This window comes from Nonomuraea sp. NPDC049400, from assembly GCF_044466425.1.
In the GTDB taxonomy this organism is placed as follows: domain Bacteria; phylum Actinomycetota; class Actinomycetes; order Streptosporangiales; family Streptosporangiaceae; genus Nonomuraea.
Window position 1 is genome coordinate 56087 of the sequence record NZ_JBITMP010000011.1, and the last position, 56423, is coordinate 112509.

Genomic DNA, 56423 nt, shown 5'->3' on the forward strand with positions numbered 1-56423 from the left:
GGTAGGTCACTTCCATCACGGGACCAGGTTCTTGGTGACGCTCTCGAGCAGCTCGTTCCAGGACGCCTCGAACTTCTCGACGCCCTCGTCCTCCAGCACCTTCACCACGTCGTCGTAGTCGACGCCGGCCTCCTTGAGCGCGGCCATGGTGTTCCAGGCCTGCTCGTAGAAGGGGCGGACCGTGTCGCCGGTGACGTCGGCGTGGTCTGCCGTGGCGTCGAGCGTCTTCTCCGGCATCGTGTTGACGGTGCCAGGGGCGACGAGCTGGTCGACGTACATGGTGTCGGAGTACTCGGGGTTCTTCACGCCGGTCGAGGCCCACAGCGGCCGCTGCGGACGGGCGCCCGCCGCGCGCAGGCGCTGCCAGCGCTCGGAGTTCATCACGTCCTCGTACGCCGCGTACGCCAGGCGGGCGTTGGCGATGCCCGCCTTGCCCTTCAGCTCCGGCTTGCCCAGCTTGTCGAGGCGCTTGTCGATCTCGGTGTCGACGCGGCTGACGAAGAACGAGGCCACCGACTCGATCGAGCCCAGGTCGATCCCCTTGGCCTGCGCCGCCTCGAGCCCGGCGAGCCAGGCGTCCATGACGGCGCGGTAGCGCTCGAGGGAGAAGATCAGCGTGACGTTGACGCTGATGCCCTCCGACAGCGCCTGGGTGATCGCGGGGAGCCCCTCGACCGTCGCCGGGATCTTGATGAACAGGTTGGGCCGGTCCACCAGCCACCACAGCGCCCGCGCCTCGGCGACCGTCTTCTCGCTCTCGCGGGCCAGGCGCGGGTCCACCTCGAGCGACACGCGGCCGTCCACGCCGCCCGTGGCGTCGTAGATGGGACGCAGCACGTCGGCGGCCCAGCGGATGTCGTAGGTGGTGATGGCGCGCACGGCCTCGCCCACGTCCACGCCGCGTACGGCGAGGTCGTGCAGCTGGGCGTCGTAGGCGTCACCCTTGCTGAGCGCGTTGGCGAAGATCGTCGGGTTGGAGGTCACCCCGACGACGCTCTTCTCGCGCATCAGCTGCTCCAGGTTGCCGCTGCGCAGCCGTTCGCGGCTGATGTCGTCGAGCCAGATGGCAACGCCCTGGCCGGACAGCTTCTTGAGGTTCTCGCTCATCTTCCTTCAGTTTCCCGTCGTCTCGCCCTTTTCCTGGCCGAGCTTGGCCAGGCTGGCATGTGCCGCGGCCGCCACGCGCTCCGCCGTCAGCCCGAACAACTCATACAGAGTTTTGTACGGGGCCGAAGCACCGAAGTGTTCGAGGCCGACTACTTCGCCGCACTCGCCGACGAACTCGTGCCAGCCGAGCGCGACGCCCGCCTCGACCGCGACTCGAGCCCGGATCGACGAAGGCAGGACCGTCTGCCTATATGCGATGTCCTGCCCCTTGAACCATTCGACACACGGCATCGACACGACCCGGGTCGGGATGCCCTTCGCCTCGAGCAGGTCGCGGCCCTCCAGCGCGATCTCCACCTCGCTGCCGGTGGCGATGAGGATGACCCTGGGCTGGCCGTCGGAGGCCTCGCGCAGCACGTAGCCGCCGCGGGCCACGCCCTCGGCGGTGGTGCCCTCGAAGACCGGCAGGTTCTGCCTGGTCAGAGCCAGCGCGGCGGGCCGGTCGGTGTGCTTGAGCACGGCCTTCCAGGCGTACGCCGTCTCGTTGGCGTCGGCCGGGCGGACCACGTCGAGGCCGGGGATCGCGCGCAGCGACCACAGGTGCTCGATCGGCTGGTGGGTCGGGCCGTCCTCGCCGAGCCCGATGGAGTCGTGCGTCCAGACGAACGTGACCGGCAGCTTCATCAGCGCGGCCAGGCGCACCGAGGGGCGCATGTAGTCGGAGAAGACCAGGAACGTGCCGCCGTAGGGGCGGGTGCCGCCGTGCAGGGCGATGCCGTTGAGAATGGCGCCCATGGCGTGCTCGCGGATGCCGAAGTGCAGCGTGCGGCCGTAGCGGTTACCCGGGAACTCCTTGGTCTGGTGTTCCTCGGGGATGAAGGACGGCTCGCCCTTCATCGTGGTGTTGTTCGACTCAGCCAGGTCGGCCGAGCCGCCCCACAGCTCGGGCAGCACCGGCGCCAGCGCGCTCAGCACCTCGCCGGAGGCCTTGCGGGTCGAGATCGAGGTGCCGGTCTCGAACGACGGCAGCGCCCGCGCCCAGCCGTTGGGCAGCTCGCGCTCGGAGATGCGGTCGAACTCGGCGGCCCGCTCGGGGTTGGCCAGGCGCCACTCGGCGTAGGACTTCTCCCATTCGGCGTGCTCGGTGCGGCCGCGCTGGGCGATGCCGCGGGCGTGCTCGAGCACGTCGGCGGGCACGTGGAAGGTCTTGGCCGGATCCATGCCCAGGACCTCCTTGGTGGCGGCGACTTCCGCCTCACCCAGGGCCGAGCCGTGGATCTTGCCGGTGTTCTGCTTGTTGGGGGCCGGCCAGCCGATGATCGTGCGCAGCCGGATGAACGACGGCCGGTCGGTCTCGGCCTTGGCCGCCTGGAGGGCGTCGTAGAGGGCCTGGACGTCCTCGACGTAGTCGCCGGTGGCGGTCCAGTCGACGCTCTGGGTGTGCCAGCCGTAGGCGTCGTAGCGGGCGACGACGTCCTCCGACTTGGCGATGAGGGTGTCGTCCTCGATGGAGATGTGGTTGTCGTCCCAGATGACGATGAGGTTGCCCAGCTTCTGGTGGCCGGCGAGCGAGCTGGCCTCGTGGCTGATGCCCTCCTCGATGTCGCCGTCGCTGACGAAGCACCAGATGTGGTGGTCGAACGGCGAGGTGCCGCGCTCGGTGTCGGGGTCGAACAGGCCGCGCTCGCGGCGGGCCGCCATCGCCATGCCGACGGCGTTGCCCAGGCCCTGGCCGAGCGGGCCGGTCGTGGTCTCCACGCCCGCCGTGTGGCCGTGCTCCGGGTGGCCGGGCGTCAGGCTGTCCCACTGGCGCAGCCGCCGCAGGTCGTCGAGCGTGAGGCCGTAGCCGGAAAGGTAGAGCTGGATGTAGAGCGTCAGGCTCGAGTGGCCGCACGAAAGCACGAACCTGTCGCGCCCGGCCCAGCCGGGATCGCACGGATCGTGACGCATCACACGCTGGAACAGCAGGTATGCGGCGGGGGCCAGGCTCATGGCGGTGCCGGGGTGACCCGAGCCCGCCTTCTCCACAGCGTCCATCGCCAGGGCCCGAACGACATCGACCGCCTGGTTGTCCAGGTCGGTCCATTCAAGGGCTGGCACGAGTTCGGTGCTCAACTGCTCGATCTCCGGAATCTAGTTGTCATTGGTGTCGGCTAATCCCGCCCATACGGGACCCTAACCGAGTGGAGTTGGCGATCGATTCCCCTTCCACCCGCGCGCGTCCATGTACGGCGCAAGCCCCCCATTGGCTGGACCGGCCGACCCTGCGACTACAGTTTGTTTGTTCGCAGGGGCGTCACGGCGCCTACCCATGGATCCGCTCTATTCAGAGGTTACGCGTTGACTCCGCACAGGCTGGAAGCGCCTTGACGGTGCTGACCAACAGGCAGGCGACGGCCCGATCTCCGCAGGTGGAGGGGCCGCGCTCGATCGGCATGATCGTAAAGGCCTACATCGCGCTCACCAAGCCGCGGATCATCGAGCTGCTGCTGATCACGACACTGCCGGTGATGTTCCTGGCGGCCGGCGGCCTGCCGCCGCTGTGGACGTCCATCTCGGTCATGGTGTTCGGCACTCTATCGGCGGGCAGCGCCAACGCACTCAACTGCTACGTCGACCGCGACATCGACCAGAAGATGCGCCGCACCCGCCGCAGGCCACTGGCCAGGCACCAGGTCTCGCCGCGCGGCGCGCTGATCTTCGGCATCGTGCTCGGCGTGCTGTCCACGGTCGGCCTGTGGGTGACCACCAACTGGCTGGCGGCCCTGCTGTCCCTCGGCGCGATCCTGTTCTACGTGCTCGTCTACTCGATGATCCTCAAGCGGCGCACGGCCCAGAACATCGTGTGGGGCGGCATCGCGGGCTGCATGCCGGTGATGATCGGCTGGGCGGGCATCACCGAGCGGCTCGACTGGGCGCCGCTGGTGCTGTTCGGGGTGGTGTTCTTCTGGACGCCGCCGCACACCTGGACGCTGGCCATGCGCTACAAGGAGGACTACGCGGCGGCCAAGGTGCCCATGCTCCCTGTGGTGGCCACCGAGCGGCGGGTCGTGCTGGAGTCGATCGCCTACACGTGGGCCACCGTGCTGTGCTCGCTGGCGCTGTGGCCGGTGGCCGACACGACGCTGTTCTACCCGATCGTGGCCGCCGCGCTCGGCGCCATGTGCCTGTGGGAGGTGCACCGCCTGCTGGCCCGGCTCAACGCCGGCAAGAGCGGCGTCGACCTGCGCCCCATGCGCTTCTTCCACTGGTCCAACGCCTACCTGGCGCTGCTCTTCCTCGCGGTCGCGATCGACCCGCTGCTGACCTGACGCGTGTCTGGACGGTGATGCTGTTTTGACCGGCACGGACCCCGGCACTCTGATCCGTTAAAGTCACCGTATGGCGACCCGTGATCCACGCTGGGTGTTGAAGGACCGCCCGTCGTCCGCGTTGATCATCGGGCTGGTCCTCACCGGCATCTGCGCTCTTGTCTCGTTCTCCTTCGACGTGTTCAACGGCGCTCCGGTGCAGTTCTTCATCGCTCTCATGCTGGCGCTCGCGCCGGTGCCGATGCTGCTCGCGGCGATTCTGGCGCTCGACCGCATGGAGCCGGAGCCGCGCAGCAACCTGGTCTTCGCCTTCGCCTGGGGCGCGGGCATCGCGGTCCTGGTCGCCGGTGTGATCAACTCGCTCAACCTGCACTACATCATCGACACCGCCAAGCTGTCGGAGGCCAGCGCCCGCAACATCGCGGCCACCTTCGGCGCGCCCGTGGTGGAGGAGACGATGAAGGGGCTGGTGCTGCTGGGGCTGCTGAGGTTCCGCAGGGCCGAGCTCGACGGGCCGACCGACGGCGTCATCTACGCCAGCATGGTCGGGCTCGGCTTCGCCATGAGCGAGAACGTCAGCTACTACATCGCCGCGCTGTCCGGCTCCGGCGTCAAGGGGCTGGCGGTCACCGTGGTGCTGCGCGGCATCCTGTCGCCGCTCGCGCACCCGCTGTTCAGCTCCATGATCGGCGTCGCCGTCGCCTACGCCGCCCAGCGCAGCGGGCCCGAGCGGGTCTTCTACATCCTGGCGGGCTGGTCGGGCGCGATGATCCTGCACGGTCTGTGGAACGGCCTGGCCTCCTACGGCGGCTTCCCCGGGCTCGTGGTGGCCTATCTGGCGCTGCTGGTCGTGCTCATCGTGCTCATCGGCGTGGTGTTCAGGGACCGGCGGCGCATCGTGGCCCTCATCCAGCGCTACCTGCCGCCGTACGAGCCGACCAAGCTGGTCACCCAGGCCGACATCTACATGCTGTCGGCGTTCTCCAGGCGGCGGCAGGCCAGGCAGTGGGCCAAGGCCCACGGCGGCAAGCGCGGGCTGCGCGCCATGCGCGACTACCAGCTGGCCGCCACCGAGCTGGGCCTGCTGCACGAGCGGGCGGCCCGCCACATGGTGGACGAGCAGACCTTCCACGAGGAGCAGCGGGCGCTGCTTGAGTGCATGAGCACCGCCCGCGCCGACTTCCCGGTGCCGTCGGCGCACGCCAGATCGGTCGCGAGAGGCACTCCGCCTCCTGGCTACGCCCCCGGCGCGCCCGGCTGAGCGAGGATCCGGTCCAGGGAGACCTCGCGCGGGCCGGGGTAGACCGGGTCGGAGTGCAGGACCATCGCGTCGGCGAACGCCTTGGCGGTGGCGAACAGCTCGCGGGCGGCGTAGACGTACGTGGTCGAGGCGAACTGCCTGGTCGAGTCGTCGCCGACCCCGAACGTCTCCAGCCCGGCCGTACGGCACAGAGTCACGGCCCTGGGCAGGTGGAACTCCTGCGTCACCACGGTCACCTGGCCGGCCCCGAACACCTTGCGCGCCCGCACGCACGAGTCCCAGGTGTCGAACCCGGCGTAGTCCAGCACCATCACCTGGTCGGGCACGCCCTTGCCGCGCAGGTAGTCGCGCATGGCCGTGGGCTCGTCGTACTCCTTGCGGCTGTTGTCGCCCGACAGCAGCAGCGCCCGCACCTTGCCGGAGCGGTAGAGCTCGGCGGCGATGTCGAGCCTGCGGGCCAGCATCGGCGTGGGCTGCGTGCCGTACAGGCCCGCGCCCAGCACCAGCGCGGCCTGCGCCGGGGGGACGTGGCCGAGCCAGCCGTCGCCCTCGGCCGTCTCCCGGTGCGCCGAGCTGCCGAGCCAGGCCCACGTCATGGGCGCCAGGGCGAGCACGCTGACCAGCACCAGAGCCTGGTACGCGCGGCGCAGCACTTTCCGAGTGGGGCGGACATTCAGCAGCAAATCACACCCTCCAGGGAGTGGGGGAGTGGCCGACTTATCACCCCAAACCCTGGCACAACCGCTCAGACGGCGGCGGGCACTTCGGTGGGGGAGTGGTCGGGCAGCGGTGCCCGGGTGCGCAGCGAGGTGACCACCCTGAGCGCGGCGATCCAGACCAGCGTGGAGCCGAGCACGTGCAGCAGGACCAGCGCGGCAGGCACGGCCAGGAAGTACTGCGTGTAGCCGATCACGCCCTGGCCCAGCTCCACGCCCAGCAGTGCCAGCGCCGCCCGCCTGGCGGGCCGCTGCGAGTGGCTCACGTGCAGCGCGAACAGCAGCGCGAACGTCAGCCCCACCACGATGTAGACCAAGTCGGCGTGCAGCCGCGCCATGGCCTCGATGTCGAGGTCGAAGCGGGAGGCCATCTCGTCGCCCGAGTGCGGGCCCGTGCCGCTCACCACGACCCCCGCCACCAGCAGCACGAACACGGCCGCGAGCAGCACGTAGCCGAGCCTGCGGATGTCGCGGTGGGTCACCCGCCTGGCCGGGCCGTCGCCCTCGCCGGCGCGCGCGTACAGCATCCAGCAGGCCGCGATCAGGCCGATGGAGAGGATGAAGTGCATGCCCACCGTGAACGGGTTGAGCATCGTGTTGACCACCAGCCCGCCCCACAGGGCCTGGGCCAGCACCCCCACCGGCTGCAGCCACGACAGCAGCACCAGCGAACGCCTGCGCGGCGTCAGCCGCAGCGCCGCGATCACGCACGCCATGCCCACCGCCAGCACCAGGAACGCCAGCAGCCTGTTGCCGAACTCGACGAGCATGTTGAGCATCGAGGTCTCGGGGTGCGCGACCGGGATGAAGCTGTCCGGCGTGCACTTTGGCCAGGTCGGGCAGCCGAGCCCGGAGCCGGTGACGCGCACGGCCGCGCCCGTCACCGCGATTCCCGCGTTGACCACCACGGACGCCAGCGCCCAGCCCCGCATCGACTCCGTGGTGGGCGCCCAGAAGGAGAACAGGCGGCGCACGAGAGGATTCGGGTGGTCGGTGGGTAGCTTCACGCCATCGATGGTACGGGCCGGATCGGTCGGTCCCGTCACCGGTCGCCCCAGGCCCGGGCTTCTCAAGAAAGAAGGTATGTGACATATTACAGGGGGAGGTAATGGATGTCCGACGTCATCGTGGTCGGCGCCGGAGTGGTGGGCGCCGCCTGCGCCTACTACGCCGCGCGCGCGGGCCTCGACGTGACCGTGGTCGACCGCGGCCCGGTCGCGGGCGGCACGACCGGCTCGGGTGAGGGCAACATCCTGGTTTCCGACAAGGAGCCGGGGCCCGAGCTGGAGCTGGCCGTGCTCTCGAACCGGCTGTGGCGCGAGCTGGCCGGCCATGGCGAGTACGAGGGCGGGTTCGAGTTCGAGGCCAAGGGTGGGCTGGTCGTCGCCGAGACCGGCGAGGTCCAGCGGCAGCTCACCGAGCTGGCCGCCAAGCAGGGCGTGGAGCACACCCTGGTGCCCGGCGATTCGCTGCGCGACTACGAGCCGGAGCTCGCCGACGGCCTGGCCGGCGGGGTGTTCTACCCCCAGGACGCGCAGGTGCAGCCCATGCTGGCCGCCGCGCGCCTGCTCAGGCACGGTGCGGAGAGCTTCGGCCGGGGCACGCTCCGGCTCCGCCTCGGGGCGGCGGTGACCGGATTCGTGCGCGAAGGAGAGCGGATCACGGGCGTGCGCACCTCCCAGGGCGACGTGCTCGGCGACGCGGTGATCAACGCCGCGGGCACCTGGGGCGGCGAGGTCGCCGCGCTGGCTGGCGTCGACCTCCCGGTCCTGCCCAGGCGCGGGTTCATCCTGGTCACCGAGCCGCTGCCCGAGCCCCTGATCAGGCACAAGGTCTACACCGCCGCTTATGTGACGAACGTGGCCAGCGACTCGGCCGGACTGGAGACCTCGGCCGTCGTGGAGGGCACGCCCTCGGGGACCGTGCTCATCGGGGCCAGCAGGGAGCGGGTCGGCTTCGACCGGACCATGTCGGTGCCGGTGCTGGCCCGGCTGGCCGCGCAGGCGGTGGCGCTGTTCCCCGCGCTGCGCGAGGTGCGGGCCATCAGGTCGTACTGCGGGTTCCGGCCGTACTGCCCCGACCACCTGCCCGTCATCGGCGCCGATCCGCGGGCGCCCGGGCTGTACCACGCGTGCGGGCACGAGGGCGCGGGCATCGGGCTGGCCCCGGCGACCGGTCACCTGCTCGCGCAGGCGCTCACCGGCTCTCCGACCGACCTGGACCTGCGGCCCTTCCGGCCGGATCGTTTCTCGGAGGAGTCCCTTTGACGTTCCACATCACGATCGACGGGCGTCCTGTCCCCGTGACTCCCGGTCAGACGATCGGGGCCGCGCTGCACGCGGCAGGGGTGCGCTCGTGGCGCGGCACGCGCTTCGGCGGGCGGCCCCGCGGGTTGTTCTGCGGCATCGGGGTCTGCTTCGACTGCCTGATCTCGGTCAACGGGCGGGCGCCCGAGCGGGCCTGCCTCGTGGAGGCCGCGCCCGGTGACGAGGTGACCACGTCATGACGTACGACCTGGTAGTGATCGGGGGCGGGCCCGCCGGGGTGGCGGGCGCGCTCACGGCGGCGCAGGCCGGACTGCGGGTGGCGCTCGTGGACTCCGCCACGCGGCTCGGCGGCCAGTACTTCCGCCACTCCGCCGACCCCGAGCCCGCGCCCGGGCTGGCCCGGTTCCTGCGGCAGGCCCGCGCCCTGGACTCCCGCGCCGACGTGCTGCTGCGGCACCAGGTCTGGAGCCTCGTCCGCGAGCCGGACGGCGGCCTGGTCGTCCACTGCACGACCCCCGAACGGAAGGCGGTCCCGCTGGAGGCGCGGCGGGTGCTGATCGCCACCGGCGCGCACGACCGGCCGCTGCCCTTCCCCGGCTGGGACCTGCCCGGCGTGCTCACCGCCGGCGGCGCGCAGGCGCTGCTCAAGGGCAACGGCGTCGTGGCGGGCAGGCGGATCGTCGTCGCCGGCACCGGGCCGTTCCTGCTCCCCGTGGCCTCCGGGCTGGCCGGGGCCGGGGCGCGGGTGCTCGGGGTGCTCGAGGCCAACGGCGGACTCGGGCTGGCCAGGCATCCGCTGCTGGCCCTGGGCAAGGCCGGGGAGGCCGGCGGGTACGCGCTGGACCTGGCCCGGCACCTGGTGCCGTACCGGACCCGCCAGGCGGTCGTGGCGGCGCACGGCGAGCGCGAGGTGGAGGCCGTCACCGTGGCCCGCCTCGACAAGGACTGGAACGTTCTCGCCACCCGCGTCGTCGAGTGCGACACCGTGGCCGTCGGCTACGGGTTCGTGCCCCAGATCGAACTGGCCGCGCAGCTCGGCTGCGAGACCAGGCAGGACGTGGACGGCAGCCCCGTGCTCGCCGTGGACGCCGGCCAGCGCACCAGCGTCGCCGGGGTCTGGGCCGCGGGCGAGCCCACCGGCGTGGGCGGCTGGCGCCTGTCCGAAGTGGAGGGCCGCATCGCGGGCCTGGCGATCGCCGCCGACTCGGGCGCCTCGCAAACGGCCGTGCCCGGCGTGCTCCTGCGGCGGCGGGAGCGGTGGCGGTCGTTCGGCGAGGCGCTGCAGCACGCGTACCCCGTCAGGACCGGCTGGCAGGGCTGGCTGCGGGACGACACGCTGGTCTGCCGGTGCGAGGAGGTGCCGCTGGCCCGGGTACGCGAGGCGCAGGACCTCGGCGCCACCGACGCGCGCTCGATCAAGCTGCTGGCCAGGCCCGGCATGGGCTGGTGCCAGGGCCGCATCTGCGGCTACGCGGTCTCCTGCCTGGCCGGCGAGCCGCCGCAGCCGCCCCGCCGCCCCATCGCCCAGCCCGTCACCCTCGGCGCCCTCGCCGACCTCTCAGACGATCCGACCGCTGAATGAACCGCCCTGACATGGAGGACTTCCCAATGGAGAACCGCAGCAAGGCCTGGCACGGTGTCATGGTCGCCACGGCGCTGCCCCTGCGCGACGACCTGTCCGTCGATTTCGACGCCTACGCCGAGCACTGCCGCTGGCTGGTGGAGAACGGCTGCGACGGCGTCGTGCCGAACGGATCGCTGGGCGAGTACCAGACACTCAGCCTGGAAGAGCGCGCCAAGGTGATCGAGACCGCCGTGCGGGCCGTCGGCGGGCGCAACGTGATGGCCGGGGTGGGCGCGTACGGCGCCGCGGAGTCGCGCCGCTGGGCCGAGCAGGCGCGCGAGGCGGGCTGCGGCTCGGTGCTCCTGCTGCCGCCCAACTCCTACCGCGCCGACGAGCGGGTCGTCGTCGAGCACTACCGCGAGGTCGCCAAGGCGGGCGTGCCGATCGTGGCCTACAACAACCCGTACGACACCAAGGTCGACCTGACCCCCGCGCTGCTGGCCAAGCTGCACGAGGAGGGGCTGATCGTGGCGGTCAAGGAGTTCAGCGGGGACGCGCGCAGGGCGTACGAGATCGCCGAGCTGGCCCCCGAGCTGGACCTGCTGATCGGCTCCGACGACGTGCTGCTCGAACTCGCCATCGCCGGGGCGGTGGGCTGGATCGCCGGCTACCCCAACGCGCTGCCCGCCTCCAACGTCGAGCTCTACCGCGCCGCGGTCGCCGGGGACCTGGAGACCGCCCTGCCCCTTTACCGGACCCTGCACCCGCTGCTGCGCTGGGACTCGAAGACCGAGTTCGTCCAGGCCATCAAGCTGTCCATGGACCTCGCGGGCCGCCACGGCGGGCCGTGCAGGCACCCCAGGCTGCCGCTGACGGACGAGCAGGCCGCTATCGTGCGTGCGGCGACCGAGAAGGCACTGGCAGAAGGGCTGCGATGAGGACAAAGCGCGTTTTCCACGCCGTCGACTCCCATACCGAGGGCATGCCCACCCGCGTCATCACCGGCGGGATCGGCGTGATCCCCGGCGCCAGCATGGCCGAGCGGCGCGTCCACTTCCGTGACAACCTCGACCACATCCGCACCCTGCTGATGACCGAGCCGCGCGGCCACTCCGCCATGAGCGGCGCCATCCTCCAGCCGCCCACCAGGCCGGACGCGGACTACGGCGTGCTGTTCATCGAGGTGTCCGGGCTGCTGCCGATGTGCGGGCACGGCACCATCGGCGTGGCCACCGTGCTCGTCGAGACCGGCATGGTGGAGGTCGTCGAGCCGGTCACCACCGTGCGCCTGGAGGTCCCCGCCGGGCTCGTCGAGGTCGACGTGGCCGTCGAGGACGGGCAGGCGATGTCGGTGACGCTGCGCAACGTGCCGTCCTACTGCGACCGGCTCGACGCCACCGTGCGCGTGCCCGGGTTCGGGGAGATCCCGTACGACCTGGCGTACGGCGGCAACTTCTACGCCGTCGTCGACCTCGACTCCTACGGCCTGCCCTTCGACCGCAAGGCCAAGAACGAGATCATCGCCGCCGGCCTGGCCACCATGGAGGCCATCAACGCCGCCGACGAGCCCGTGCACCGCGAGGACGACCGCATCCGCGGCTGCCACCACGTCTACTTCGCCGCACCCGGCTCCGACGCCCACCACTCGCGGCACGCCATGGCCATCCACCCGGGCTGGTTCGACCGCTCGCCGTGCGGCACCGGCACCAGCGCCCGCATGGCGCAGCTGCACGCCCGCGGCGAGCTGCCGCTCGGCCGGGACTTCGTGAACGAGTCGTTCATCGGGACCCGGTTCATCGGCCGGCTCCTGGAGGAGACCACCGTGGGCGGCGCGCCGGCCGTCGTCCCGTCGATCACCGGCCGGGCCTGGATCACCGGCACCGCCCAGTACTTCCTCGACCCGCGCGACCCGTTCCCCGCCGGATTCGAACTGTGAGCGAGCGCAGCGAGTGAACCAATCAACGCAGCATCTTGATCACGGTTCCGGCGAAGCCGGGACCGTGATCACTACGGTCGACTACCACACGGGCGGGGAGCCGTTCAGGATCGTCACCGGCGGCGTGCCCGAGATCCCGGGGGCCGACGTGCTCTCGCGGCGGGCCGCCGCCATGGCGGAGTCCGAGTTCGACGACGTGCGGCGGCTGCTGTGTCACGAGCCGCGCGGGCACGCCGACATGTACGGCTGCTTCCTCGTCCCGCCGGACGACCCGGGGGCCCTGTTCGGGGCGCTGTTCTGGCACAAGGACGGCTTCTCCACCGCCTGCGGCCACGGCACCATCGCGCTGGGCGCCTACGCCGTGCACGAGGGGCTGGTCGCGGCGGCTCCCGACGGGGAGACGGACGTGGTCATCGACGTGCCGTCCGGGCGCGTCACGGCCCGGGTGCGCTGCTCCGGCGGGCGGGTGCGCGGGGTGACGTTCGTCAGCGTGCCGTCGTACGTGCTGGCACGCGACGTGGCGGCCGGCGGGACGAAGGTCGACGTCTCGTACGGCGGTGCCATCTACGTGTCCGTGCCCGCCGGGGCGCTGGGCCTGTCCGTGGAGCCCGGGCACTTGACGGCGCTCATCGCCCACGCCCGCCGGATCAAGGCCGACCTGGTCGGCCACCCGGCCACCCGCCACCCCTCCGACGACCGGCTGTCCGGCGTCTACGGCGTGATCTTCTACGACGAGCTGGCGGACGTGGACGGGATGGCGCACCAGCGGAACGTGACGGTGTTCGCCGACGGGGAGGTGGACCGCTCGCCGTGCGGCTCCGGCACGGCGGCCAGGCTGGCGCTGTTGCACGACTCCGGGCTGCGCGGGCCGCTGATCCACGACAGCATCGTCGGGAGCACCTTCCGCGCGCGGGTGGCCGAGGTCCTGCACGACGGGATCGTGCCGGAGATCGAGGGCATGGCGTACCGGACGGGGCGGCACGCCTTCGAGCTCGATCCCGACGATCCGATGGGATTGGGGTTCACGCTGCGATGACCGGGTTGCCGTATCTCGACGCCGCCACGCTGGAGCGGCTGGTGCCCATGGGGCGGGCCGTGCGGATCCTGGAGGACGCGCTGCGGGCGGGGCTCGATCCCGAGGCCACGCCGCAGCGGCCGATCGTGGACATGCCTGCCGGGCAGCTCCTGCTCATGCCCGCCGCGGCCGGGCGGTACGCGGGGGTGAAGGCCGTCAGCATCACGCCCGGCAACCCCGACCTGGGGCTGCCCCGCATCCAGGGGACGTACCTGCTGTTCGACGGCGACACCCTGACCCCGCTCGCGGCACTGGACGGGATCGCGCTCACCTCGCTCCGCACCCCAGCCGTCTCCGCCCTCGCCGTCAGCCGGCTGGCTTCCGGGGACGCCCGGCGGCTGGTGGTGTTCGGGAGCGGGCCTCAGGCGTGGGGGCACGTGCTGGCCCTGCGGGAGGTGCGGCCCGTGGCGGACGTGACGGTGATCGGGCGCGACCCCGGCCGTGCGGAGGCGCTCGCCGGGCGCTGCCGCGCGCTCGGCCTGGCCGCCCGCGCCCTGCCCCACGAGCCGGACCCCGTGGCGGCGGCGGTGGAGCAGGCCGACATCGTCGCGTGCTGCACGACGGCCAGGGAGCCGCTGTTCCCGGGTAAGCTCGCCCGCGACGGCGTCACCGTGGTCGCGGTCGGGTCGCACGAGCCCGGCGCCCGCGAGCTCGACGGCGACCTCGTCACCCGCGCCACCGTGGTCGTCGAGGCCAGGGCGGCCGCCCTCGAGGAGGCGGGGGATGTGCTCATCCCGATCCACGAGGGTACGATCACCGCTGGTCATCTCGCCGGCAACCTCGCCGACCTCGTGGCCGGCAGGGTCGTCGCCGGCACCGGGCCGCGGGTGTTCAAGAGCACGGGCATGGCGTGGGAGGACCTCGTGGTCGCGGCCGCCGCTTACGAGGCGTGGACTGCTTAGGAAGGGATGGGCGGATGGCTGCCGAGGAGCGGCTCGACCTGCCGATGGTGGGAGAGCGGCAGAGCCTGCGCGAGCAGGTGGCGCAGGCGCTGCGTGCCGCGCTGATCACCGGTGAGATGCGGCCGGGGGTGGTCTACTCCGCGCCGGTGCTGGCCGCCCAGTTCGGCGTCTCGGCCACGCCGGTGCGCGAGGCCATGCTCGACCTCGCCAAGGAGGGCCTGGTCGAGGCGGTGCGCAACAAGGGCTTCAGAGTGACCGAGCTGTCCGACCGCGATCTCGACGAGCTCACCGAGATCCGCCAGCTCATCGAGGTGCCCACCGTGGCCAGGCTGGCCGGCGGCATGCGGGCGGAGGAGTTCGAACGGCTCAGGCCCATCGCCGAGGAGATCGTCCTGGCCGCCGAGCGCGCCGACCTGCTCGCGTACGTGGACGCCGACCTGCGCTTCCACGTCGAGCTGCTGACCCTGGCGGGCAACGGCCACCTGGTCGAGGTGGTGCGCGACCTGCGCAACAGGGCCAGGCTCTACGGCCTGTCCCAGCTCGCGGAGCGCGGCGCGCTCGCCGAGTCGGCCAGGGAGCACCTCCAGCTGCTCGACGCTCTCAAGAACGGCGACAGCGAGGCCGTCCGCCACCTCATGGTCGAACACATCGGCCACGTACGGGGCATTTGGGCCGAACACTGAAACTGCGCCCTAAGTTCTGACATTTGGGGATCGCACGCGCGCCGATAGCGGTACTCTCAATGCGGGCCGGACGAGCGACGCCGAGCGCGTCCGCCGGCGGCCCCGACGTCCTGGTCCTCATCGGACCGGCCACCACCGATTGCGGTGGATGGCGTATGCCTGGTCAGGCGGAAACCCGCACTCCGCTGACCTTCCATGGGCTCGGCACACCCGCCCACCGAGAGCCGAGCCCCCCGCCGCGCGCCCGAGACCCCATCCCACGGGCGCGCGGCGGACCGCCATCTCTACGCCTTGCGCCGCCGGGTCGAGCCCAGGCTGGCGGCCACGATGCAGACGATCGCCGCCCACTGCTGGGCGTGCAGGACCTCGTTCAGCAGCAGCACCCCGATCAGCGCCGCCACCGCCGGCTCCAGGCTCATCAGGATGCCGAACACGTGCGTGGGCATCCGGCGCAGCGCCTGGAGCTCCAGCGAGTAGGGGATCACCGACGACAGCAGCCCAACGCCGAGCCCGATCAGCAGCAACTCCGGCTGCAGCAGCTCCGCCCCGCCCGTCGTGACACCGACGGGAGCGACCACGACGGCCGACACGATCATCGCGAACGACAGCCCGCTCGTGCCGGGGAAGCGCCGCCCGGCCGCCGCCGACAGCAGGATGTACCCGGCCCAGCAGACCCCCGCCACCATCGCGAACCCGATGCCGAGCCAGCTCACCGACGCCGACTGCCCCCACGGCGCGAGCAGCGCCACGCCAGCGCCGGCCAGGCCGACCCACAGCAGGTCGATCCTGCGCCGCGAGGCCGCCACGGCCACGCCCAGTGGCCCCAGGAACTCGATGGCCACCGCGATCCCCATCGGCAGCCGCGCCAGGGCCTCGTAGAAGACCAAATTCATGAGGGCGAGCGTCAGCCCGAACCCGACCCCCACCGCCCAGTCGCGCCAGGACAGGCCCTTCAGCCGGGGCCGCACGAACGACCCGATGATCAGCGCCCCGGCCGCGATGCGCAGGAACACCACCGCGCTCGGCGGCAGCGCCGCGAACAGCTCCTTCGCGAACCCGGCTCCCAGCTGCACCGAGACGATGCCGAGCAGCACGAGCCCGGAGGGCGGGATCGAGTCGGCGGCGCTGCGCAGCAGGCTTCCTGGCCGGGGCAGGCCGGAGCCGCGGTCGAAGGGGTCGTCGAGGGCGAAGGCGGTCACGGGACTCCAATTCAGAGGAACGACAGGTCAGAGCGTACTGAGGCCGCACGACATTCCCGACACAAGGTGTCACTACTGTCTGCTGGATCATTGGACGCATGAAATCGCCCGCCCCTCCCGCGAGCCTCACCCGGCCGCCGCTGGCCCTGTCCGTGGCCTCGTTCGTCAGCAGCTTCGACCGCTTCGCGGTGAGCCCCATGCTCGTGCTCATCGCGGTGGACCTGGAGGTCCCGCTCTCCGCCTCCGTCGCGGCCGCCAGCGGCTACTACCTGGCCTACGGGCTGACGCAGCCGCTGTGGGGGCTGCTGTCCGACCGGTTCGGCCGGGTGCGGGTCATGCGCGTGGCGCTGTTCGGCGCGGCGCTTGCGGGGGTGGCCTCGGCGCTGATGCCGGTGCTCGGGGCTCTGGTGGTGGCCAGGGTCGTGACGGGAGCCTGCTTCGGCGCGGTGATCCCCACCGGGCTCACGTACGTGGGCGACACCGTCCAGCCCTCGGTACGGCAACGCGCGCTGACCGACCTGATGGCCGCCGCGGCCCTCGGCACGGCCCTGGCCACCGGGCTGAGCGGGGTGCTCGCGGGCCTGGTGGACTGGCGGGTGGCCTTCACCGTGCCCGCCGCCTGCGCCCTGGCCTGCGCGCTCACGCTCGGCTCGCTGCCGGAGCCGCCACGCGTCCGCCTGGACGGTGCCGCGCTCGGTGTGGGCCGCTACCTCGGCGCGGTGCTCGGGCACGGCTGGGCGCTGCTGGTGTTCGGGCTCGCCTTCGTCGAAGGCGCGATCATGCTCGGCGCCATGCCGTTCCTGGCCACCGCGCTGGAGCACGCGGGATACGCCGCGGCCGTCGCGGGGCTCGCCATCACCGCGTACGGGCTGGGCCTGTGGTCGTTCGCGAAGCTCGTCAAGCGGCTGGCGGGGCGCTGGCCCGCTCCCGCGCTGATGACGGTGGGCGGCGCGCAGCTCACCGCCGGATTCGTGATCGTCTCCGTGCACGTCAGCATGGCCACCGTGGCGGTCACGGCGCTGCTGCTCGGAGGCGGCTGGTCGTTCCTGCACTCATCGCTGCAGACGTGGGCCACCTCGGTGGTGCCGGAGGCGAGGGGCACCACGATCGCGTTCTTCGCCTGCGCGCTCTTCGTGGGCAGCGCGGTCTCGTCGTGGGCGGCCGGGCCGCTGGCCGAGCACGGGCGCTACACCCTGCTGTTCGGCCTGGCGGCCGGCGCCGCGATCCCGCTGACCGCGGTGGCCGCCCTCACCCGGCGCCGCTACGGCCGCACTGAGGCCGCCCGGCCGCAACCGGAGTGAGCGCTCCCAGCGGGCTTACTCCCAGCGGAACGTGCGCGAGACCAGGCCCAGCGACAGCACCGCCCACGCCGCGAGCACGGCCAGCGGGGCAAGTGGCAGGGCGGCGCCCTGCGCGAGCACCGCGCGCAGGCCGCCGGTCAGTGCCGAGATGGGCAGCACCTCCAGGACCTGCCGCATCCCGTGGGGGAACTTCGACAGCGGGAAGATCACCCCGCCGGCCCCCAGCAGGACCAGGTACACGAGGTTGGCCGCGGCCAGGGTGGCCTCCGCGCGGAGCGTGCCCGCCATGAGCAGCCCCAGCCCGCTGAAGGCCGCCGTCCCGAGCACGATGAGCAGCGCCGCGCTCAGGAACGACCCGTGCGGCCGCCACCCCAGCGCCAGCCCGACCGCCACGATCACCGCGGCCTGGATGATCTCCACGGCCACGACGGCGCTCGTCTTGGCGAGCATCAGCCCGGCCCTGGACAGCGGGGTCGCGCCCAGCCGCTTCAGCACGCCGTAGCGGCGCTCGAAGCCGGTCCCGATGGCCTGGCCGGTGAAGGCCGTGGACATGACGGCCAGCGCCAGCACGCCGGGCACCAGGAAGTCGACCCGCCTGCCGCCCCCGACGTCGATCAGGGGCGCCAGCGAGAAGCCGGCCAGCAGCAGAATCGGGATGATCATGGTGAGCAGCAGCTGCTCGCCGTTGCGCAGCATCGCCCGGATCTCCGCGCCCGCCTGGGCGAGGACCATGCGCGGGAACGGCGCCGCCCCCGGCGCGGGCGTGAAGTCCAGCACGAGCTCCCCCGCGGAGGAGTGACCCTGGCTCGTCATCGCAGCTCCCTGCCCGTCAGCTCGAGGAAGACGTCTTCCAGGGTGCGGCGCTCGATGCGCAGGTCGTCGGCCGTGACGCCCTCCGCCGCGCACCAGGCCGTCACCGTGGCCAGCAGCTCGGGGCCCACCTGGCCCTCGATGATGTAGTGCCCGGCGGGCGACTCCTTGGCCGCGCTGCCCGCCGGTAGCGCGTTGAGCAGCTCTTCCAGCGCCAGCCCCGGCCGGGCACGGAAGCGGAGCTGCCGCTCGGCCCCCGTCAGCGAGGCCGGGGTGCCCTCGGCCACCACCCGGCCCCTGTCGATGATCACCACGTGGTCCGCCAGCCGCTCGGCCTCGTCCATGTGGTGCGTGGTCAGCACCACTGACACGCCCGCCCCGCGCAGCTCGCCCACCAGCTCCCAGCAGGCGTGCCGGGCCTGCGGGTCGAGCCCCGCCGTCGGCTCGTCGAGGAAGACCAGCTCGGGCCGCCCGACGACGGCCGCGGCCAGCGACAGCCGCTGCTGCTGCCCGCCCGACAACCGCCGGTAGGGGGTGCGTACGTGATCGGCCAGCCCCAGCCGTGACAGCAGGGCCCGGGCGTCGAGCGGATGGGCGTAGAAGCGCGAGACCAGCCGCAGCCACTCGCCGCAGCGCATCGCCGGCGGCACGCCGCCCGACTGCAGCATGACCCCCACCCGCGGCCGCAGCTGCGGCAGCGTGGGCGCCAGCCCGAGCACGCGGACCGTGCCCGCGTCGGCCCTGCGGAACCCCTCGCAGATCTCCACCGTGGACGTCTTGCCCGCGCCGTTGGGCCCGAGCACCGCGGTGACCGCGCCGCGCGCGGCGCGCAGCGTGAGGCCGTCCACGGCCGTGGCGCCGCCGTAACGTTTGACCAGGTCGATGATCTCGACGGCTGGGGATTCCATGGCCACGAGTTTAGGGACTACGGCGCGCGGTCCGGGCCGCAGGTGAGCGCCAGAAGTGCGCCCTGGGCGGACGTCGGGAAGATATGGCCTGATTTGGACAGTTCTTGACCCGCACGTTCCCCGGAAGGGGTGCGCCGGAGGTGAAAGTCTGACGACGAGCTCCATGTCGCAGGAGGGTGCGATGTCACAACGCAGTGAATACGACCCCGGAGTCCCGTGCTGGGTGGACCTCTCCAGCACCGACGTCCAGGCGTCCGCCCGGTTCTACGGCGAGATCTTCGGCTGGCGGGCCGACATGATCGACGACCCCGAGGCCGACGGCTACGGCATGTTCGTCCACGAGGGCAAGCAGGTCGCCGGGGTGGGGCCGGTCGCGGAGGTGGGGCCGGCCTCGTTCTGGAACACCTTCGTCGCCACCGACGACGCCGCCGCCCTCGCCGAGCGGGTCACGAAGGCCGGCGGCACCGTCACGATGGAGCCGATGGCGGTCTTCGAGGAAGGCGTCATGACGGCCTTCCAGGCCCCCGACGGCTCGTACGGGGCGGCCTGGCAGGCGGGCAACCACCACGGCGCGCAGCTGGTCAACGAGCCTGTCTCGTTCTGCTGGAACGAGCTGGTCACGCGCGATCCCGCCGCCGCCGTGCGCTTCTACCCGGACGTCTTCGGCTGGACGCCACGCCCGGCGGACACGGCGGGGCTCGAGTACACCGAGTGGCACGTGGGGGAGCGGGCCGTCGCGGGCATGGTCGAGATGTCCGCCGGCTACCCCCCGGGCACGCCGTCCTTCTGGATGACGTACTTCGCGGTCGCCGACGTCGACGCCACGACGACGGCGGCCGAGCAGGCGGGCGCGGCCGTGCTGGTGCGGGGGATGGAGGCGCCTCCCGGCCGGTTCTCGATGCTCACCGACCCGCAGGGCGCGACCTTCTCGGTCATCCAGCTGAACGAACCAGGATGAAATATCTGATGACCGGGAATTCGGAGGACCGGGACCTGGTTTGATCCCTCGGCCCCCGTGGGCCGGAAGGCCTGCGAGGGAGAAGGGGATCACGCATGTCCGTGGCAGAGGTCACGTCCGTCGTCGCCATCGAGCAGAGGAAGGACCGCCGCGGACTGCTACTGGTGATCCTGGGGGCGCTGTCGGCGATCGGCCCGCTCTCCATCGACATGTACCTGCCGGCGCTGCCCGCCATCACCTCCGAGATGCTCAGCACGCCCGCGCAGGTCCAGCTCACCCTCACCGCCTGCCTCATCGGCGTGTCCGTCGGCCAGGTGATCGCCGGTCCTGTGAGCGACGTGCGCGGCAGGAGGGTGCCGCTGATCGTGGGCGTGGCCGGGTTCATGGTGGCCTCGCTGCTGTGCGCCTTCGCGCCGTCCGTGCCCATGCTCGTCGCGTTCCGCCTGCTGCAGGGCGTGCTGGGCGGCGCGGCCCTGGTCATCGTGCGGGCCGTCGTCCGCGACCTGTACGACGGCGCCGCCATCGCCCGCATCTTCGCCACGCTCATGCTGGTCAGCGGCCTGGCGCCGATCCTCGCGCCCATCGCGGGGGCGCAGTTGCTGTCCTTCACGTCGTGGCGCGGCGTCTTCGTGGCGCTCAGCGTCGCCGGGGTGGTGCTGCTGCTGGCGGTGCTGTCAGGCGTGCGCGAGACGCTGCCCGCGGCCGAGCGCGAAAGCGGCGGCCTCAAGCACACCGTGGGCACGTTCGGGAAGCTCCTGCGCGACCGCGCCTTCATGGGCTCCGCCCTCACCGCCGGGCTGGCCTTCGCGGCGATGTTCGGCTACATCTCCGGCTCGCCGTTCGTGCTCCAGGAGGTGTACGGCGCCACGCCCCAGCAGTACTCGCTCATCTTCGGGCTCAACGCCTTCGGCCTGACCGCCATGGCCCAGCTCGGCGGCCGGCTGTCGGGACGGGTGCCGCCGGTGACCCTGGTGACCACCGGGCTCGTCGTCGGGCTGGCCGGCGCCGCGCTGCTGCTGGCCGCCGCGCTCACCGGGCTCGGCCTGTGGGCCATCGTGGGCGGGCTGTTCGTCATCATGCTCGGCCAGGGCCTGGTCATGCCCGGCACCGGCGCGCTGGCCCTGGCGAGCCAGCCCGCGCAGGTCGCGGGCAGCGCCTCGGCCCTGCTCGGCGTGCTGCAGTTCGCGCTGGGCGCCGCCGCGGCCCCGCTCGTGGGCCTCGTGGGTGCGAGCAGCGCCGTTCCCATGGCCTGCGTGATGCTCGGGCTCATTTTTTGCTCGGGCTTGACCTTCGCCTTCCTGAGGAAGGGTTAGGTAAGGCTACCCTGCGTGAGAAATTCCATTCTCGAGCTGCTCAGATCCGTTTGTGAACCGGGAAGGAATTACGGCACACTGATGTTGTGAAAAACATGCAAGGGATCGAGCCAGGCGGCGAGCACAGCACGCGTGCCCGCGTGGCCAGGCTGATCCTCGAGCATGGTCCCGTCGCGGCCGCCGCGCTGGGCGAGCGGCTCGGGCTCACGCCCGCCGCCGTCCGCCGTCACCTCGACGCGTTGGTGTCCGACGGGATGATAGAGCCTCGTATGGTGAGGCCGCGCGGGCAGCGCGGACGCGGACGGCCGGCCAAGCTGTTCGCCATCACCGACGCGGGGCGCAGTGCCTTCGTGCACGCCTATGACGACCTCGCCGAGAGCGCGTTGCGCTACATCGGCGAGCACATGGGAGAGCAAGCGGTGGCCGACTTCGCCCGCTCGCAGGTCTCGGGCCTGCTGAGGCGGCTGGAGCCGGCCATGCGGACGGTGCCGGCGGATCAGCGCGTTCAGGTGCTGGCGCAGGCGCTGTCGGCGGAGGGGTACGCGGCCTCGGCCAGCAAGGCCAAGTCGGGCGGCGTCCAGCTCTGCCAGCACCACTGCCCGGTGGCACACGCGGCTGCGGAGTTCCCGCAGCTATGCGAGGCCGAGACGGAGGCGTTCGCGCAACTGCTCGGCACCCCGGTGCAGCGCCTGGCCACGATCGCACACGGCGACGGGGTCTGCACGACACATGTGAGCCCACAGTCGCTGGGTGAATCCGCACATAGAGACAAGAGCAAGGAGACCGGAAGGTGACTGTCACCGACCGCCCGGAGCTGGAAGGCCTCGGGAATTACAAGTTCGGCTGGGCCGACCCGGATGCCGCGGGCGCGGCGGCCAAGCGAGGCCTGTCCGAGGAGGTCGTCCGCAACATCTCCGCTCTCAAGAACGAGCCGGAGTGGATGCTTGACCTGCGCCTGAAGGGCCTCCGCCTGTTCGACAGGAAGCCGCTGCCCACCTGGGGCTCTGACCTCACGGCCATCGACTTCGACAACATCAAGTACTTCGTGCGCTCCACCGAGAAGCAGGCCGCTTCCTGGGACGAGCTGCCCCCCGACATCAAGAACACCTACGACAAGCTCGGCATCCCCGAGGCGGAGAAGCAGCGCCTCATCGCCGGTGTCGCCGCCCAGTACGAGTCCGAGGTCGTCTACCACAAGATCCGTGAGGACCTCGAGGAGAAGGGCGTCATCTTCCTCGACACCGACACGGGCCTGAAGGAGCACCCGGAGATCTTCAAGGAGTACTTCGGGTCGGTCATCCCGGTGGGCGACAACAAGTTCGCCGCACTCAACACCGCCGTGTGGTCCGGTGGCTCGTTCATCTACGTGCCGCCGAACGTCGAGGTCGAGATCCCGCTGCAGGCCTACTTCCGGATCAACACCGAGAACATGGGCCAGTTCGAGCGGACCCTGATCATCGTGGACGAAAACTCCTACGTCCATTACGTCGAGGGCTGCACCGCGCCGATCTACTCCTCCGACTCGCTGCACAGCGCGGTCGTCGAGATCATCGTGAAGAAGAACGCCCGCTGCCGTTACACGACCATCCAGAACTGGTCGAACAACGTCTACAACCTGGTCACCAAGCGCGCCGTGGCCTACGAGGGCGCGACCATGGAGTGGATCGACGGCAACATCGGCTCCAAGGTCACGATGAAGTACCCGGCCGTCTACCTGATGGGCGAGCACGCCAAGGGCGAGACGCTGAGCGTCGCGTTCGCGGGCGAGGGCCAGCACCAGGACGCCGGCTCCAAGATGGTGCACCTGGCGCCCAACACCAGCTCCAGCGTCATCTCCAAGTCGGTGGCGCGCGGCGGCGGCCGCACCTCCTACCGCGGCCTCGTGCAGATCGAGGAGGGCGCCCACGGCAGCGCCAGCACCGTCAAGTGCGACGCCCTGCTGGTCGACCAGATCAGCCGCTCCGACACCTACCCGTACGTCGACGTCCGCGAGGACGACGTCAAGATGGGCCACGAGGCCACGGTCTCCAAGGTCAGCGAGGACCAGCTGTTCTACCTCATGAGCCGCGGGCTCGACGAGGACGAGGCGATGGCGATGATCGTGCGCGGCTTCGTGGAGCCGATCGCGCGTGAGCTGCCCATGGAGTATGCGCTCGAGCTCAACCGGCTGATCGAGCTGCAGATGGAAGGAGCCGTCGGCTGATGGGCCTGAACGAGAAGCCCCTGTCGACCTTGCACGAGAAGGCGTCCTACGAGCTGGGCGACTTCGAGGTCCCGACCGGGCGCGAGGAGGCGTGGCGCTTCACGCCGCTCTCGCGCCTGAAGGGCCTGCACAACGGCAAGGCCGAGGCCGTGGGCCACGTCCGGGTCGACGTCGAGGCGGCGCCCGAGGTCACCGTGGAGACGGTCGGCCGCGACGACGCCCGCGTCGGCAAGTCGTTCATGCCCACCGACCGGGTCAGCGCCCAGGCGTGGACCAGCTTCGAGAAGGCCACCGTGATCACGGTGCCGCGCGAGGCCGTCACGTCCAAGCCGACCGTGCTGACGCTGACCGGTTCGGGCGACGGCGCCGCGTACGGCCACATCGTGGTCAAGGTGGAGCCGCTGGCCGAGGCCGTGATCGTGCTCGACCACAAGGGCAGCGCGGTCTACGCCGACAACATCGAGTTCGTCGTGGGCGACGGCGCCTCGCTCAGGGTCGTCAGCCTGCAGGACTGGGACGACGACGCGGTCCACGTGTCCCACCACCACGCCCAGCTGGCCAAGGACGCGACGTTCCGCAGCTTCGTGGTGACGCTCGGCGGCGACCTCGTACGCCTGTCGCCCAACGTGTCCTACACCGCTCCCGGCGGCGACGCCGACATGTCGGGCGTCTACTTCGTGGACGCCGGGCAGCACCTGGAGCACCGCCTGCTGGTCGACCACTCGCAGCCCAACTGCAAGAGCAACGTCGACTACCGCGGCGCCCTGCAGGGCGAGGACGCGCACGCCGTCTGGATCGGCGACGTGATCATCAGGGTCGAGGCCGAGGGCACCGACACCTACGAGCTCAACCGCAACCTCATCCTGACCGACGGCGCCCGCGCCGACTCGGTGCCCAACCTGGAGATCCTCACCGGCGAGGTCGCCGGGGCGGGGCACGCCTCCGCCTCCGGCCGGCTCGACGACGAGCACATCTTCTACCTCCAGGCCCGCGGCATCCCCTACGACGAGGCCCGCCGCCTGGTCATCAGGGGCTTCCTCGGCCAGCTCGTCGAGAAGATCGAGATCGAGGAGATCCGCGAGCGCGTGCTGAGCGCGCTGGAGGCGGAGCTCACGCGATGAGTTCGTTCGAGAAGGTGTGCAAGCTCGACGACATCCCCGACGGGGGAGTCATCGGGGTGGAGGTCGGCGAGACGCCGGTGGCGCTCGTGCGCAAGGGCAACGAGGTGTTCGCCCTGCACGACGTCTGCTCCCACGCCGAGGTGAAGCTCAGCGAGGGCGAGGTCTACGACGGCACGCTGGAGTGCTGGCTGCACGGCTCGTGCTTCGACGTGCGCTCCGGCAAGCCCACAGGCCCGCCCGCCACCCAGCCCGTGAACGTCTACACAATCAAGATCGACGGCGATGACGTCCTCGTCTCGCTCTCGAAGGAGTCATAAAGCCAATGTCCACCCTTGAGATCCGCGACCTCCACGTCGCCGTCGAGGACAAGGAAATCCTGCGCGGCGTCAACCTGGCCGTCCACTCGGGCCAGACCCACGCCATCATGGGCCCGAACGGCTCGGGCAAGTCGACGCTCGCCTACGCGATCGCCGGTCACCCCAAGTACACGATCACCGGCGGCCAGGTGCTGCTCGACGGCGTGGACCTGCTGGAGCTGTCGGTCGACGAGCGGGCCCGTGCGGGCCTGTTCCTGGCCATGCAGTACCCGGTCGAGGTCCCCGGCGTCTCGGTCTCCAACTTCCTGCGCTCGGCCGTCACCGCGGTCCGCGGCGAGGCGCCCAAGCTGCGCGAGTTCGCCAAGGACCTCAAGAGCGGCATGGACGCGCTGTCCATCGACGCGGCGTTCGCCCAGCGCAACCTGAACGAGGGCTTCTCCGGCGGTGAGAAGAAGCGCCACGAGATCCTCCAGCTCGAGCTGCTCAAGCCGAAGATCGCCGTGCTCGACGAGACCGACTCCGGCCTCGACGTCGACGCGCTGCGCGTGGTGTCGGAGGGCATCAACCGCTTCCGCGCCTCCGGCGACACCGGCGTGCTGCTGATCACGCACTACACCCGCATCCTGCGCTACGTGAAGCCGGACTTCGTGCACGTCTTCGCGGGCGGCAGGATCGTCGAGGAGGGCGGCCCGGAGCTGGCCGAGAAGCTCGAGGCCGAGGGCTACGAGCAGTACACGAAGGCATCTGCATGACTCAGATCAGCTTTGACGTGGAGAAGATCAGGAAGGACTTCCCGATCTTCTCCCGCGAGCTGCCCGACGGGCGCCCGCTCGTCTATCTCGACTCGGGCAACTCCTCACAGAAGCCCAACCAGGTCATCGAGACCATGCGTGACCACTTCGCGCTGCACTACAGCAACGTCGGACGGGCCATGCACGTGCTCGGCGCCGAATCGACCGACGCCTACGAGAGCGCCCGCGACAGAGTCGCCGCGTTCGTCGGGGCGCCGTCGCGCGACGAGGTGATCTTCACCAAGAACGCCTCCGAGGCGCTCAACCTCGTCGCCTACGCCTTCGGCAACCCGATCAACACCGATCCGCGCTTCACGCTCGGCCCCGGCGACGAGATCGTCATCTCCGAGATGGAGCACCACTCCAACATCGTGCCGTGGCAGCTGCTCGCGCAGCGCACCGGTGCGACGCTGAAGTGGTTCGGCGTCACCGATGAGGGACGGCTCGACTACGACCCGTCCGTGATCACCGAGCGGACGAAGATCGTCTCGATCGCCCACCAGTCCAACGTGCTCGGCACCGTCAACCCGGTCGCCGAGGCGGCCAGGCGGGCCCATGAGGTCGGCGCGCTGATCGCGCTGGACGCGTCCCAGTCCGTGCCGCACCACCCGGTGAACGTCGCCGAGCTGGGCGCCGACTTCGTGGCCTTCACCGGCCACAAGATGGTCGGCCCCTCGGGCATCGGCGTGCTGTGGGGGAAGGCCGAGCTGCTCGACGCCATGCCCCCGTTCCTGGGCGGCGGCGAGATGATCGAGGCGGTCTGGATGGACCACTCGACGTACGCGCCGGTGCCGCACAAGTTCGAGGCAGGCACGCCGCCGATCGTCGAGGCCATCGGGCTGGGCGCGGCCGTCGACTACCTCACCGAGGTCGGCATGGAGGCCATCGAGGCGCACGAGCGCACGCTGACGGCCTACGCGCTCGACGCCCTGCGCGAGGTGCCCACCCTGCGCCTCATCGGGCCCGACTCGCTGGAGGGGCGGGGCGGCACGGTGTCGTTCACGCTGGAGGGCATCCACCCGCACGACGTCGGGCAGATTCTGGACGACCAGTTCGGCGTCGCCGTACGCGTCGGTCACCACTGCGCGCGCCCGCTGCACCTGCGCTTCGGAATACCGGCGACCACGCGGGCGTCGTTCTACCTGTACAACACCACGGGCGAGATCGACGCCCTGGTGCGCGGCCTCCATCACGTTCAGAAGGTGTTCGCATAGCCATGATCGGCGAGTCGATGTACCAGGAGCTGATCCTGGAGCACTACAAGCACCCGCAGGGGCGGGGGCTGCGCGAGCCGTACGACACCGAGGTTCACCACGTGAACCCCACGTGCGGCGATGAGATCACGCTCAGGGTGAAGGTGGGCGACGGCGGCAAGGTCCTCGACGTCTCCTATGACGGACAGGGCTGTTCGATCAGCCAGGCCGCCGCCTCCGTGCTGCACGAGCTGGCCACCGGCTCGACGGTGGCGGAGACGCTCTCCGTGGTCGACGAGTTCACCAGGCTCATGCAGGGCAGGGGACAGGTGGAGGCCGACGAGGAGGTGCTCGGCGACGCGGTCGCGTTCGCGGGCGTCGCCAAGTTCCCGGCACGTGTCAAGTGCGCGTTGCTCTCTTGGATGGCTTATAAGGATGCAGTTGTGAGGAGTGCCCGATGAGCAAGCCTGTGGAGACTCCGACCGGTTTCGACGGCGAGACGACCGTCGAGGAGGTCATGGAGGCGCTCAAGGACGTCGTGGACCCCGAGCTCGGCATCAACGTGGTGGACCTGGGCCTCATCTACGGGCTCAACCTGGACGCGGCCGACGGCGGGCAGCCGGTGGCCACCATCGACATGACGCTGACCAGCGCGGCCTGCCCGCTGACCGACGTCATCGAGGACCAGGCCCACTCGGCGCTCGACGGCATGGTGTCCGACGTGAAGATCAACTGGGTCTGGCTGCCGCCGTGGGGCCCGGACAAGATCACCGACGAGGGGCGCGAGCAGCTCCGTATGCTAGGCTTCAACGTCTGATCTTTGCTGCTGTTACGGCTGGCGTAAACGTCAGCCGTTTCAGCGTGCCATAGAGGGTTTCGGAAGGTCCGGGCCCATCCGGGGAATTTCCGATAACATCCCCGGCGTTGGTAACAGATGTACCTGACGTCTCATTGCGCGTTTCGCGCCGCCTGCGGCCGGCGCCCAGGTGCGTCCCCCTCATGTGTTGTGAGAATTGACCCGCCCCGATGGCGGGCGCCCTGACCCCTGTACGGCGTGTGCCGTACGCCCCGGCTCGTCCTTTCGCAGAAGTGACGCGCCACTTCCATGGAAAGGCACGACTTTCGTGACCATGCTTGACTCTGTCCTGCCCGCGTTCGACGAGACCGCCCCCGGCGCTGCGGACTCCGCTGCTGAGGGCCAGGGCTCGCGCGGCGAGGCCGCTCCCGAGCGAGGCCCGTCCGAGTTCGAGCTGCTCGGCCTGCCCAAGCCGCTCGTCACCGGGCTGGCCAAGCAGGGCATCGACAGCCCGTTCCCCATCCAGAGCGCGACCATCCCCGACGTGCTCGCCGGCAACGACGTGCTCGGCCGCGGCCAGACCGGCTCCGGCAAGACGCTCGCGTTCGGCCTGCCCACCATGGCCCGCCTCGCGGGCGTGAAGCCGGCCCCCGGCCGCCCCCGCGCGATGATCCTGGTGCCCACCCGCGAGCTCGCCCTCCAGGTGCACGACGCACTGGAGCCGCTCGGCCGCGGTCTGGGACTGCGCATGAAGGTCGTCGTGGGCGGCATGTCCATGGGCAAGCAGATCGAGGCGCTGCGGCGCGGCGTCGACATCGTCATCGCCACCCCCGGCCGTCTGGGCGACCTGATCCGGCAGGGCGAGTGCTCGCTCGGCGACGTCGAGGTCAGCGTTCTTGACGAGGCCGACCACATGTGCGACCTCGGCTTCTTCCCCGTCGTCACCGACCTGCTCGCGCAGACCCCGGCCGACGGGCAGCGGCTGCTGTTCTCGGCCACGCTCGACGGCGACGTCGACAAGCTGGTGCAGCGCTTCCTCAAGGACCCGATCACCCACTCCGTGGCGCCCGCGACCTCGCCGGTCGACACCATGGAGCACCACGTGATGCAGGTCACGCGTGACGAGAAGTTCGACGTCGTCGCCGAGATCGCCAACCGCGAGGGCCGTACGATCATCTTCGTCCGCACCCAGCACGGCGTGGACCGGCTGTGCAAGCAGCTGGCCAGGGTCGGCGTCAAGGCGGGCGGCCTGCACGGCGGCAAGCGCCAGAACCAGCGCACCCGCATCCTCGCCGAGTTCCGCGAGGGCGCCGTCAACGTGCTCGTCTGCACCGACGTCGCGGCGCGCGGCATCCACGTCGACAACATCAGCCTGGTGCTGCACGTCGACCCGCCGCAGGACCACAAGAGCTACCTGCACCGGGGCGGCCGCACGGCCCGCGCCGGGGAGAAGGGCACCGTGGTCACGCTGGTGCTGCCCAGCGAGCGCCGCTCCACCGACGCGCTCACCCGGCGCGCCGGGATCCACCCGTTCCGCCTGAAGGCCACGCCCGGTCACCCCCGGGTGGCCGAGGTCACCGGCGCCCGCACGCCGAGCGGCGAGGCCATCCCGGTCTGGGAGCCGGACGTCCGCAAGCCGCTCCGCCCGCGCCGCGACGGCGGTCACGGCGAGCGCCGCGGCGGGCGCCGCCCGCGCCGGGAGTTCGACGGCGAGCGCCGTCCTCGGCGTCACGAGGATGGGGAGCGCGCGTTCGGGCCCGGTGATGACCGTCGTCCGCGTCGTCACGAGGACGGTGACCGGCCGGTCGGCTCCGGCGACGACCGGCGCCCGCGCCGGGAGTTCGACGGTGAGCGCCGTCCTCGGCGTCACGAGGATGGCGACCGGCCGTTCGGCTCCGGCGACGACCGGCGACCCCGGCGGCGCGCCGACGGCGACCGGCCGTTCGGGCGCTCGCAGGAGCCGCGTACCTTCGGGGACGACCGGCGCCGCGACGGGCGTTCGAGCGGCGGTTACCGCTCCGACGACCGGCCGTTCCGCCAGGACGACCGTGGCCAGCGCGGCGGTTTCCGCTCGGACGACCGCGGCGGGCGTTACGCCTCCGACCGTGGCCGCCCGTTCTCTGCCGACCGTGCGTCGGCGGGGGAGCGCGGCTACCGCTCCGACGGCCCGCGTGACGGCTACCGCTCCGGCGGCGGCCGTACGGACGAGCGCGGCAACGGCGGCGGCTACCGCCGCAACTCGGGCCGCCGCTTCGACCGCTGACCCGGTGACCCGCTGACCCGAGGCTCAACCTGACGACGCCCGGCCGCCGCGCCGCTGAGCCCGGCTGATCGTGCACCCGCCCGCCGCCTCCCCGCAGGGGGATGCGGCGGGCGGTGTCGTTTGTCGTAGAGTCTCGCTGGCGGCAGACATGAACCGGTAAACGTCAAGGGACGGCCGATGAAGCGACCCACGATCGACGACATCGCACGCAGGGCCGGCGTCTCGAAAGGGGCGGTGTCGTTCGCGCTGAACGGCCGTCCCGGCGTCTCCAGCGAGACGCGCCGCCGCATCCAGGCCATCGCCGCCGAGCTCGGCTGGCAGCCCAACAGCCTGGCGCGGGCCCTGTTTGACGGCCGGCCGGACGTGCTGGGCCTGGTCGTGGACCGGCCGGCGCGCACGCTGGGGCTGGAGCCGTTCTTCATGCAGCTGATCTCCGGCATCGAGGCCACGCTGTCGGCGGCGTCCGTGGGGCTGCTGCTGCAGATGACCGAGGACCACGAGGCCGAGATCGCGATCTACCGGAAATGGTGGGCGCAGCACCGGGTGGCCGGGGTGTTCGTCGTGGACCTGCGGACCGAGGACGCCAGGATCGACGTGCTGGAGGAGCTGCGGCTGCCCGCCCTGGTCATCGGCGGCCCGGAGCGGACGGGGCGGCTGCCCGCCGTCTGGATCGACGACGGCGGCGCGCTCACCGCGGTGGTCGAGCACCTGGCCGGGCTGGGGCACCGCAGGATCGCCAGGGTCGCGGGGCCTGAGGAGCTCATGCACACCGGCGTCAGGACCGCCGCCATGCGGGAGACGGCCGCCAGGCTGGGTGTGGAGAGCATCACCGTGTACGCCGACTACAGCGGCGAGAGCGGCGAGCGGGCCACGCTCGACCTGCTGCGCAGGCCAGGGCGGCCGACCGCCATCGTCTACGACAACGACGTGATGGCCGTCGCGGGCACCGCAGCCGCCCGCGAGGCGGGGATCTCGGTGCCGGGCGAGCTGTCCGTCGTGGCCTGGGACGACTCCGCCCTGTGCCTGCTGGCCCGGCCGCACCTGACGGCGGTCAGCAGGGACATCGCCGCCTACGGCGCGCAGGCCGCCCGGTCCCTGCTCGACCTGGTCCAGGGCCGCGAGGTGACCGACACCGAACAGGGCAACCCGCGCCTGGTCTCCAGGGGCAGCACCGCCCCGCCCGCTCTTTGACCGAGCAGAAACCTCAGTGATCGGCATTGCAACTAAACGGGTTTAGTGATGCGATGTCAATCTCCGCCGCTCGAGCCCGGAGGGTTGATGACCCCGCTCCGCCCCCTGCATGAAGCCTGGACCGTCCGCTCGGCGGGCGGTGACATCCAGGCCCCGGCCACCGTCCCGGGTTGTGTGCACACCGACCTGCTCGCCGCGGGTCTGATCCCCGACCCTTACCTCGACGACAACGAGGTCCGCCTGGCCTGGATCGGGCGCACCGAATGGTGCTACGAGACGGACTTCACCTGGGACGGCACCGAGCACGAGCGCACCGACCTGGTGTGCGAGGGGCTCGACACCGTGGCCGTCATCGAGCTCAACGGCGTCCGGGTGGGCGAGACCGCCAACATGCATCGCTCCTACCGGTTCGACGTGCGCCACGCGCTGCGGATCGGAAACAACCGGCTGACGGTCACGTTCGGGTCGGCGATGGAGTACGCCGAGCGGCTGAAGGAGGAGCTCGGCGACCGGCCGGGCGCCTACACCCAGCCCTACCAGTTCATCAGGAAGATGGCCTGCAACTTCGGCTGGGACTGGGGGCCGACCCTGGTCACGGCCGGCATCTGGCGGCCGATCGGCCTGCACGAGTGGAGCGGGGCCAGGATCGCCGAGGTGCGGCCGCTCGTCACCCTCGGCGACGGGGCGGCCAGGGTGGACGTCCATGTCGAGGTGGAGAAGGCGGGAGCCGTCGAGGTGACCGCGGCGATCAAGGGCTCCTCGGGGCGCGTCGTGATCCCCGAAGGCCGCAGCGAGGCCGTGATCACGCTGGAGGTGCCCGATCCGGATCTGTGGTGGCCGAGAGGGTACGGCGAGCAGCCGCTCCACGAGCTCGAGGTGACGGCGGGCGAGGACGTGTGGCGCCGGGAGATCGGGCTGCGCGAGGTGAGCCTGCGCACCGAGGGCGGGGCGTTCACGCTGGCCGTCAACGGTGTCGACGTGTTCGTCAGAGGGGTCAACTGGATCCCCGACGACTGCTTCCCCACCAGGGTCGACCGCGACCGCTACGCCGCCAGGCTCACCCAGGCCTGCGAGGCGAACACCAACCTGATCCGGGTCTGGGGCGGCGGCCTGTACGAGAGCGAGCACTTCTACGACCTGTGCGACCGCCTCGGGCTGCTGATCTGGCAGGACTTCCCGTTCGCCTGCGCCGCCTACCCCGAGGAGGAGCCGATCAGGACCGAGGTGGAGGCGGAGGCGCGCGAGCAGGTTGCCAGGCTGAGCCGGCACCCGAGCCTGGTCCTGTGGTGCGGCAACAACGAGAACATCGAGGGCTACGCCGACTGGGGCTGGCAGGAGCCGCTCCAGGGACGCAGCTGGGGTGGGCACTTCTACCTGGAGCTGCTGCCGTCCATCGTGGCCGAGCTGGACCCGACGCGCCCGTACTGGCCGGGCAGCCCTTACTCGGGCTCCATGGACCTGCCGCCCAACGACCCGGGCCACGGCACCATGCACATCTGGGACGTGTGGAACGAGCGCGACTACACCGTCTACCGCGACTACCGGCCCCGCATGGCCGCCGAGTACGGCTTCCAGGCCCCTGCCGCGTACGCCACGATCCGCAGGGCGATCAGCGACGACCCGCTGCTGCCCGACTCCCGCGGCCTGCTGCACCACCAGAAGGCCGTCGACGGCAACCTCAAGCTGGCCGCCGGGCTCAAGCCGCACTTCCCCGTCCCCGAGACCTTCGACGACTGGCACTACCTCACCCAGGTCAACCAGGCACGCGCCATCCAGCTGGGGGTGGAGCACTTCAGGTCGCTCTGGCCGCACTGCGCGGGCAGCGTGGTGTGGCAGCTCAACGACTGCTGGCCGGTCACCTCGTGGTCGGCCGTGGACGGGGACGGCCGGAAGAAGCCGCTGTTCCACGCGCTGCGCCGGGCCTACGCCGACCGGCTGCTGACCGTGCAGCCGCGCGACGGCGGCCTGGCGCTGGTCGCCGTCAACGACACCGGGCGGCCGTGGCGGGCGTCGGCGAAGGCCGTACGGCACGACTTCGACGGCACCCCGCTCGCGGCGCAGGCCCTCGCGCTGGACGTGCCGCCGCGCGCGGCCGTCACTGTGCCGCTGGCCACGTCCGTCGCCGAGCCGGGCGACCCGGCGAGCGAGCTCATCGCCGTCGAGCTCATCGCCGTCGAGGTCACCGCCGTCGAGGTCACCGCCGTCGAGGTCACCGCCGTCGAGGTCACCGAGCACCACGGCGCCCTGAGCGGTGCCGGGCCGGGCGATGCCGCGGAACAGGCAGACGGGCTGCCTGGCGGGGCGGGCGATGCCGGGGGACCGGCGGGCGGGCCGCCGGTGGGCCGGGCGCTGTGGTTCTTCGCACCCGACCGGGACCTGCGCCTGCCCGAGCCGCGCTACGACACCGCGGCCGAGCCGGCCCCTGACGGGCTCCGGCTGACGGTCACCGCCCGCACGCTCCTGCGCGACCTGGCCGTCTTCCCCGACCGGCTCGATCCTGACGCCGAGGTCGACGACCAGCTCGTCACGCTGCTGCCCGGCGAGCGGGTCGAGTTCCTGATCAGTACGGCGGGCCTGGACGAGCGTGCCCTGGTCCGCGCACCTGTGCTTCGTTCTGTGAATGAGGTGGTGACGAGATGAGGCGTTACGGGTTCAACCTGCAGTGGATGTTCTGGAAGGACCCGGGCGTGAAGCCGGCGTCGGCGGACGAGCGGGTGCTGGACGCGATCGCCTCGTGGGGCTTCGACTTCGTCCGCATGCCGTGCGACTACCGGTTCTGGACCGACGGGCTCGACTACGCCAACCCGGATGAGCGGGTGCTCGAGGTGCTCGACACCTACCTCGACGCCTGCCGCGAGCGCGGACTGCACCTCTCGCTCAACCTCCACCGCGCCCCCGGCTACGTGATCACCGGCTGGGAGAGCGAGCACCAGGAGGTGACCTTGAGGATTCGGGCTGCATGATCGGCCGTCACCCGATAGCGTGTCCAATGTGCGAGGCGAAGGGTAATCCGGAGGCTTCGAAGCGTCACGACCGACACAGCGTGACAGTCGCCGCCGGGCGGGCGGAGACGAGAAACGCCTCCCGCGACAGCGGGCGGGACGATGCTTTCAGTCGTTCTGGTGGAGGCCAGGTAAGACCACTCTCCGGAGTGGCACAGGCCGACGAAGCAGGAAGCCGCGGAGGTGCCGCATGTCCATGTGTGGCGCGGGCCGAATCTCTGGGATCCATTACTGAGAGCGCGTCAACAGCCGATGAGCGTCAGCAACAACGACGCCGAGTGGCGGGCAGGGCTCGCGCGACCTGGCCGAGCCCGCCTACCCCTGCGACTACGAGGAACGGCACTGGGACAGGGCCGGGCTGCGTGACTTCTACGTCCCGTGGCGGGCGGTGGCCGCTGAGGGCGTGCCCGTCCATGTGGGCGAGTTCGGCTGCTACGACCACACGCCGAACGGCGTCGCGCTGCGCTGGCTGTCCGACGTGCTCGGCGTGTTCGCCTCGTTCGGCTGGGGCTACGCGTTGTGGGAGTTCCAGGGGCCGTTCGGGGTGATCGGGCACCGGCGGCCCGGGGCGCGCTTCGAGCAGCTCGACGGGTTCCTGGTGGACCGGGACCTCCTGGAGCTGCTCCAAGCGCACCGGGTCAGCCCTTGAGGCCGCTGAGCGCGATGCCGCGGGTGAAGTACTTCTGGAAGATCAGGAAGAAGGCGATCGTCGGAACCGAGGCGATCAGTCCGCCCGCCATGATCGCGCCTTGGTGGTCCGGCCCGCCGAAATAGGAGTTGAGCCTGGCCAGGGCGACGGGGATGTTCGCCATCTCGTCGCTCTGCACGATGATGAGCGGCCAGAGGAAGTTGTTCCACTCCGCGAGCACGATGAAGATCGACATCGCGGCGAGCGCCGGCCGCAGCAGCGGCAGCACGATCTTCCACCAGATCCGCCACTCGCCTGCGCCGTCCACCCTGGCGGCCTGGATCAGCTCGTTCGGTATCGACTGCAGGAACTGCACCAGGAAGAACAGCACGAACGCCTTGGCCAGGGCCGGGATGATGTAGGCGGCGTAGCTGTCCAGCCAGCCCAGGTTCCGCATGATCACGTAGTTGGGGATCAGCGTGGTCTGCCAGGGCACCATCATGGAGGCGATGATCATCAGAAAGATGGTCCGGCGGCCCTTGATGTCGTGCTTGGCGATCACGTACGCGGCCAGCGAGCAGATCAGCAGCGACACGACGGTGATGGCGGTGGTGATGACGATGCTGTTGAGCAGGAACCGCCAGAACCCGAGGTCCACCTGGTAACGCTGGAAGATGCCCTGCAAGTGGCCGGGGTTGATCCCCTTGGGGGTCCAGTCGGGGTCGTAGAAGTTGTCGAACGTGGGGGACTGCGGCACGAACGACGGCGGCGTCCTGGCCAGCTCCTGCGGCGGTTTGAACACCGTGATGACCAGCCAGTAGAACGGCACGATCATCGTCAGCGACAGCAGGTAGAACGGCAGGCGCAGCAGATGCCCGTTGATCCGGGAGCGCCGGCTGCCGCCGGTCTCCGCGCTGTGCCCGGACTGCTGGACCGGGGCGATCGTGTCCATCGGGGCGACGGCCATCACAGCTCCTTCGTGGCGCGGCCCACGCGCAGGTTGACGAGACTGAGCGCGAAGATGATCAGGAAGAGCACCCAGGCGATCGCCGAGGCATAGCCCAGCCTGAAGTGGGTGAATCCCTGGTCGTAGAGGTAGGGGACGATCATGAGGCCCGAGTCGAGCACGCCGCCGATGGTGTTGGCGCCCTGCTGGAAGACGATGTAGACGGCCTCGAACACCTGGAAGGCGCCGATCAGGCCGGTCACCACCACGTACGTGGTGACGGGGCGCAGCAGCGGCAGCGTGATGTGGCGGAACTGCCGCCAGGTGGACGCGCCGTCGATCTTGGCGGCCTCGTAGTACTCCTGGGGGATCGCGCCGAGCCCGGCCACGTACAGCACCATGCCGTAGCCCATGCCGCCCCACACCGACATCAGCACCAGGATCGGGATCGTCAGGCCCGGTGTGGCCAGCCAGGCGACGGCGTCGCCGCCGAACCAGGCCACGATCGTGTTGGCCAGGCCCACGTCGCTGGGGAACAGGACCCACTTCCACATCAGCATGAGCGCGATGGAGGAGGTCACCGAGGGGAGGAAGAACACGGTGCGCATGATCCGGTGCGGCCAGCTGGTGCCGTTGAACGCCAGGGCGAGGCCCAGCGACAGCAGCGTGCCGAGCACGACAGACCCCACCACGTACAGGGCGGTGTTGCCCAGCGCGTGGCGGAACCTGGCGTCCTCCGCCAGCTGCCGGAAGTTGTCCAGACCGGTGAACGCCGCGGGATTGATCCCGTCGAACTTGGTGAAGCTCAGGTAGAGCGAGTTGGCCAGCGGCCAGAGCAGGAACCCCGCGAACAGCGCGAGAAAGGGCAGCAGCATCGCGTACGAGGTGCCGTAGCGGCGCAACCTGCTGCGCAAGGGGATGGGGGCCATGTCAGCTCCTGGGTCAGACTCCTGGATCGGAGGGCCGGGACCGGCGCGGCCGGTCCCGGCGGGCGGCTATCCGGCGTTGCGCTCCATGACCTTGGCGGCTTCCGCCAGCGCGGTCTTGGCGTCTGACTTGCCCAGGATGGCCGACTGGAGCTGCTTGGCCACGTCCGGCGCGCTCTCGTCCCAGCCGGGGCAGCCCGGCGCGGCCTTACCGGTCTTGATCGAGGCCTCGAACACCTTCGCCTGCTCGGGCGCGAACACCGAGCCGTCCACGATCTTGTCAGGACGCGGCGGGATGTAGGAGAGGTTCCGCTTCCTGGCCTCGTCCGCGATCGCGGTGATGGCCTCGTCGCTGTACATGAACTTGACGAAGTCGGCACCGGTCTGGACGTACTTGCTGAAGGAGGTCACGCCGATCGCCCGGCCGCCGATGAACGCGGTCGGCGCGGCGGGGCCCGCGGGGATCGTGGTCATCGCCCACTTGCCCTTCAGCTTCGGCTTGTTGATGTCGATGCCCTTGGCGATCCAGTTGCCCGCCACCACCATTGCGGTGCCGGTGTCCAGCGCGTCGGAGCCCTCCACGGTGGCGGTGGGCGCGCCGTGCTTGCGGTAGAGGTCCACCCAGTACTTCAGCGCCTGCTCGGCCTGCGGGGTGTTGAGCGAGGGCTTGCAGTCGGGGGTGTAGAACGAGCCGCCCGCCTGGTAGAGGTAGTTGAAGTAGCCGATCCAGTCCAGGTTGCCCCAGTCCTGACTGTAGGGCTTCTTCACGCCGGCCGCCTTGAGCTTGTCGATGGCCGCGGTCAGCTCGTCCCAGGTCTTGGGCGGCTCGACCTTGGCCTTCTCCAGCAGGTCGGTGCGGTAGTAGAGGGCGAGGGTCGACATGTCCAGCGGCACGCCGTACACCGAGCCGTCGGGGGAGACGGCCGATTCCCACTGCGCGGGCAGCGCCTGCGCCTTGAGCGCGTCGACGCCGTGCTTGCGCAGATCCACCATGGCGCCCCTGGCGCCGAACTGGATGGTCCAGGTCATGCCGCCGGAGATGATGTCAGGCCCGCTGCGGCTTGTGGCCGCCGCCAGCAGCTTGGCGTACGCATCGCTCCACGACAGGGTCTGCACCTTGATCGTCACGTTCGGGTGCTTCTGGTGATAGAGGTCGGCCGCCTTCTGGAAGGTGGCGGTCTCGTCATCTCCGCCCGTGGACCAGAAGGACAGGGTCGCGGGGGCGTTCTGGTCGGCCTGCTTGGTCTGCGTCTGGCCGCTCGTGGCGCAGGCCGCGCTCAGGACCGTCAGCAGGACCGTGCTGCACGCTGCCATCATTCGTCGCATGGGGGCTATCCGATCTATCGGTCGGATGGGCGCCGGAGCTCCCCGTCGGCGGGGGCGTGCGGATGTGCGAGGGCATCCCCACGACCGGTGCCCAATTTCTATGGTGTAGGGATCTCACCACTTAAACGGATAAGTTACAATAGCCAGTCTCTGAGGTTGCTGAAATGTTTCCCCTCGCAGCGCCGCTGACCTGTGGCTACATCGCCTGTGAAACGGTTCGGTCACGGCCGTGCGGGGGCGGTGCTGCCCCGGGGCAGCAGGCGCGCCGGCGGCCCCTCCAGGCTCCCCGGCTCCCCGCTTCCGATGAGCTGGAGCAGGGTGCGCGCGGCGTGCGCGCCGGAGGCGGGGATGTCCCGGGTCACCGCCGTGAGCGCCGGTCGCACCACCTGGGAGAGCGGCGAGTCGTCCCAGCCCACGATCGACAGCTCGGCGGGGACGTCGAGGCGCATCTCCTGGGCGACCGACAGCCCCGCCACCGCCATGATGTCGTTGTCGTAGACGATCGCGCTGGGCCTGGAGCGGGAGCTGAGCAGCCGCCGGGTCGCCCGGGCGCCCTGCTCGCCCGTGTAGTCGGTGTGCGCGACCGGATGCTCGCTCACGCCCAGCTCGGCGCAGATCTCCGAGAACGCCCCGTCCCTGATCCTGGTGTGGAGCAGCGCCGGCAGCCCGGCCACCCTGGCGATGTGCCGGTGGCCGAGCGCCGCGAGATACTCGATCACCTCGCGCAACACGGCCACCTCGTCCGACCACACCGCGGGCAGCGAGCCCGCGCCCGACGGGTGCCCGGTCACCACCGCCGGCATGCCGAGCCGCTCGACCACCGGCACCCGGGGATCGTCGGCGTGCAGGTCGACCAGGATCGCGCCGTCCACCCTGCCCTCGCCCCACCAGCGCCGGTAGATCGCGATCTCGGCCTCGTGGTCGGGCACCACCTGCAGCATCAGCGCGCACGAGCTGGCCGCCAGCTCGCCCTCGATGCCGCTGATCAGCTCCATGAAGAACGGCTCCACGCCGAGGAAACGGGCGGGGCGGCACAGGACGAGGCCGATGGCGTCGGCTCTGGCGCCGCTGAGCGAGCGCGCGGCCAGATTGGGGCGCCAGCCGATCTCCTGGGCGATCGCCTGGATGCGCGCCCTGGTCTCCGCGGAGACGCCGGGCTGGCCGTTCAGGGCGTAGGAGACGGCACCTTTGGACACGCCGGCCCGCCTGGCGATGTCGGCGATCGTTGGCCTCTTCACCCCGTGCTCCTCTCGCGAACCTGACTGAACCGTATCAGCGATATTGTCCGCCACCCTGGCCTATTCCTCCTCTGGCGGACAAGAGGCCGTCACCAGCGACGACGCGCCAGGCAGCTATGAAGCGGTTCAGTAATGGAGTAGGGGCGGCCATTGCCGCTGAACGGGTTTGGCCTTCTGGGACCGAACGCTCGCCGAGGCCCGTACCACCACGCCGGCGCTGTTCTCGGTCGGGCTGCAGGACGGGATCACGCCGCCGTCCACGGTGTTCGCCGCCTACAACCACTACGCCGGCGAGAAGGACGTCAAGCTCTGCCCGGATGCGGGCCAGCGCCTTTGACTGTAACTTATTGCACTCTCTCGGCCACTGTGGGTACGGTTCGAGTGATCGAACCGGAAGGCGATAGCCAAGCCCATCGGGAGATCGTGTCCTTGTCGGTACAACTAGGCCGCCGGAACGGCGGTGACAGCGCGTGGAGACTCGGGGTTGCCCGGGTCGGTGAAGCGCGAACCCCCGCACCTGAGGGTGACGGGAAGAATCTCCACCATTGATTCATGGTGGAGAGGAGTTCAACCCTACAACGGCCACGAGGGCGGCGAGTCTGTGCACGCCATGGAGCGGATCGCGAGGGCTAAGAAAGCGCTCGGATGAGAGGGGGCGACGCCGTCTCGCATGGCGGACGGAAGGCGGCGTCACCCCGTCGCGCAGACTAGGCTTATCAAGCACGTCAGCCGAACGACGAGAGAGACCATGAAGACCTTCGAAGAGCTGTTCGCCGAGCTGTCAGAGAAGGCCAGGACCCGGCCCGCGGGCTCGGGCACCGTGGCCGCGCTCGACGCCGGTGTCCATGCCATCGGCAAGAAGGTCGTCGAGGAGGCCGCCGAGAGCTGGATGGCCGCCGAGCACGAGTCGGACGACAGGGCAGCCGAGGAGATCTCGCAGCTCCTCTACCACGTGCAGGTGCTCATGATCGCCAAGGGCATCGGCCTCGACCAGGTCTACAAGCATCTCTAGGGCGCCCGGCGCCCGCCACCAAGCCCCTGGAGAAGCACCAGCGAGACAATTCGAGGACCTGAACATGCTGCGTCTGGCAGTACCCAACAAGGGCGCGCTCAGCGAAGCCGCCCAAAACATGCTCAAAGAGGCCGGCTACCGGTCGCGCAGGGACAGCAAGGAGCTCGTCGTCGTCGACGAGGCCAACGGCTGCGAGCTGTTCTTCCTGCGCCCCCGCGACATCGCCGTCTACGTCGGCGAAGGCACGCTCGACGTCGGCATCACCGGCAGGGACATGCTGGTCGACTCCGGCGCCCCGGTCGAGGAGATCATGCCGCTCGGCTTCGGCGGCTCCACCTTCCGCCTGGCCGCCATGGCGGGCACGATGAGCTCGGTCGAAGACCTCAACGGCCGCCGCATCGCCACCTCCTACGCGGGCCTGCTCGACAAATACCTCTCCGACGCGGGCGTCGACGCCCGTGTGATCAAGCTGGACGGCGCCGTCGAGACCGCCATCCGGCTCGGCGTGGCCGACGCGGTGGCCGACGTCGTGGAGACCGGCACGACGCTGCGCAACGTCGGTCTCGAGGTGTTCGGCGAGCCGATCATGCGCTCCGAGGCCGTGCTGATCAAGCAGCAGAGCTCGCCCGACACACCCGGCGTCGAGCAGCTCGTCCGCCGCTTCCAGGGAGTCGTGCACGCCCGCGACTTCGTCATGATGGACTACGACATCCGCGCCGAGCGCATCGAGGAGGCCATCGCGCTCACGCCCGGCATGGAGGGCCCCACGGTCTCGCCGCTGCACCGCGAGGGCTGGGTCGCCGTGCGCGCCATGGTCCGCCGCCACGGCCACCAGCGGGTGATGGACCAGCTGTGGGACATCGGCGCACGGGCCATCCTGGTCACCGACATCTACGCCTGCCGCCTCTGATCCTGCCCCGGCGCCGGGCTGGAGTGCCCGGCGCCGTTCGGCTCAGCTCAGCCCCTTCACGGCCTCGACCGCATGGTCCACCTGCTCGGGGCTGGTCACGATACTGGTGCCGAACCTCAGCAGCGACGGGTTGTACGGCGTCGCGCTCGCGATCACCTTGCTCTCGCGCAGCCGCTCCACGGCCTCGAACGGTCGCATGCCCGCGATGGAGCAGCACACGATGCCCGCCGACAGCTCAGGCGCCACGGGGGTGGCCAGCGTGACCTGCGGGAGCTCGCTCAGGCCGGCCTTCAGCCTGGTGGCCAGCTCCTGCGTGCGCCGCTGCACGCGGTCCTGGCCGATCGCCGTCATGAACCCGAACGCCTCCGGCATCGCCCACCGGTGCTCGAACGCCTTGAACCCGCCCGGCGTGACCAGCTCGGCCGTGCTCGGCCCCGGGGATCCTCCGTGCAGCCAGGCCTGGAACGCCGCCCTGCTGAAGCTGGTGATGATCGGGGCCACCGGTTCCCAGGTCCTGCCCCACACGATGCCGGTGCCGCGCGGCCCGAACAGCCATTTGTGCGTGCCGCTGGCCAGGAAGTCGCAGCCCAGGTCGGCGATCCCGTCGGCCAGCGCGCCGAACCCGTGCACGCCGTCCACGCACAGCAGCGCCCTGTCGTGCTCGTCGCGGCCCTTGTTCGCCTCGGCGATCATGTCTGCGACGGCGCGCACGGGCACGCGGACGCCGGTGCTCGAATGCACCCAGGTGATCGCGACCACCCTGGTACGCGGGCCGAGGCCGGCCTTGAGCGCCTGCACCATCCGGTCCTCGGTGGCGCGGGCCGGGTCGTCGTACAGGCGGACCCTGCGGACCTCCGCGCCCGTGCGCCCCGCCAGCAGGCGCAGGCCCTCGTGGGTGGCGAGGTGGTCGTGCTCGGTGGTCAGCACGTCCTGGTGCGGGCGCAGCCTGATGCCGGAGTAGACCAGGGCGAGGCCCATGGTGGTGCTGTCGGTCAGCGCGATCTCCTGGGCGCGGGCGCCCAGGTAGCGGGCTGCGGCCTCGCGTATCGCCTGGTCGGGAGCCTGGGGGCCGGGCGGGGCGTACTCGGGGTCGGCGTTCAGGGCGTCACGGTACTTCGCGATCGCCTCGCGGACCGGGGCCGGGGCAGGGGCCAGGATGAACGCGGCGAACTGCCCGTACGCGGGGTCCAGCTGGAACTGGGCCCGCACGGACGCCCAGTCCTGGGGGTCGAACCCGGGCCCCTTCCCGGTCCGGCCCGACGACGTGGTGGCGCACCCGGCGCTCACCCCGGCCAGCATCCCCGCCCCCAGGAATGCCCTCCTGTTCAGACGCATGGCTCATTCCTATCCCGGCGACGCGCCGCCGCCCAGGAACCACGCGAGCCGCGCCATCCCCGCGCCGCCCCGGCTGACGCCGCTCAGCCCTGGCCGCCGAGGATCTCGCGCACCAGCTCCCGCAGCCACACATGCGCGGGGTCCATGTCGTATCGGGGATGCCACGCCTGCGACAGCGTCATCTCCGGCAACGGGAAGGGGATCGGGAACGTCACCAGCCCCAGCGCCTCCACCAGCGGCCTGGTCAGCCGCTCCGGCGTCGTTCCCACCAGATCGGACTGCCGCACCACCATCAGCGAGGCCTCGAACGTCGGCACCGAGCCCGCGACGCGGCGCGTCAGCCCCATGCCGGCCAGGACCTCGTCCACGGGTCCCTGCGCGCGGCCCCGCCGGCTGGCGATCACGTGCTCGGCCGCCGCCAGCCGCTCCGCCGTGATCGGGCCGTCGAGCAGCGGGTGCCCGGGACGCACGACGCCCACAGCCCTGTCCACCATGACGGGCTCGACGCGCGTCTCCGGCGCCGGGTCCGAGATCACGGTCACCTCCAGATCCGCGCTCCCGTCACGCAGCGCCCGCGCGTCGCCGTACCCCTCGGCGATGAAATGGAACCGCACGCCGGGAGCCGACGCGGCCGCCTCCGTCAGCAGCGCCACGCTCATGGCAGTGATCACCGCGTCCGAGGCCAGGATGGTGAACCGCCGCACCAGCGTGGCCGGGTCCAGCCGGCCAGGGGGCGTGAACACCTTCCTGGCCGCCTCGATCAGCGCCCGGACCTCCCCCCGCACGGCCAGCGCCCGCGGCGTCGGCACCATCTGCCGCCCCGAGCGCACCAGCACGGGATCCCCCATCGCCTTGCGGATGCGGCCGAGCGTGCGGCTCATGGCGGGCTCCGACAGGTGCAGCCGCTGCGCGGCGGCCGAGACGCTGCACTCCTCCAGCAGCACGTCCAGGGCGATCAGCAGGTCGAGGCTAGGTTGCGTCTGACGCATATATCACCTGTCAAAGATGCATTTGAGGTAAGGCCGGCGCCGAGTCTACGGTGATCCCGCGGGAGGCCTCCGCTCACTCATCACCCATCTCCACAACCGGGGGTTTCGCATGCCCGCAACGATGCCGGAAACCGGACATCCGGCCCGAACGCGGATCATGGCCGTGATGGCCTCATCCGTGATACTCGCGGTCGCCTTGGTCGCCGCCGTCAACCTCGCCATCCCCACGCTTGCCGCGAGCAAGCTGCGGCCATCGCCGTCGCAGATCCTCTGGATCGTCGACGCGTACGTCATCGTCTTCGCCTGTCTGCTCATTCCCGCCGGAGCGGCGGGCGACCGGTTCGGCCGCAAGGGGGTGCTGCTGTCGGGCCTGGGCGTGTTCGCCGCCGGCTGCCTGGTGGCCGCGCTCGCGCCGGACGTCGCCACGCTGATCGCCGCCAGGGCGGTGAGCGGCGCCGGAGCGGCCCTGGTCATGCCCGCCTCCCTGGCTCTGACGGTGGGCGCCTACCCGGCCACCGAACGCGGGCACGCCGTCGCCGCTTGGACCGCCGCCACCGGCGCCGCCGGGGTCGTCGGCAATGTGGGCGGGGGAGTGGTCATGGAGTACCTGCCATGGCGGGCCCTGTTCGGCGTGCCGGTGCTGCTGGCCGGCGTGCTGGCCGCGCTGATCGCCGTGGTCGTGCCGCGGGTGCCCCGTCTGGAGTCCACCCCGCTCGACCTGCCGGGGACGGCGCTGCTCACCGCCGCGTCCGTGGCGCTGCTCGGCGGGGTCATCGAAGGGCCCGAGGCCGGATGGGGCAGCGGGCTCGTGCTGTCGGCGTTCGGCGCGGCGGCCGTGCTGTTCTGCGTCTTCGCCGGGCACCAGCTTCGCGCGCGGCGGCCGCTGCTCGACCCCCGGCTGTTCGCGCTGCCGCGGCTGCGGGCAGGGACGCTGGGCGTGGCGGTGACGTTCTTCGGGTTGTTCGCGATGTTCTTCGTCAACGCCCGCTACCTGCAGGCGGTCAAGGGCTTCTCGCCGCTGGTCACGGGCCTGGCGATCCTGCCGCTCACCATCCCCATGATCGTCCTGTCGCGGCTCTCGGGCCGCCTGCCCGCCCGGAGCGCTGTCCCGGCCGGCCTGGCGGGGATCGTGGCGGGGCTGGCGCTGCTGTCGTTCGCGGACGCGGCCATGCCCTACCCGGCGTACGCCGCCGGACTGGTGATCATGGGGGCGGCGATGGGGGTCTGCCTGCCGGTGCTGTCGCACGAGATCATGGCCGCGCTGCCGCGCGAGCGGGCCGGGCTCGGCTCCGGGCTCAACAGCGCCACCCGCGAGCTCGGCAGCGCGGTCGGGGTCGCCGTCATGGGGACGGTGATGGCCACGTACGGGATGAGCGCCGGATACCGCGTCGTGGCGGCCGTGGTCCTGGCGGGCGGCGTGCTCGTCACTTGGTGGCGCAGGCGGGCCTGAGCCTGAGCTCCGGCGGTCCGCTCTGACCGGCTGCCGCGCCGCTCTGAGCCGCGCCGCCGGCCAGTCATCGGCCGCTGGTCGAGGTCACCTGCCTGATCAGGTCCGAGACGCGGACGATGCCGAGGCAGCGGTTCATCTCGTCGGTGACCACCAGGTCGTCGTAGACGCGGGCCCGGTCCCGGCCCGCGGCCTGCATGGCCGCTATCGCCGGGGTCGTCCGCGGCACCGTGCGGGGCGGGTCGGCCAGCCGCCGCGCCGGTTTCTGGCCGTGCAGGGCGTGCCCGTAGCGGGCCGCGATCGACAGCAGGAAGCGGCTCCTGTCCAGGCTGGCCTCGGGCCGCTGGAACTCGTCCACCAGGATCACGCTGGTGATCGTCGGCTCCTGCCCGAACGCCTTCACCGCGTCCTCCGCCTTGGCCTCCGCAGGCAGCGTCACCGCCGGGATGAGCAGCTCCTGGACGCGCGGGCCCAGCATGATCGCGGCCGGCTCGTCGGTGACGGGCAGCGGCACCCGTACCTTGCCGTCGGGTCCGGGGGCGAGCAGGGGGCCGTGCGCGAGGCGTACCCCGATGCCACGGGCCACCGCGAGCTGCGGCTCGCGTTCGACGCCTGGCGCGAGCACGTGGGCGCCGACGCCGCGGGCCAGCGTGACCACCGCCCGCGCCACCGCCGACGCGCGGTGGTCGCCCGGGATGCGCGCGACCAGCTCGGGGTCGAGGGCCAGCAGGTACGGGCTCGCCTCCGTGGCCAGGTCGAGTGCCGCGCCGACCGTCCCGACGTCGGCGAAGCCGAGCAGGTAGCCGATCGTGCGCAGGCCGTCGAGCCCGACCTTCAGAAGCGGGCGGTCCTGCTTCTGGCACGCTCCAGTGAGCAGCAGGATGGCCTCGCGCGGATGCCTGCCCGCCCTTCTGAGGGCCTCGTGCAGCGGCGCCAGCGCGCCCGCGCCCGCCAGCACGACCCCGACAGGCAGCTCCAGCACCATGGGCAGAGGGGCCGCCCTGAGCGTGCCCGTGGAGTCGACGACGGCCGGGTGGGCGATGACCGCCCCGGTGTCGAGATCCACCAAGGGGCTTGTGAGCAGGGAGGACACGTACAGATGCTGCTGCAACGGCGAGTGGCGCAGAAGCCCCGCGAGCCAAAATTAACCGACATTTCGCTTTGACTCCGCGGGCGCTGTGAGGCGATGGTGTTCGGCTAGCCTTCGGGGCATGAGTGCGCGTCCGGCCAGGGGCGGCGGCCGGTGGGTGACGGTGCCGCCGGAGCGCCTGCATCCGTGGATCGACGGGTTCGCGGGCCGTCACGGGCCCTTCTCAGCTTCCGGAGATGACCGGGTCGTGCGACTCGTGGCCGCCGACGGGGCGCTGGCCGAGCTGCACGTGCCATTCCCGCCCATGGCGCCGCCCGGGCCGCCGCACGTCACCCGGTTCGTCGCCCACGCCCAGGCGGAGCGGCGGGTGGGGGGTGTTCCTGGTGCGGCTCGGGGGCTACGCGGCCGGGGTCTTCCTGGGGGCGTCGCTGGTGGCGTCCAAGGTGGGATCGCGGCTGGTGCAGGGGCGCACGGCGGCGGGCGGGTGGTCGCAGCAGCGCTTCGCCCGGCGCCGGCGCAACCAGGCGGTCCAGGCGTACGACGACGCGGTGGAGACGGCCGTGCGGGTGCTGACGCCGTACCTGGGGGAGCTGGACGGGGTGGTGCTGGGCGGGGACCGCCGCGCCGTGGACGCCCTGCGGGCCGACCGGCGGCTCGCGCCTCTGCTCGCCCTGGAGACGGAGCCGTTCCTGGTGGTCCCGGACCCGAGGCTGGCCGTGCTCCGCGACACCCCGTCGTCCTTCCGCGCCGCCCGCATCCGCGTCGTCGACCCGCTCTGAGCGCCGCGCGCGGATTCAATGCGGTGTCCCCTCACGGCCCCTCGTGACCGCTTTGAGAGTTTGAGACGATTCAAAAGAATCTTGAATGCCGCTATGATGCCAGAGTTCACGATGGGCCGCGCCCACGCGGTCCACCAGCGATTTCTGCACTCAAGAGCAGCACGGCCTCGTGAGGATCGATGGCGACAAGGAACATCAAGGAGGTCGCGCAGCTGGCGCGCGTCTCTGTGGGCACGGTGAGCAATGTGCTCAACCGCCCGGAGATCGTGTCCCCTGCCACACGCGAACGCGTCTTCGAAGCGATCAAGAAACTCGGCTTCGTCCGCAATGAGGTGGCCCGCCACCTGCGGGTGGGCCGCAGCCGCACGGTCGGCCTCGTCGTGCTCGACGTCTCCAACCCGTTCTTCGTGGACGTGGCCCAGGGCGCCGAGTCGGTGGCCGACGACCACGACTCGATGGTGGTGCTCTGCAACAGCGCCGGCGACCCCGGTCGCGAGCGCCGCCACCTCGACCAGCTCGAACAGCAGCGGGTCCTGGGCATACTGATCACCCCCGTCGAGATGGAGAGCCCCTGGCTGGAGGAACTGGCCGGCCGCGGCACGCCCGTGGTGCTGGTCGACAGCCCGGCGACCGGGCTTCAGTGCTCGGTGGCGGTCGACGACCGGCTCGGCGGGCAGATCGCCGGCGCCCATCTGATCGAGCGGGGGCACCGGCGGATCCTGTTCGTCGGGGGACCGCCGTCCATAAGACAGGTGGCGGACCGGCACGCGGGCGTCAGCAGCGCCGTCGCGGCCGCCGACGGCGCCGTCGAGCTGCTCACCTCCACGTCCCCGACGTTGACCGTCGCGGAGGGACGGGCCGTCGGCGAGCGCGTGGCCGCCCTGCCCCCCGAGGAACGGCCCACCGCGGCGTTCTGCGCCAACGACATGATGGCGCTGGGCTTCTTACAGGCGATGGCCACGCACGGGCTGCGCGTGCCCGAGGACCTGGCCATCATCGGGTACGACGACATCGACTTCGCCGCGGCTGCCGCGGTGCCGCTGTCCTCCGTCCGGCAGCCGCGTGAGCTGCTCGGACGTACGGCCATCGACCTGCTGCTCGAGGAGGTCGCGGACCCCGAGCAGCACCGCCACCGGCAGGTCATCTTCCAGCCGGACCTGGTGATCCGCGAGTCCAGCGCGCTGCGCCGCGACGCCTGACCCCGGGCGCTGTCACCCATGAACCGTTTCATTCGGGGCCGCCGCCTGCCCTGAAACACCCTGCGCATGAGCGCGAGACACGTGCGCCGCACAGGGAGAACCCCCTGAAGGAGCCCCCTTGACCGAGCTCTACCGCAACCCCCTGGCCACCCCCGCTGACCTGGAAGACTTCCGCATGGAGGGGGACGGCGCCACATCCTTCCCCCAGGGACGCATGCGCCTGGAGAGCCTCAGGCCCCCCTCGGAAGGCCAGGCGGCCAACCTGGTCCTCTGGTGTCCCGAAGAGTTCCCCGCCGACGTGCGGATCGAATGGGACTTCTGGCCCATAAGAGAGCCGGGCCTGGCCATCATGTTCTTCCACGCCAGGGGCAGGAACGGCGAGGACCTGTTCGACCCCGGCCTGGCGGCGCGCACCGGCCCCTACGACCAGTACCACCACGGCGACATCGACGCCTACCACGTCTCCTATTTCCGCCGCATGTGGGCCTCCGAACGCTCGTTGCACACCTGCAACCTGCGCAAGAGCCACGGCTTCCACCTGGTGGCGCAGGGCCCTGACCCGCTGCCGGCGGTGCTCGACGCGGAGGGCCCGTACGCGATGCGCCTCGAGGTCGAGGCCGGGACGATCACGTTCTCGGTCAACGATTTGGTCTCGTTCCGGTGGGCCGACGACGGCTCGATCGGCGGTCCCGCCCTGGCAGGAGGCAAGATCGGGTTTAGGCAGATGGCGCCGCTGATCGGAGAGTACGCAAATCTCCGGGTCTCTCGTCATTGACTTTGAGTCGATTCAACACTAATTTCGCACCAACCCGCCGTTCACTGGCTTGTAACTAGGCAGGAACCACGGTGCAACAACCCACCCCCGTATCCGTGCACATGCCACGAGAGGTGGTGCCGGATGAATCATCCCGCCATGTCGATCAGGATCCAAGCTGCCTGCTCAGAGCTCATCTGGGCGGTCCGCCTCAACCTGATGTGGCTCGTCTTCACACTCGCTGGAGGCGTGGTTCTCGGGCTCGGGCCCGCTACCGTGGCCGCTTACACGCTGGCTCGGCGGCATGTTCGCAATGAAACGTTTCATGCCTGGGCCGAATTCTGGACCGTCTACCGACGGGAGTTCGTCCGGGGCTCGCTGCTGGTCCTGCCGGCGGCGGCGCTTGCCACCGTCCTGTTCGGCAACTATCTGTACCTCTCCGCACTCGGGCCCAGCATGGGAGCGTTGCGGATCGCGACCTTCGTGGCGCTCCTCGCACTGGCCGGTGTGGGGGCGTACGCGGGGCCGCTCTACGTGCACTACGACCTGCCGCTACGGGCCTACTGGCCCAAGGCGGCGCAGCTAGCGCTCATGCGTCCGGCCTCGTCCGTGCTGTTGCTGCTAGCACTCCTAGCCATCGCCTACGCGACCTCGGCGGCGCCCATCCTCGCCCCGTTGATCAGCTTCGGCGCGTGGATCTACCTCAATACGTGGCTCTGCCAGCGCTTCTTCGCGGAGAACGAGGCGCAATTGCATTCGAAAGGGAACTCATGAGCGCATCCCGTCGCCGGCGGCTCATTGCCGGGGTGTTAACGCTAACGGCTGCACTCACCGCTTCGGCCTGCTCAGGCGGTGACGCGCCCGCCACCGATCCGAACACGGTGACCATCATGACCAAGCTGTTCGGCGCCGCGCCCGACCCGAAGGGCGAGATGCAGCAGGCGGTCGAGAAGTTCCTCGGCAAGAAGCTCCAGATCACCTGGGTTCCCAACGCCGAGTACTCCGACAAGGTCAACGTCACGCTCGCTTCGGGCAACGTGCCGCAGCTCATGGTCGTGGACCCGCACGGCCCGGCGTTCGTCAAGGCCGCGCAGGCCGGGGCGTTCTGGGACCTGACCGACAAGCTGGACAAGTACCCGAACCTGAAGCCGACGGACGAGCGCCGCCAGCTCAACGCCTCCATCAACGGCAAGTCCTACGCCATCCCCCGGTGGCGGCCCATGCTGCGTTCGGCGGTCATGCTCCGCAAGGACTGGCTGGAGAAGCTCGACCTGAAGCAGCCCGAGACCGTCGACGACCTCTACAACATCGCCAAGGCCTTCACCGAGAAGGACCCCGACGGCAACGGCAAGAAGGACACCTACGGCCTGATCATCCCGAAGTGGCCGGGCAAGTACGCCAGCGCCAGCCCCTACGACACGCTCGAGACCTGGTTCGGCGCCCCGAACGAGTGGGGCGAGCGCAACGGCAAGCTGGTCCCCGGCTTCGACACCCCCGAGTTCCTCGAGGCCAACAAGTTCCTCAAGAAGATGATCGACGAGGGCTTGGTCAACCCGGACTTCGCCAGCTATGACACGGCCAAGTGGGACGATCCGTTCTTCCAGGGCAAGGGCGGCATCATCATCGACGTCAACGTCCGCTCCAGGGCTCTGCTCGACAAGTTCAGGGACGACGGCGACAAGGACTACGGTGACAAGGTCGCCATGGTCGGCAACCTCAAGCGCTCCGACGGCAAGAAGTTCTCCCTGCCGTTCACCGGCTACAACGACGCCATCGCGATCTCCAAGCAGAACGTGCGGACCGATCAGGACCTCGACAACATCCTGAAGGTCCTGGACAAGCTGGGCTCGAAGGAGGGCCAGGTCCTGGTCCAGAACGGCATCGAGGGGCGCAACTTCAAGGCCGAGGGCGAGACCGCCGCGCTGATCAACGAGACCGACCCCGCGGTCCGGGTCGTCCAGGACAACGTCGACCAGGCCTTCACCCAGCTCGGTTTCAAGGGCGACACGACGTACGGCGGCCTCGCCTACGCGCGCACGCCGTCCGGCCAGCCGTACAAGGACATCATCAAGCTGGGCTACGACCTGATGAACGAGGACCTCAAGACGGCCGTGTTCAACCCGGCGCTGCCTGTGGTCTCACCCACGAAGGTCGCCAAGGGCGCGCAGCTCGACGACATCATCCCCGACGCCCGGATCAAGTACCTGTCGGGTGAGATGACCGAAGAGCAGCTGAAGGGCGAGATCAAGCGCTGGTACGACGCCGGCGGCACGCAGGTCGCCGCCGAGATCAACGACCTGGTCGCCAAGCTCGGCACCAACTGACCCGCCTGAGGGGCCCGGGCCACCGTGCCCGGGCCTCTCACATGAAAGGAGGCCGCTGTGGCCACCGACCTGGCGCCGCCTCCGGCGAGGGCGGCGAGCAAGCCCGGCCGACGCCGGAGGCCGGGAGTGGGCGCGTCCCTGGCGCGCTACCGCTGGCTCTACCTGATGCTCCTCCCGGGCGTCGTCTACTTCGCGCTCTTCAAGTACCTGCCGATGTACGGCATCACCATCGCCTTCCAGGACTTCCTGCCGTTCCTCGGCTATTCCGGCAGCCCCTGGGTGGGCTTCCAACACTTCCAGGATCTGTTCACCGGGCCGGACTTCGGCCGGCTGATGTTCAACACGCTGTTCCTGGCGCTCCTGACCGTGGTCTTCGTCTTCCCCGCGCCGATCGTCGTCGCGCTGCTGCTGAACGAGCTGCGGATCAACGTGCTCAAGCGTTCGGTCCAGTCGGTGATGTACATCCCGCACTTCCTGTCCTGGACGATCGTCGCGTCGCTGACGTATCTGCTGTTCTCCGCGGATTTCGGGGTGATCTCCGGATGGATTCGCGACATACTCGGCGACACCGCGAAGATCGACTACATGGCGCAGGAGGAGTGGTTCCGGCCGCTGATCATCCTGCAGCAGATGTGGAAGCTGACCGGCTGGGGCACGATCATCTACCTGGCCGCGCTGGCCGGTGTGGACCCGCAGCTGTACGAGGCTGCGCGCATGGACGGCGCAAGCCGCTTCCGCCAGCTCTATCACGTCACGCTGCCCGCGATCCGCCCCACGATCGTCGTCATGGCCATCCTCACCGCGGGCAACCTGCTCGACACGGGCTTCGAGCAGATCTGGCTCATGACCACCTCGCTGAACCGCTCGGTGGCCGACGTGTTCGACACCTACGTCTACTACACCGGCATCACCCAGGGCGCCATCAGCTACTCCACCGCCGTCGGCCTGTTCAAGGGCGTCGTCGGCTGCATCCTGATCTTCGGCTCCAACTGGCTGGCCAAGCGCCTCGGCCAGCGTGGACTGCTCTAGGGGGCCCTGGATATGAACAGCATGAAGCACAAGAAGCTGAACACCGAATACAGCACCGTGGGCAGCCGGGTGTTCGACGTCATCAACGTCGCCATCCTCGTCGGCCTGGCGCTGATCACGGTGCTGCCGCTGCTGTACGTGCTGGCGGGGTCCTTCGCGAGCGAGTCGGAGATCTCCTCGCGGCCGTTCTTCCTGTGGCCGGAGAAGTTCGTCACGGACACCTACACGTTCATCTTCTCCACCCCCACCTTCGTCCGCGCCCTGCTCACGACCATCGTCGTGACGGCGGTCGGCACGGTGGTGCAGCTGGTGCTGACGTTCTCCATGGCGTATCCGCTGGCCAAGCGGTACCTGCCGGGCCGGACGCTGGTGCTCAACCTGGTGATCTTCACGCTGGTCTTCTCCGGCGGCATGATCCCCACCTACCTGGTGGTGCGCGACATGGGGCTGCTGGACAGCTACTGGGCGCTGATCCTGCCGCTGGCGATCAACCCGTTCTATCTGATCATCGTGAAGAGCTTCTTCCAGGAGCTGCCGCAGGCGCTGGAGGAGGCGGCGCGCATCGACGGCTGCAACGAGATGGGCGTGTTCTTCAAGATCGTTCTGCCGCTGTCGAAACCGATCATCGCGACCTTCGCGCTGTTCTACGCGGTGGGCATCTGGAACGACTACATGTCGCCGCTGCTGTACATAACCGACCCCAGCAAGTGGACTCTGCAGGTCCTGGTGCGCCAGCTGACCAGCGCCGATCAGGCCGACGCGCTGGCGAACATGGACAGGACGTTCGTGCCGCCCGAGCAGGGGCTGAAGTTCGCGGTCGTGGTGATCGCGACGCTGCCGATCCTGTTCTTCTACCCGTTCCTGCAGAAGCACTTCACCAAGGGCGTGCTGATCGGGGGCGTCAAGGAGTGACCCGCGCCATCCTGCTGGCCGGTGACTCGACGGTCGCCTCGTGCCCGGCCTGGGAGGCGCCCATGTCCGGGTGGGGAGCGCAGCTCGGCGCGTACGCGGGCGAGCCCGTGCGCAACTTCGCCAAGGGCGGCGCCACCACGGCCAGCCACCGGGCCGAGGGGCTGTGGGCGGCGCTGCTGCGCGAGGTCGTGCCCGGGGACACGGTGGTGCTCCAGTTCGGGCACAACGACCAGAAGGATCCCGCGATCCCGTACCAGGACAACCTGCGCGCCTTCGTCGAGGAGGCGCGCGGGGCGGGGGCGCTGGCGGTGCTCTGCACGCCGGTGCAGCGGCGCAGGTTCGACGGTGACCGGCTGGCGCCCACGCACGGCGACTATCCCGGGCGGGTGCGGGCGCTGGCCGCCGCCGAGGGCGTGCCGCTGATCGACCTGACCGCCGCCACCACCGAGCTGTACGAGCGGCTCGGCCCCGACGGCTCCAAGGCCCTGTTCACGCACTTCGCGCCCGGGCAGCACCCCCTCTACCCGGACGGGGTGGCCGACGACACCCACTTCAGCTTCCGCGGCGCCGACGAGGTGGCCGCGATCGTCGCCGAGCGACTGAAGGAGATTCGATGACGGCGCTTCGCTGGCTGGACCGACCAGGCGAGCAGGGGGTGACCTGGGGAGTCCCGTGGCCGCGTGGCGCGGTCGAGCGGGACGCGCCGTTCGCGCTGGCCGACGCGGAGGGGCGCGAGGTGCCCGTCCAGAGCTGGGTGACCGCCACCTGGCCGGACGGCTCGGTCAAGTGGTCGGCTCACGCCATCGGCGCGCAGCCGGCCGCGTACTCGTACCGGATCGAGCCGGGACGCGAGCCCGCCGCCGCGGGCACGCCCGTCACCGTCGTCCGCGAAAACGGCCTGCTCACGGTGAGCACCGGTGTGGTCACCTGGACGATCGAGGAGTCCGGCGGCACGCTGGCCCGCTCGATCTCGCGCGGGAGCCGCGAGATCGCCCGGGACGTCCGCCTGGTCAGCCTCCGCCAGAGCGAGCCCACGCCCGACGAGGGCGGCCCGGTGGCCCGTTCGCAGACCACCGGGCAGGTCACCGCGGTCACGGTCGAGCAGGACGGGCCGGTGCGCGCCGTCGTGCGGCTGGAGGGCAGGCACGGCGACTGGCTGCCGTTCACCGTCCGCCTGTACTTCCACGCGGGCGCCGAACAGGTGCGGATCATGCACACCTTCGTCTGGGACGGCGACCCCGAGCGCGACTTCCTGGCCGGGCTCGGGCTGCGCGCCGACGTGGTCATGCGCGACGAGCCGCACGACCGGCACGTGCGCCTGGCCGGCAGCGGCGGTTTCCTCACCGAGGCCGTGCGCGGGCTGACCGGGCTGCGCCGCGACCCCGGCGAGTCCGCACGGCGGGCGCAGGTCGAGGGCCGGCCGGCAGGCGAGATCGCCCCCGAGGTCGCCGGTCGCCTGCACCTCATCCCCGCCTGGAACGACTACACGCTCGACCAGGGCTCCGCCGACGGCTTCACGCTGCGCAAGCGCACCGCGGAAGGCCACGCCTGGGTGACGATCCCCGCGGGCACCCGCTCGGCCGGGTACGGCTACGTCGGCGGCGTCAGCGGCGGCCTCGGCTTCGGGCTGCGCGACTTCTGGCGCCTGCACCCCACCCGCCTCGACATCAGGAACGCGGCCACCGACCTCGCCACCGTGACCGTCTGGATGTGGTCGCCGTCCGCGCCGGCCATGGACCTGCGCTTCTACCACGACGGCATGGGCCAGGACACGTTCGCCGAGCAGCTCGAGGGCCTGGAGATCACGTACGAGGACTACGAGCCCGGCTTCGGCGACGCCCACGGCGTGGCGCGCACGCACGAGCTGACCCTGCGCGCCCACGCCGCCACGCCGCCGTCGCGCGCCCTCGCCGAGCACGCGGCGGCGATGAACCAGCCGGGGCTGCTGGCCGTCAGCCCCTCGCGGATGCGCGAGGCCGGCGTGTTCGGCGTGTGGGAGCTGCCCGACCGCTCCACGCCCGCGCAGGCCCAGGTAGAGGACCGCCTGGACTTCCTGTTCGACCTGTACGTGCGCGAGCGCGAGCAGCGCAGGTGGTACGGCTTCTGGGACTACGGCGACGTGATGCACACCTACGACCCGGACCGCCACACCTGGCGCTACGACGTGGGCGGCTACGCCTGGGACAACTCCGAGCTCTCGCCCGACCTGTGGCTGTGGCTGCAGTATCTGCGCACCGGACGATCGGACGTCTTCCGCTTCGCCGAGTCGATGACCCGCCACACCGGCGAGGTCGACGTCTACCACGCGGGCAAGTGGAAGGGCCTGGGCACCAGGCACAACGTGCAGCACTGGGGGTGCAGCTGCAAGCAGCTGCGCATCTCCAACGCCGCCTACCGGCGCTTCTACTACTACCTGACCGCAGACGAGCGCACGGGCGACCTGCTGGACGAGCTGAGCACGCCCGAGGAGACGTTCGTGGTCATCGACCCCACGCGCAAGGTGCGCGAGGACGTCTACACCCCGGACCCGTCGGCGCTGTCGGTCGGCCTCGGCACCGACTGGGGGTCGCTGGCCGCCGCGTGGCTGACGCGGTGGGAGCGGCACGGCGACGAGCGGGCCAGAGACCGGTTGCTGGGGACGATGGCCGACATCGGGGCGCTGCAGCATGGCTTCCTCACCGGCGAGGCCCGGCTGGACCTGGCGACCGGGCGGTTCGACACCGCACGCGACAAGATCTCCGTCTCGCACCTGTCGTCGTTGTTCGGCCTGCCGGAGATGTGCGCGGAGCTGATCGCGCTCGACCTGGACGTGCCGGGGTTCGAGCAGGCGTGGCTGCAGTACTGCCGGCTCTACCTCGCCACACCCGAGCAGCAGGAGGCGGAGGTGGGGGAGCGGCTGAGCGGGATCTCGCTGATCCAGGCGCACAGCAGGCTCACCGCGTACGCGGCCGCCCGCACCGGGGACGCGGACCTGGCGGCCTGGGCGTGGCGCAAGTTCTTCGTGGACGAGGGCGACCAGCTCAACCGCAACGGGTTGCAACGGCAGAAGGACTGGCGCCTGACCCCGGTGGACGGGCCGAACGTGCTCGCTCCCGTGCAGGAGGCGCCGTTCGTGAGCACCAATGACGCCAGCCAGTACGGTCTGGCCGCCATCCACAACCTGGCCCTGATCGGCAAGTACCTGGAGCGTTAACCAGAGGTGGGGTCCCGGCCAGGGGCCCTACACTGATCTGTATGCATACTCCCGATTGATCTGGCGTCTCACGCCCAATCCTCCGTTTCCTAGCTCGGGAGTGCTCCGCCAACATGATCATCGCCAGTGACATCGAGCTGCGCGCCGGCGCGCGGCTGCTCATTGAGAAGGCCTCGTTCCGGGTGAACGCGGGCGACA

Annotated in this window: 55 protein-coding genes (2 of these 55 running past the window's edge); 40 read left to right on the plus strand and 15 right to left on the minus strand. The window is 70.6% G+C overall.

The annotated features are described in order from the left end of the window. The 3 genes in view from ACIBVN_RS18940 to tkt are tightly spaced (at most 6 nt apart) and all read right to left on the minus strand, a layout consistent with a single transcriptional unit that may run on beyond the window. A protein-coding gene (locus ACIBVN_RS18940; protein ID WP_397138390.1) for a glucose-6-phosphate isomerase crosses the window boundary here: on the minus strand, positions 1–16 show its 5' end (the start). 1598 nt of this gene lie to the left of the window's left edge; the window shows 16 of its 1614 coding nt (coding positions 1–16); it begins with the start codon at positions 14–16; its stop codon lies beyond the left edge, outside the window. Then, positions 16–1107, minus strand: coding sequence for a transaldolase (gene tal / locus ACIBVN_RS18945; RefSeq protein WP_397137953.1), 1092 nt, complete (start codon positions 1105–1107; stop codon positions 16–18). Before tal ends, ACIBVN_RS18940 begins: the two co-directional genes overlap by 1 nt. Before the next feature lie 6 nt (positions 1108–1113). Continuing rightward, positions 1114–3144 carry a transketolase gene (gene tkt / locus ACIBVN_RS18950; protein WP_397138392.1) on the minus strand — a complete coding sequence of 677 codons (2031 nt, stop codon included), beginning with the start codon at positions 3142–3144 and terminating at the stop codon, positions 1114–1116. Between the two features lie 329 nt (positions 3145–3473). On the opposite strand from tkt, the gene ACIBVN_RS18955 reads away from it, so the two are divergent. Both ACIBVN_RS18955 and ACIBVN_RS18960 read left to right on the plus strand, forming a co-directional pair. After that, positions 3474–4418, plus strand: a complete 945-nt coding sequence (locus tag ACIBVN_RS18955; protein ID WP_397137955.1) for a heme o synthase — start codon at positions 3474–3476, stop codon at positions 4416–4418. Between the two features lie 70 nt (positions 4419–4488). After that, positions 4489–5679 (plus strand): PrsW family intramembrane metalloprotease, encoded by a 1191-nt coding sequence (locus ACIBVN_RS18960; RefSeq protein WP_349448944.1) that lies wholly within the window; start codon positions 4489–4491, stop codon positions 5677–5679. On the opposite strand, the gene ACIBVN_RS18965 is transcribed toward ACIBVN_RS18960, so the two are convergent. Then, positions 5655–6362 (minus strand): vancomycin high temperature exclusion protein, encoded by a 708-nt coding sequence (locus ACIBVN_RS18965; RefSeq protein ID WP_397137957.1) that lies wholly within the window; start codon positions 6360–6362, stop codon positions 5655–5657. The genes ACIBVN_RS18960 and ACIBVN_RS18965 overlap by 25 nt on opposite strands. Before the next feature lie 62 nt (positions 6363–6424). Further along, positions 6425–7402 carry a heme A synthase gene (locus ACIBVN_RS18970; RefSeq protein WP_397137959.1) on the minus strand — a complete coding sequence of 326 codons (978 nt, stop codon included), beginning with the start codon at positions 7400–7402 and terminating at the stop codon, positions 6425–6427. A gap of 105 nt (positions 7403–7507) precedes the next feature. Here ACIBVN_RS18970 and ACIBVN_RS18975 point away from each other — a divergent pair, with 105 nt between their 5' ends. The 8 genes from ACIBVN_RS18975 to ACIBVN_RS19010 all read left to right on the plus strand — a co-directional run bounded on the left by ACIBVN_RS18975 (position 7508) and on the right by ACIBVN_RS19010 (position 14822). Next, positions 7508–8662 (plus strand): NAD(P)/FAD-dependent oxidoreductase, encoded by a 1155-nt coding sequence (locus tag ACIBVN_RS18975; RefSeq protein WP_397137961.1) that lies wholly within the window; start codon positions 7508–7510, stop codon positions 8660–8662. Continuing rightward, a complete protein-coding gene (locus ACIBVN_RS18980; protein ID WP_397137963.1) occupies positions 8659–8901 on the plus strand; it encodes a (2Fe-2S)-binding protein in 243 nt (80 codons plus the stop codon). The genes ACIBVN_RS18975 and ACIBVN_RS18980 overlap by 4 nt, the downstream gene beginning before the upstream one ends. Beyond that, positions 8898–10244 carry an FAD-dependent oxidoreductase gene (locus tag ACIBVN_RS18985; protein ID WP_397137965.1) on the plus strand — a complete coding sequence of 449 codons (1347 nt, stop codon included), beginning with the start codon at positions 8898–8900 and terminating at the stop codon, positions 10242–10244. The genes ACIBVN_RS18980 and ACIBVN_RS18985 overlap by 4 nt, the downstream gene beginning before the upstream one ends. A 26-nt stretch (positions 10245–10270) precedes the next feature. Beyond that, a complete protein-coding gene (locus ACIBVN_RS18990) occupies positions 10271–11164 on the plus strand; it encodes a dihydrodipicolinate synthase family protein (RefSeq protein WP_397137967.1) in 894 nt (297 codons plus the stop codon). Next, complete coding sequence (locus ACIBVN_RS18995; RefSeq protein ID WP_397137969.1) at positions 11161–12162, plus strand: proline racemase family protein; 1002 nt, start codon at positions 11161–11163, stop codon at positions 12160–12162. Before ACIBVN_RS18990 ends, ACIBVN_RS18995 begins: the two co-directional genes overlap by 4 nt. Before the next feature lie 64 nt (positions 12163–12226). After that, a complete protein-coding gene (locus ACIBVN_RS19000) occupies positions 12227–13198 on the plus strand; it encodes a proline racemase family protein (RefSeq protein ID WP_397137971.1) in 972 nt (323 codons plus the stop codon). After that, on the plus strand, positions 13195–14139 hold the full coding sequence (locus ACIBVN_RS19005; RefSeq protein ID WP_397137973.1) for an ornithine cyclodeaminase family protein: 945 nt from the start codon (positions 13195–13197) through the stop codon (positions 14137–14139). The genes ACIBVN_RS19000 and ACIBVN_RS19005 overlap by 4 nt, the downstream gene beginning before the upstream one ends. A 14-nt stretch (positions 14140–14153) precedes the next feature. Further along, positions 14154–14822 (plus strand): GntR family transcriptional regulator, encoded by a 669-nt coding sequence (locus tag ACIBVN_RS19010; RefSeq protein WP_397137975.1) that lies wholly within the window; start codon positions 14154–14156, stop codon positions 14820–14822. A 284-nt stretch (positions 14823–15106) separates the two neighbouring features. Here ACIBVN_RS19010 and ACIBVN_RS19015 read toward each other — a convergent pair whose 3' ends face one another. Next, positions 15107–16021 carry an EamA family transporter gene (locus ACIBVN_RS19015; RefSeq protein ID WP_397137977.1) on the minus strand — a complete coding sequence of 305 codons (915 nt, stop codon included), beginning with the start codon at positions 16019–16021 and terminating at the stop codon, positions 15107–15109. A gap of 98 nt (positions 16022–16119) precedes the next feature. Between ACIBVN_RS19015 and ACIBVN_RS19020 the strand changes: the two genes are divergently transcribed. Next, positions 16120–17322 carry an MFS transporter gene (locus ACIBVN_RS19020; protein WP_397137978.1) on the plus strand — a complete coding sequence of 401 codons (1203 nt, stop codon included), beginning with the start codon at positions 16120–16122 and terminating at the stop codon, positions 17320–17322. Positions 17323–17337: 15 nt separating this feature from the next. Here the strand turns inward: ACIBVN_RS19020 and ACIBVN_RS19025 are convergent, their stop codons facing one another. After that, positions 17338–18135: an ABC transporter permease gene (locus ACIBVN_RS19025; RefSeq protein ID WP_397137980.1), complete on the minus strand. Its 798-nt coding sequence runs from the start codon at positions 18133–18135 to the stop codon at positions 17338–17340. Next, positions 18132–19040 carry an ABC transporter ATP-binding protein gene (locus tag ACIBVN_RS19030; RefSeq protein ID WP_397137982.1) on the minus strand — a complete coding sequence of 303 codons (909 nt, stop codon included), beginning with the start codon at positions 19038–19040 and terminating at the stop codon, positions 18132–18134. The genes ACIBVN_RS19025 and ACIBVN_RS19030 overlap by 4 nt, the downstream gene beginning before the upstream one ends. Positions 19041–19221: 181 nt before the next feature. On the opposite strand from ACIBVN_RS19030, the gene ACIBVN_RS19035 reads away from it, so the two are divergent. The 15 genes from ACIBVN_RS19035 (at position 19222) to ACIBVN_RS19105 (ending at position 34837) form a co-directional block, all read left to right on the plus strand. Next, on the plus strand, positions 19222–19998 hold the full coding sequence (locus ACIBVN_RS19035) for a VOC family protein (RefSeq protein ID WP_397137984.1): 777 nt from the start codon (positions 19222–19224) through the stop codon (positions 19996–19998). A gap of 95 nt (positions 19999–20093) precedes the next feature. Beyond that, entirely contained in the window at positions 20094–21311 is a 1218-nt protein-coding gene (locus ACIBVN_RS19040; protein WP_397137985.1) for a multidrug effflux MFS transporter, read from the plus strand. Between the two features lie 95 nt (positions 21312–21406). Further along, positions 21407–22105: a helix-turn-helix transcriptional regulator gene (locus tag ACIBVN_RS19045; protein ID WP_397138394.1), complete on the plus strand. Its 699-nt coding sequence runs from the start codon at positions 21407–21409 to the stop codon at positions 22103–22105. Then, the gene (gene sufB / locus ACIBVN_RS19050) at positions 22102–23514 is read left to right on the plus strand and encodes a Fe-S cluster assembly protein SufB (protein ID WP_397137987.1); all 1413 of its coding nucleotides are present in this window, start codon (positions 22102–22104) and stop codon (positions 23512–23514) included. Before ACIBVN_RS19045 ends, sufB begins: the two co-directional genes overlap by 4 nt. Continuing rightward, positions 23514–24635 (plus strand): Fe-S cluster assembly protein SufD, encoded by a 1122-nt coding sequence (sufD, locus tag ACIBVN_RS19055; RefSeq protein ID WP_397137988.1) that lies wholly within the window; start codon positions 23514–23516, stop codon positions 24633–24635. Before sufB ends, sufD begins: the two co-directional genes overlap by 1 nt. Further along, entirely contained in the window at positions 24632–24952 is a 321-nt protein-coding gene (locus ACIBVN_RS19060; protein ID WP_349448927.1) for a non-heme iron oxygenase ferredoxin subunit, read from the plus strand. Before sufD ends, ACIBVN_RS19060 begins: the two co-directional genes overlap by 4 nt. A 5-nt stretch (positions 24953–24957) precedes the next feature. Further along, complete coding sequence (gene sufC, locus ACIBVN_RS19065) at positions 24958–25704, plus strand: Fe-S cluster assembly ATPase SufC (protein ID WP_397137990.1); 747 nt, start codon at positions 24958–24960, stop codon at positions 25702–25704. Beyond that, positions 25701–26957, plus strand: a complete 1257-nt coding sequence (locus ACIBVN_RS19070; RefSeq protein ID WP_397137992.1) for a cysteine desulfurase — start codon at positions 25701–25703, stop codon at positions 26955–26957. Before sufC ends, ACIBVN_RS19070 begins: the two co-directional genes overlap by 4 nt. Before the next feature lie 2 nt (positions 26958–26959). Next, complete coding sequence (sufU, locus tag ACIBVN_RS19075; protein ID WP_349448924.1) at positions 26960–27397, plus strand: Fe-S cluster assembly sulfur transfer protein SufU; 438 nt, start codon at positions 26960–26962, stop codon at positions 27395–27397. Then, complete coding sequence (locus tag ACIBVN_RS19080; protein WP_397137994.1) at positions 27394–27753, plus strand: metal-sulfur cluster assembly factor; 360 nt, start codon at positions 27394–27396, stop codon at positions 27751–27753. The genes sufU and ACIBVN_RS19080 overlap by 4 nt, the downstream gene beginning before the upstream one ends. A gap of 313 nt (positions 27754–28066) precedes the next feature. Then, positions 28067–29995 carry a DEAD/DEAH box helicase gene (locus tag ACIBVN_RS19085; RefSeq protein WP_397137996.1) on the plus strand — a complete coding sequence of 643 codons (1929 nt, stop codon included), beginning with the start codon at positions 28067–28069 and terminating at the stop codon, positions 29993–29995. A gap of 177 nt (positions 29996–30172) precedes the next feature. Beyond that, positions 30173–31186 carry a LacI family DNA-binding transcriptional regulator gene (locus ACIBVN_RS19090; protein WP_397137998.1) on the plus strand — a complete coding sequence of 338 codons (1014 nt, stop codon included), beginning with the start codon at positions 30173–30175 and terminating at the stop codon, positions 31184–31186. An 87-nt stretch (positions 31187–31273) separates the two neighbouring features. After that, the gene (locus tag ACIBVN_RS19095; RefSeq protein ID WP_397138000.1) at positions 31274–33826 is read left to right on the plus strand and encodes a glycoside hydrolase family 2 protein; all 2553 of its coding nucleotides are present in this window, start codon (positions 31274–31276) and stop codon (positions 33824–33826) included. Next, entirely contained in the window at positions 33823–34149 is a 327-nt protein-coding gene (locus ACIBVN_RS19100; protein ID WP_397138001.1) for a cellulase family glycosylhydrolase, read from the plus strand. Before ACIBVN_RS19095 ends, ACIBVN_RS19100 begins: the two co-directional genes overlap by 4 nt. A gap of 427 nt (positions 34150–34576) precedes the next feature. Further along, entirely contained in the window at positions 34577–34837 is a 261-nt protein-coding gene (locus ACIBVN_RS19105; protein ID WP_397138003.1) for a hypothetical protein, read from the plus strand. Here the strand turns inward: ACIBVN_RS19105 and ACIBVN_RS19110 are convergent. The 4 genes from ACIBVN_RS19110 to ACIBVN_RS19125 form a co-directional block, all read right to left on the minus strand. Next, positions 34827–35783 carry a carbohydrate ABC transporter permease gene (locus tag ACIBVN_RS19110; RefSeq protein ID WP_397138005.1) on the minus strand — a complete coding sequence of 319 codons (957 nt, stop codon included), beginning with the start codon at positions 35781–35783 and terminating at the stop codon, positions 34827–34829. The genes ACIBVN_RS19105 and ACIBVN_RS19110 overlap by 11 nt on opposite strands. After that, on the minus strand, positions 35783–36691 hold the full coding sequence (locus ACIBVN_RS19115) for a carbohydrate ABC transporter permease (protein WP_397138007.1): 909 nt from the start codon (positions 36689–36691) through the stop codon (positions 35783–35785). The genes ACIBVN_RS19110 and ACIBVN_RS19115 overlap by 1 nt, the downstream gene beginning before the upstream one ends. A 66-nt stretch (positions 36692–36757) precedes the next feature. Beyond that, positions 36758–38014, minus strand: coding sequence for an extracellular solute-binding protein (locus ACIBVN_RS19120; RefSeq protein WP_397138009.1), 1257 nt, complete (start codon positions 38012–38014; stop codon positions 36758–36760). 221 nt (positions 38015–38235) lie between these two features. After that, positions 38236–39252 carry a LacI family DNA-binding transcriptional regulator gene (locus ACIBVN_RS19125; protein ID WP_397138010.1) on the minus strand — a complete coding sequence of 339 codons (1017 nt, stop codon included), beginning with the start codon at positions 39250–39252 and terminating at the stop codon, positions 38236–38238. A gap of 166 nt (positions 39253–39418) precedes the next feature. Between ACIBVN_RS19125 and ACIBVN_RS19130 the strand changes: the two genes are divergently transcribed. From ACIBVN_RS19130 to hisG, 3 genes are all read left to right on the plus strand, one after another. Further along, a complete protein-coding gene (locus tag ACIBVN_RS19130; RefSeq protein ID WP_397138012.1) occupies positions 39419–39589 on the plus strand; it encodes an acetylxylan esterase in 171 nt (56 codons plus the stop codon). A 411-nt stretch (positions 39590–40000) separates the two neighbouring features. After that, positions 40001–40264 (plus strand): phosphoribosyl-ATP diphosphatase, encoded by a 264-nt coding sequence (locus tag ACIBVN_RS19135; protein ID WP_020547470.1) that lies wholly within the window; start codon positions 40001–40003, stop codon positions 40262–40264. A gap of 64 nt (positions 40265–40328) precedes the next feature. Next, on the plus strand, positions 40329–41174 hold the full coding sequence (hisG, locus tag ACIBVN_RS19140; protein WP_349448914.1) for an ATP phosphoribosyltransferase: 846 nt from the start codon (positions 40329–40331) through the stop codon (positions 41172–41174). Between the two features lie 42 nt (positions 41175–41216). Here the strand turns inward: hisG and ACIBVN_RS19145 are convergent, their stop codons facing one another. Together ACIBVN_RS19145 and ACIBVN_RS19150 are read right to left on the minus strand one after the other, a co-directional pair. After that, the gene (locus tag ACIBVN_RS19145; protein ID WP_397138015.1) at positions 41217–42509 is read right to left on the minus strand and encodes an aminotransferase class V-fold PLP-dependent enzyme; all 1293 of its coding nucleotides are present in this window, start codon (positions 42507–42509) and stop codon (positions 41217–41219) included. An 83-nt stretch (positions 42510–42592) separates the two neighbouring features. After that, complete coding sequence (locus ACIBVN_RS19150; protein WP_397138016.1) at positions 42593–43498, minus strand: LysR family transcriptional regulator; 906 nt, start codon at positions 43496–43498, stop codon at positions 42593–42595. A 166-nt stretch (positions 43499–43664) separates the two neighbouring features. Between ACIBVN_RS19150 and ACIBVN_RS19155 the strand changes: the two genes are divergently transcribed. Then, complete coding sequence (locus tag ACIBVN_RS19155) at positions 43665–44948, plus strand: MFS transporter (RefSeq protein ID WP_397138018.1); 1284 nt, start codon at positions 43665–43667, stop codon at positions 44946–44948. Positions 44949–45012: 64 nt separating this feature from the next. Here ACIBVN_RS19155 and ACIBVN_RS19160 read toward each other — a convergent pair whose 3' ends face one another. After that, entirely contained in the window at positions 45013–46038 is a 1026-nt protein-coding gene (locus ACIBVN_RS19160) for an EAL domain-containing protein (RefSeq protein ID WP_397138020.1), read from the minus strand. Between the two features lie 380 nt (positions 46039–46418). On the opposite strand from ACIBVN_RS19160, the gene ACIBVN_RS19165 reads away from it, so the two are divergent. The 10 genes from ACIBVN_RS19165 to ACIBVN_RS19210 all read left to right on the plus strand — a co-directional run. Beyond that, positions 46419–46814: an acVLRF1 family peptidyl-tRNA hydrolase gene (locus ACIBVN_RS19165; RefSeq protein WP_397138022.1), complete on the plus strand. Its 396-nt coding sequence runs from the start codon at positions 46419–46421 to the stop codon at positions 46812–46814. 179 nt (positions 46815–46993) lie between these two features. After that, a complete protein-coding gene (locus tag ACIBVN_RS19170; RefSeq protein ID WP_397138024.1) occupies positions 46994–48013 on the plus strand; it encodes a LacI family DNA-binding transcriptional regulator in 1020 nt (339 codons plus the stop codon). Positions 48014–48131: 118 nt separating this feature from the next. After that, a complete protein-coding gene (locus ACIBVN_RS19175) occupies positions 48132–48788 on the plus strand; it encodes a DUF1961 family protein (protein ID WP_397138026.1) in 657 nt (218 codons plus the stop codon). 123 nt (positions 48789–48911) lie between these two features. Then, on the plus strand, positions 48912–49541 hold the full coding sequence (locus ACIBVN_RS19180; protein ID WP_397138028.1) for a YesL family protein: 630 nt from the start codon (positions 48912–48914) through the stop codon (positions 49539–49541). Positions 49542–49657: 116 nt separating this feature from the next. Beyond that, positions 49658–51091 carry an extracellular solute-binding protein gene (locus ACIBVN_RS19185; protein WP_397138029.1) on the plus strand — a complete coding sequence of 478 codons (1434 nt, stop codon included), beginning with the start codon at positions 49658–49660 and terminating at the stop codon, positions 51089–51091. Between the two features lie 57 nt (positions 51092–51148). Next, positions 51149–52120, plus strand: a complete 972-nt coding sequence (locus ACIBVN_RS19190; RefSeq protein WP_397138031.1) for an ABC transporter permease — start codon at positions 51149–51151, stop codon at positions 52118–52120. A 12-nt stretch (positions 52121–52132) separates the two neighbouring features. Next, a complete protein-coding gene (locus ACIBVN_RS19195) occupies positions 52133–53032 on the plus strand; it encodes a carbohydrate ABC transporter permease (RefSeq protein ID WP_397138033.1) in 900 nt (299 codons plus the stop codon). After that, positions 53029–53649 carry a rhamnogalacturonan acetylesterase gene (locus ACIBVN_RS19200; protein WP_397138035.1) on the plus strand — a complete coding sequence of 207 codons (621 nt, stop codon included), beginning with the start codon at positions 53029–53031 and terminating at the stop codon, positions 53647–53649. Before ACIBVN_RS19195 ends, ACIBVN_RS19200 begins: the two co-directional genes overlap by 4 nt. Further along, a complete protein-coding gene (locus ACIBVN_RS19205) occupies positions 53646–56225 on the plus strand; it encodes a Tat pathway signal sequence domain protein (RefSeq protein ID WP_397138037.1) in 2580 nt (859 codons plus the stop codon). Before ACIBVN_RS19200 ends, ACIBVN_RS19205 begins: the two co-directional genes overlap by 4 nt. A 113-nt stretch (positions 56226–56338) precedes the next feature. Then, positions 56339–56423: the 5' portion of an ABC-F family ATP-binding cassette domain-containing protein gene (locus ACIBVN_RS19210; protein WP_397138039.1), read on the plus strand. 1514 nt of this gene lie beyond the right edge of the window; 85 of the gene's 1599 nt are visible here — the first part of the coding sequence; its start codon is at positions 56339–56341; its stop codon lies beyond the right edge, outside the window.

Excerpts from the sequence above, each read along its gene's own strand:
- tal (WP_397137953.1), bottom strand. The coding sequence starts at position 1,107 with ATGAGCGAGAACCTCAAGAAGCTGTCCGGCCAGGGCGTTGCCATCTGG.
- ACIBVN_RS19035 (WP_397137984.1), top strand. The coding sequence starts at position 19,222 with ATGTCACAACGCAGTGAATACGACCCCGGAGTCCCGTGCTGGGTGGAC.
- ACIBVN_RS19120 (WP_397138009.1), bottom strand. The coding sequence starts at position 38,014 with ATGCGACGAATGATGGCAGCGTGCAGCACGGTCCTGCTGACGGTCCTG.
- ACIBVN_RS18995 (WP_397137969.1), top strand. The coding sequence starts at position 11,161 with ATGAGGACAAAGCGCGTTTTCCACGCCGTCGACTCCCATACCGAGGGC.
- ACIBVN_RS19115 (WP_397138007.1), bottom strand. The coding sequence starts at position 36,691 with ATGGCCCCCATCCCCTTGCGCAGCAGGTTGCGCCGCTACGGCACCTCG.
- ACIBVN_RS19030 (WP_397137982.1), bottom strand. The coding sequence starts at position 19,040 with ATGGAATCCCCAGCCGTCGAGATCATCGACCTGGTCAAACGTTACGGC.
- tkt (WP_397138392.1), bottom strand. The coding sequence starts at position 3,144 with ATGGACGCTGTGGAGAAGGCGGGCTCGGGTCACCCCGGCACCGCCATG.
- ACIBVN_RS19010 (WP_397137975.1), top strand. The coding sequence starts at position 14,154 with ATGGCTGCCGAGGAGCGGCTCGACCTGCCGATGGTGGGAGAGCGGCAG.
- ACIBVN_RS19005 (WP_397137973.1), top strand. The coding sequence starts at position 13,195 with ATGACCGGGTTGCCGTATCTCGACGCCGCCACGCTGGAGCGGCTGGTG.
- ACIBVN_RS19080 (WP_397137994.1), top strand. The coding sequence starts at position 27,394 with ATGAGCAAGCCTGTGGAGACTCCGACCGGTTTCGACGGCGAGACGACC.
- ACIBVN_RS19185 (WP_397138029.1), top strand. The coding sequence starts at position 49,658 with ATGACCAAGCTGTTCGGCGCCGCGCCCGACCCGAAGGGCGAGATGCAG.
- sufC (WP_397137990.1), top strand. The coding sequence starts at position 24,958 with ATGTCCACCCTTGAGATCCGCGACCTCCACGTCGCCGTCGAGGACAAG.
- ACIBVN_RS19070 (WP_397137992.1), top strand. The coding sequence starts at position 25,701 with ATGACTCAGATCAGCTTTGACGTGGAGAAGATCAGGAAGGACTTCCCG.
- ACIBVN_RS19100 (WP_397138001.1), top strand. The coding sequence starts at position 33,823 with ATGAGGCGTTACGGGTTCAACCTGCAGTGGATGTTCTGGAAGGACCCG.
- hisG (WP_349448914.1), top strand. The coding sequence starts at position 40,329 with ATGCTGCGTCTGGCAGTACCCAACAAGGGCGCGCTCAGCGAAGCCGCC.
- ACIBVN_RS19110 (WP_397138005.1), bottom strand. The coding sequence starts at position 35,783 with ATGGCCGTCGCCCCGATGGACACGATCGCCCCGGTCCAGCAGTCCGGG.
- ACIBVN_RS19180 (WP_397138028.1), top strand. The coding sequence starts at position 48,912 with ATGAATCATCCCGCCATGTCGATCAGGATCCAAGCTGCCTGCTCAGAG.
- ACIBVN_RS19085 (WP_397137996.1), top strand. The coding sequence starts at position 28,067 with ATGCTTGACTCTGTCCTGCCCGCGTTCGACGAGACCGCCCCCGGCGCT.
- ACIBVN_RS18975 (WP_397137961.1), top strand. The coding sequence starts at position 7,508 with ATGTCCGACGTCATCGTGGTCGGCGCCGGAGTGGTGGGCGCCGCCTGC.
- ACIBVN_RS19020 (WP_397137978.1), top strand. The coding sequence starts at position 16,120 with ATGAAATCGCCCGCCCCTCCCGCGAGCCTCACCCGGCCGCCGCTGGCC.
- ACIBVN_RS19145 (WP_397138015.1), bottom strand. The coding sequence starts at position 42,509 with ATGCGTCTGAACAGGAGGGCATTCCTGGGGGCGGGGATGCTGGCCGGG.
- ACIBVN_RS19195 (WP_397138033.1), top strand. The coding sequence starts at position 52,133 with ATGAACAGCATGAAGCACAAGAAGCTGAACACCGAATACAGCACCGTG.
- ACIBVN_RS19060 (WP_349448927.1), top strand. The coding sequence starts at position 24,632 with ATGAGTTCGTTCGAGAAGGTGTGCAAGCTCGACGACATCCCCGACGGG.
- ACIBVN_RS19040 (WP_397137985.1), top strand. The coding sequence starts at position 20,094 with ATGTCCGTGGCAGAGGTCACGTCCGTCGTCGCCATCGAGCAGAGGAAG.
- ACIBVN_RS19170 (WP_397138024.1), top strand. The coding sequence starts at position 46,994 with ATGGCGACAAGGAACATCAAGGAGGTCGCGCAGCTGGCGCGCGTCTCT.
- ACIBVN_RS18960 (WP_349448944.1), top strand. The coding sequence starts at position 4,489 with ATGGCGACCCGTGATCCACGCTGGGTGTTGAAGGACCGCCCGTCGTCC.
- sufD (WP_397137988.1), top strand. The coding sequence starts at position 23,514 with ATGGGCCTGAACGAGAAGCCCCTGTCGACCTTGCACGAGAAGGCGTCC.
- ACIBVN_RS19205 (WP_397138037.1), top strand. The coding sequence starts at position 53,646 with ATGACGGCGCTTCGCTGGCTGGACCGACCAGGCGAGCAGGGGGTGACC.
- ACIBVN_RS19155 (WP_397138018.1), top strand. The coding sequence starts at position 43,665 with ATGGCCTCATCCGTGATACTCGCGGTCGCCTTGGTCGCCGCCGTCAAC.
- ACIBVN_RS19135 (WP_020547470.1), top strand. The coding sequence starts at position 40,001 with ATGAAGACCTTCGAAGAGCTGTTCGCCGAGCTGTCAGAGAAGGCCAGG.
- ACIBVN_RS19090 (WP_397137998.1), top strand. The coding sequence starts at position 30,173 with ATGAAGCGACCCACGATCGACGACATCGCACGCAGGGCCGGCGTCTCG.
- ACIBVN_RS19025 (WP_397137980.1), bottom strand. The coding sequence starts at position 18,135 with ATGACGAGCCAGGGTCACTCCTCCGCGGGGGAGCTCGTGCTGGACTTC.
- ACIBVN_RS18985 (WP_397137965.1), top strand. The coding sequence starts at position 8,898 with ATGACGTACGACCTGGTAGTGATCGGGGGCGGGCCCGCCGGGGTGGCG.
- ACIBVN_RS19045 (WP_397138394.1), top strand. The coding sequence starts at position 21,407 with ATGCAAGGGATCGAGCCAGGCGGCGAGCACAGCACGCGTGCCCGCGTG.
- ACIBVN_RS19095 (WP_397138000.1), top strand. The coding sequence starts at position 31,274 with ATGACCCCGCTCCGCCCCCTGCATGAAGCCTGGACCGTCCGCTCGGCG.
- ACIBVN_RS18990 (WP_397137967.1), top strand. The coding sequence starts at position 10,271 with ATGGAGAACCGCAGCAAGGCCTGGCACGGTGTCATGGTCGCCACGGCG.
- sufU (WP_349448924.1), top strand. The coding sequence starts at position 26,960 with ATGATCGGCGAGTCGATGTACCAGGAGCTGATCCTGGAGCACTACAAG.
- ACIBVN_RS19150 (WP_397138016.1), bottom strand. The coding sequence starts at position 43,498 with ATGCGTCAGACGCAACCTAGCCTCGACCTGCTGATCGCCCTGGACGTG.